The sequence below is a fragment of the Methylobacterium oryzae genome (assembly GCF_036441375.1).
GTDB classification, from domain to species: domain Bacteria; phylum Pseudomonadota; class Alphaproteobacteria; order Rhizobiales; family Beijerinckiaceae; genus Methylobacterium; species Methylobacterium oryzae_A.
This window is the reverse complement of record NZ_MLCA01000019.1, coordinates 1-52,707: the sequence shown is the minus strand read 5'-3', so window position 1 is coordinate 52,707 and position 52,707 is coordinate 1. Positions and strand designations below refer to the sequence as shown.

51 protein-coding genes are annotated in these 52,707 nt (G+C 60.5%); 25 read left to right on the top strand and 26 right to left on the bottom strand.

The features are described from left to right. Positions 1–610 precede the first annotated feature (610 nt). Positions 611–1,258, bottom strand: coding sequence for a recombinase family protein (locus tag MOTC310_RS32700; protein ID WP_083460915.1), 648 nt, complete (start codon positions 1,256–1,258; stop codon positions 611–613). A 394-nt stretch (positions 1,259–1,652) separates the two neighbouring features. Here MOTC310_RS32700 and MOTC310_RS32695 point away from each other — a divergent pair, with 394 nt between their 5' ends. Next, the gene (locus MOTC310_RS32695; protein WP_331304792.1) at positions 1,653–2,312 is read left to right on the top strand and encodes a hypothetical protein; all 660 of its coding nucleotides are present in this window, start codon (positions 1,653–1,655) and stop codon (positions 2,310–2,312) included. Positions 2,313–2,555: 243 nt separating this feature from the next. Here MOTC310_RS32695 and MOTC310_RS32690 read toward each other — a convergent pair whose 3' ends face one another. Next, a complete protein-coding gene (locus MOTC310_RS32690; RefSeq protein WP_331304791.1) occupies positions 2,556–2,915 on the bottom strand; it encodes a hypothetical protein in 360 nt (119 codons plus the stop codon). A gap of 754 nt (positions 2,916–3,669) precedes the next feature. Between MOTC310_RS32690 and MOTC310_RS32685 the strand changes: the two genes are divergently transcribed. The 6 genes from MOTC310_RS32685 (at position 3,670) to MOTC310_RS32660 (ending at position 9,386) form a co-directional block, all read left to right on the top strand. Then, on the top strand, positions 3,670–4,269 hold the full coding sequence (locus MOTC310_RS32685; RefSeq protein ID WP_331304790.1) for a 3'-5' exonuclease: 600 nt from the start codon (positions 3,670–3,672) through the stop codon (positions 4,267–4,269). Further along, positions 4,269–5,258: a metallophosphoesterase family protein gene (locus MOTC310_RS32680; RefSeq protein WP_107088360.1), complete on the top strand. Its 990-nt coding sequence runs from the start codon at positions 4,269–4,271 to the stop codon at positions 5,256–5,258. Before MOTC310_RS32685 ends, MOTC310_RS32680 begins: the two co-directional genes overlap by 1 nt. A gap of 91 nt (positions 5,259–5,349) precedes the next feature. Further along, positions 5,350–5,931 carry a metallophosphoesterase gene (locus MOTC310_RS32675; RefSeq protein WP_331304789.1) on the top strand — a complete coding sequence of 194 codons (582 nt, stop codon included), beginning with the start codon at positions 5,350–5,352 and terminating at the stop codon, positions 5,929–5,931. Beyond that, on the top strand, positions 5,928–6,287 hold the full coding sequence (locus MOTC310_RS32670) for a DUF6634 family protein (RefSeq protein ID WP_053622514.1): 360 nt from the start codon (positions 5,928–5,930) through the stop codon (positions 6,285–6,287). Before MOTC310_RS32675 ends, MOTC310_RS32670 begins: the two co-directional genes overlap by 4 nt. Next, entirely contained in the window at positions 6,288–7,094 is an 807-nt protein-coding gene (locus MOTC310_RS32665; RefSeq protein WP_053622513.1) for a metallophosphoesterase, read from the top strand. A gap of 828 nt (positions 7,095–7,922) precedes the next feature. After that, positions 7,923–9,386, top strand: coding sequence for a class I SAM-dependent methyltransferase (locus MOTC310_RS32660; protein ID WP_331304788.1), 1,464 nt, complete (start codon positions 7,923–7,925; stop codon positions 9,384–9,386). Between the two features lie 600 nt (positions 9,387–9,986). Here the strand turns inward: MOTC310_RS32660 and MOTC310_RS32655 are convergent. After that, a complete protein-coding gene (locus tag MOTC310_RS32655; RefSeq protein ID WP_331304787.1) occupies positions 9,987–10,589 on the bottom strand; it encodes a DUF6338 family protein in 603 nt (200 codons plus the stop codon). Positions 10,590–10,808: 219 nt separating this feature from the next. Here MOTC310_RS32655 and MOTC310_RS32650 point away from each other — a divergent pair, with 219 nt between their 5' ends. From MOTC310_RS32650 to MOTC310_RS32640, 3 genes are all read left to right on the top strand, one after another. Then, positions 10,809–11,576 (top strand): hypothetical protein, encoded by a 768-nt coding sequence (locus tag MOTC310_RS32650; RefSeq protein WP_331304786.1) that lies wholly within the window; start codon positions 10,809–10,811, stop codon positions 11,574–11,576. A 637-nt stretch (positions 11,577–12,213) separates the two neighbouring features. Then, positions 12,214–12,525, top strand: coding sequence for a hypothetical protein (locus tag MOTC310_RS32645; RefSeq protein WP_331304785.1), 312 nt, complete (start codon positions 12,214–12,216; stop codon positions 12,523–12,525). A 39-nt stretch (positions 12,526–12,564) separates the two neighbouring features. Continuing rightward, positions 12,565–13,197 (top strand): hypothetical protein, encoded by a 633-nt coding sequence (locus MOTC310_RS32640; RefSeq protein ID WP_331304784.1) that lies wholly within the window; start codon positions 12,565–12,567, stop codon positions 13,195–13,197. A 56-nt stretch (positions 13,198–13,253) separates the two neighbouring features. Here the strand turns inward: MOTC310_RS32640 and MOTC310_RS32635 are convergent, their stop codons facing one another. Continuing rightward, positions 13,254–13,682: a hypothetical protein gene (locus MOTC310_RS32635; protein ID WP_331304783.1), complete on the bottom strand. Its 429-nt coding sequence runs from the start codon at positions 13,680–13,682 to the stop codon at positions 13,254–13,256. Further along, the gene (locus MOTC310_RS32630) at positions 13,679–14,161 is read right to left on the bottom strand and encodes a hypothetical protein (RefSeq protein ID WP_053622507.1); all 483 of its coding nucleotides are present in this window, start codon (positions 14,159–14,161) and stop codon (positions 13,679–13,681) included. Before MOTC310_RS32630 ends, MOTC310_RS32635 begins: the two co-directional genes overlap by 4 nt. A gap of 985 nt (positions 14,162–15,146) precedes the next feature. On the opposite strand from MOTC310_RS32630, the gene MOTC310_RS32625 reads away from it, so the two are divergent. Then, positions 15,147–17,342 carry a DEAD/DEAH box helicase family protein gene (locus MOTC310_RS32625; RefSeq protein WP_331304782.1) on the top strand — a complete coding sequence of 732 codons (2,196 nt, stop codon included), beginning with the start codon at positions 15,147–15,149 and terminating at the stop codon, positions 17,340–17,342. 195 nt (positions 17,343–17,537) lie between these two features. On the opposite strand, the gene MOTC310_RS32620 is transcribed toward MOTC310_RS32625, so the two are convergent. Then, a complete protein-coding gene (locus MOTC310_RS32620; protein WP_331304781.1) occupies positions 17,538–19,034 on the bottom strand; it encodes a hypothetical protein in 1,497 nt (498 codons plus the stop codon). A 1-nt stretch (position 19,035) separates the two neighbouring features. Here MOTC310_RS32620 and MOTC310_RS32615 point away from each other — a divergent pair, with 1 nt between their 5' ends. After that, on the top strand, positions 19,036–19,593 hold the full coding sequence (locus MOTC310_RS32615; RefSeq protein WP_331304780.1) for a hypothetical protein: 558 nt from the start codon (positions 19,036–19,038) through the stop codon (positions 19,591–19,593). Positions 19,594–20,038: 445 nt separating this feature from the next. On the opposite strand, the gene MOTC310_RS32610 is transcribed toward MOTC310_RS32615, so the two are convergent. After that, a complete protein-coding gene (locus tag MOTC310_RS32610; RefSeq protein ID WP_331304779.1) occupies positions 20,039–20,467 on the bottom strand; it encodes an MltR family transcriptional regulator in 429 nt (142 codons plus the stop codon). A gap of 223 nt (positions 20,468–20,690) precedes the next feature. Between MOTC310_RS32610 and MOTC310_RS32605 the strand changes: the two genes are divergently transcribed. After that, positions 20,691–20,942: a hypothetical protein gene (locus MOTC310_RS32605; RefSeq protein WP_331304778.1), complete on the top strand. Its 252-nt coding sequence runs from the start codon at positions 20,691–20,693 to the stop codon at positions 20,940–20,942. 51 nt (positions 20,943–20,993) lie between these two features. Here the strand turns inward: MOTC310_RS32605 and MOTC310_RS32600 are convergent, their stop codons facing one another. From MOTC310_RS32600 to MOTC310_RS32565, 8 genes are all read right to left on the bottom strand, one after another. Further along, positions 20,994–21,314: a ribbon-helix-helix domain-containing protein gene (locus tag MOTC310_RS32600; RefSeq protein ID WP_331304777.1), complete on the bottom strand. Its 321-nt coding sequence runs from the start codon at positions 21,312–21,314 to the stop codon at positions 20,994–20,996. A gap of 77 nt (positions 21,315–21,391) precedes the next feature. Further along, on the bottom strand, positions 21,392–22,030 hold the full coding sequence (locus MOTC310_RS32595; RefSeq protein WP_331304776.1) for a ParA family protein: 639 nt from the start codon (positions 22,028–22,030) through the stop codon (positions 21,392–21,394). 329 nt (positions 22,031–22,359) lie between these two features. Then, complete coding sequence (locus MOTC310_RS32590; protein WP_331304775.1) at positions 22,360–23,073, bottom strand: hypothetical protein; 714 nt, start codon at positions 23,071–23,073, stop codon at positions 22,360–22,362. 21 nt (positions 23,074–23,094) lie between these two features. Continuing rightward, a complete protein-coding gene (locus tag MOTC310_RS32585) occupies positions 23,095–23,712 on the bottom strand; it encodes a hypothetical protein (protein ID WP_331304774.1) in 618 nt (205 codons plus the stop codon). Positions 23,713–23,715: 3 nt separating this feature from the next. Then, a complete protein-coding gene (locus MOTC310_RS32580; protein ID WP_331304773.1) occupies positions 23,716–23,856 on the bottom strand; it encodes a hypothetical protein in 141 nt (46 codons plus the stop codon). A 190-nt stretch (positions 23,857–24,046) separates the two neighbouring features. Beyond that, the gene (locus tag MOTC310_RS32575) at positions 24,047–24,562 is read right to left on the bottom strand and encodes a hypothetical protein (RefSeq protein WP_331304772.1); all 516 of its coding nucleotides are present in this window, start codon (positions 24,560–24,562) and stop codon (positions 24,047–24,049) included. Positions 24,563–24,679: 117 nt separating this feature from the next. Beyond that, a complete protein-coding gene (locus MOTC310_RS32570) occupies positions 24,680–24,940 on the bottom strand; it encodes a hypothetical protein (protein ID WP_331304771.1) in 261 nt (86 codons plus the stop codon). A gap of 87 nt (positions 24,941–25,027) precedes the next feature. Next, positions 25,028–25,216, bottom strand: coding sequence for a hypothetical protein (locus MOTC310_RS32565; protein WP_331304770.1), 189 nt, complete (start codon positions 25,214–25,216; stop codon positions 25,028–25,030). 129 nt (positions 25,217–25,345) lie between these two features. Between MOTC310_RS32565 and MOTC310_RS32560 the strand changes: the two genes are divergently transcribed. Further along, on the top strand, positions 25,346–26,437 hold the full coding sequence (locus tag MOTC310_RS32560) for an IS5 family transposase (protein WP_331304769.1): 1,092 nt from the start codon (positions 25,346–25,348) through the stop codon (positions 26,435–26,437). 50 nt (positions 26,438–26,487) lie between these two features. Next, positions 26,488–27,656, top strand: a protein-coding gene (locus MOTC310_RS32555; RefSeq protein ID WP_331304768.1) for an IS3 family transposase whose coding sequence is annotated in 2 segments (ribosomal slippage) — positions 26,488–26,752 and positions 26,752–27,656 — 1,170 coding nt in all. Because the reading frame shifts where the segments join, the coding sequence is not laid out codon by codon here. Between the two features lie 515 nt (positions 27,657–28,171). On the opposite strand, the gene MOTC310_RS32550 is transcribed toward MOTC310_RS32555, so the two are convergent. The 3 genes from MOTC310_RS32550 to MOTC310_RS32540 all read right to left on the bottom strand — a co-directional run bounded on the left by MOTC310_RS32550 (position 28,172) and on the right by MOTC310_RS32540 (position 30,278). After that, complete coding sequence (locus tag MOTC310_RS32550; RefSeq protein WP_075382208.1) at positions 28,172–29,029, bottom strand: hypothetical protein; 858 nt, start codon at positions 29,027–29,029, stop codon at positions 28,172–28,174. Between the two features lie 67 nt (positions 29,030–29,096). Further along, on the bottom strand, positions 29,097–29,984 hold the full coding sequence (locus tag MOTC310_RS32545; protein ID WP_139231698.1) for a nucleotide-binding protein: 888 nt from the start codon (positions 29,982–29,984) through the stop codon (positions 29,097–29,099). Positions 29,985–30,011: 27 nt separating this feature from the next. Continuing rightward, the gene (locus MOTC310_RS32540) at positions 30,012–30,278 is read right to left on the bottom strand and encodes a hypothetical protein (RefSeq protein WP_075382206.1); all 267 of its coding nucleotides are present in this window, start codon (positions 30,276–30,278) and stop codon (positions 30,012–30,014) included. Between the two features lie 570 nt (positions 30,279–30,848). On the opposite strand from MOTC310_RS32540, the gene MOTC310_RS32535 reads away from it, so the two are divergent. The 5 genes from MOTC310_RS32535 (at position 30,849) to MOTC310_RS32515 (ending at position 40,004) form a co-directional block, all read left to right on the top strand. Further along, on the top strand, positions 30,849–31,160 hold the full coding sequence (locus tag MOTC310_RS32535; protein ID WP_331304767.1) for a hypothetical protein: 312 nt from the start codon (positions 30,849–30,851) through the stop codon (positions 31,158–31,160). 53 nt (positions 31,161–31,213) lie between these two features. Continuing rightward, positions 31,214–31,555, top strand: a complete 342-nt coding sequence (locus MOTC310_RS32530) for a hypothetical protein (RefSeq protein WP_139231696.1) — start codon at positions 31,214–31,216, stop codon at positions 31,553–31,555. A gap of 18 nt (positions 31,556–31,573) precedes the next feature. After that, positions 31,574–35,725, top strand: a complete 4,152-nt coding sequence (gene mobF / locus MOTC310_RS32525; RefSeq protein WP_331304766.1) for a MobF family relaxase — start codon at positions 31,574–31,576, stop codon at positions 35,723–35,725. 608 nt (positions 35,726–36,333) lie between these two features. After that, positions 36,334–37,404 carry a hypothetical protein gene (locus MOTC310_RS32520; RefSeq protein ID WP_331304765.1) on the top strand — a complete coding sequence of 357 codons (1,071 nt, stop codon included), beginning with the start codon at positions 36,334–36,336 and terminating at the stop codon, positions 37,402–37,404. 137 nt (positions 37,405–37,541) lie between these two features. Further along, the gene (locus MOTC310_RS32515; protein WP_331304764.1) at positions 37,542–40,004 is read left to right on the top strand and encodes a type IV secretory system conjugative DNA transfer family protein; all 2,463 of its coding nucleotides are present in this window, start codon (positions 37,542–37,544) and stop codon (positions 40,002–40,004) included. Positions 40,005–40,094: 90 nt separating this feature from the next. On the opposite strand, the gene MOTC310_RS32510 is transcribed toward MOTC310_RS32515, so the two are convergent. Then, positions 40,095–40,358, bottom strand: a complete 264-nt coding sequence (locus MOTC310_RS32510) for a hypothetical protein (protein WP_331304763.1) — start codon at positions 40,356–40,358, stop codon at positions 40,095–40,097. A gap of 294 nt (positions 40,359–40,652) precedes the next feature. Between MOTC310_RS32510 and MOTC310_RS32505 the strand changes: the two genes are divergently transcribed. The 3 genes from MOTC310_RS32505 to MOTC310_RS32495 all read left to right on the top strand — a co-directional run bounded on the left by MOTC310_RS32505 (position 40,653) and on the right by MOTC310_RS32495 (position 44,287). Continuing rightward, positions 40,653–41,870, top strand: coding sequence for a hypothetical protein (locus tag MOTC310_RS32505; protein ID WP_331304762.1), 1,218 nt, complete (start codon positions 40,653–40,655; stop codon positions 41,868–41,870). Between the two features lie 694 nt (positions 41,871–42,564). Continuing rightward, positions 42,565–43,002 (top strand): LexA family protein, encoded by a 438-nt coding sequence (locus MOTC310_RS32500; protein WP_172685347.1) that lies wholly within the window; start codon positions 42,565–42,567, stop codon positions 43,000–43,002. 4 nt (positions 43,003–43,006) lie between these two features. Continuing rightward, positions 43,007–44,287, top strand: coding sequence for a Y-family DNA polymerase (locus tag MOTC310_RS32495; RefSeq protein ID WP_331304761.1), 1,281 nt, complete (start codon positions 43,007–43,009; stop codon positions 44,285–44,287). A gap of 314 nt (positions 44,288–44,601) precedes the next feature. On the opposite strand, the gene MOTC310_RS32490 is transcribed toward MOTC310_RS32495, so the two are convergent. Beyond that, a complete protein-coding gene (locus MOTC310_RS32490; RefSeq protein ID WP_331304760.1) occupies positions 44,602–45,780 on the bottom strand; it encodes a Fic family protein in 1,179 nt (392 codons plus the stop codon). Positions 45,781–46,175: 395 nt separating this feature from the next. After that, positions 46,176–46,930 (bottom strand): IS5 family transposase gene (locus MOTC310_RS32485; protein ID WP_331304759.1). Its coding sequence is split into 2 segments (ribosomal slippage): positions 46,176–46,606 and positions 46,606–46,930, totalling 756 coding nucleotides; the frame shifts between segments, so codons are not numbered across the junction. A 174-nt stretch (positions 46,931–47,104) separates the two neighbouring features. Here MOTC310_RS32485 and MOTC310_RS32480 point away from each other — a divergent pair. Together MOTC310_RS32480 and MOTC310_RS32475 are read left to right on the top strand one after the other, a co-directional pair. Next, on the top strand, positions 47,105–47,497 hold the full coding sequence (locus MOTC310_RS32480; protein WP_331304758.1) for a hypothetical protein: 393 nt from the start codon (positions 47,105–47,107) through the stop codon (positions 47,495–47,497). 219 nt (positions 47,498–47,716) lie between these two features. After that, entirely contained in the window at positions 47,717–48,409 is a 693-nt protein-coding gene (locus MOTC310_RS32475) for a nucleotidyltransferase family protein (protein ID WP_331304757.1), read from the top strand. Positions 48,410–48,553: 144 nt separating this feature from the next. On the opposite strand, the gene MOTC310_RS32470 is transcribed toward MOTC310_RS32475, so the two are convergent. From MOTC310_RS32470 to MOTC310_RS32450, 5 genes are all read right to left on the bottom strand, one after another. Beyond that, complete coding sequence (locus MOTC310_RS32470; protein WP_331304756.1) at positions 48,554–50,221, bottom strand: methyl-accepting chemotaxis protein; 1,668 nt, start codon at positions 50,219–50,221, stop codon at positions 48,554–48,556. A 633-nt stretch (positions 50,222–50,854) separates the two neighbouring features. After that, a complete protein-coding gene (locus MOTC310_RS32465; protein WP_331304755.1) occupies positions 50,855–51,337 on the bottom strand; it encodes a hypothetical protein in 483 nt (160 codons plus the stop codon). 44 nt (positions 51,338–51,381) lie between these two features. Further along, entirely contained in the window at positions 51,382–51,798 is a 417-nt protein-coding gene (locus MOTC310_RS32460) for a hypothetical protein (protein WP_331304754.1), read from the bottom strand. Between the two features lie 74 nt (positions 51,799–51,872). Beyond that, on the bottom strand, positions 51,873–52,193 hold the full coding sequence (locus MOTC310_RS32455; protein WP_172685393.1) for a helix-turn-helix transcriptional regulator: 321 nt from the start codon (positions 52,191–52,193) through the stop codon (positions 51,873–51,875). A gap of 92 nt (positions 52,194–52,285) precedes the next feature. Then, positions 52,286–52,435 (bottom strand): hypothetical protein, encoded by a 150-nt coding sequence (locus MOTC310_RS32450; RefSeq protein ID WP_331304753.1) that lies wholly within the window; start codon positions 52,433–52,435, stop codon positions 52,286–52,288. Positions 52,436–52,707: the final 272 nt, after the last annotated feature.

The following is a 52,707-nucleotide window of genomic DNA, read 5'->3' as shown; positions in this document are numbered from 1 at the left end:
GAGGTAGCCACAAGCTGCGGCTGCCATCTAGGCCCTGACGCGGTAGTCGTGCTCGAGTGCTGTGTGAAAGAGATAGCAGAAGGCATTACCTGCTATCACTTCCACACGCGCGCTCAATGGCGCTCCTTCATTTGGTATATGGTCTTCACCAGATAAGTGAGTGCGATGCCCCGGTCGCCTCCTCGCGCTTGGCGCCTCCCATGAAGCGGCCCTGACCGGTCACCTAGCCGCGTTTCGCGTGACCGCAATTCCCGCTCGTGTCCCCGACGCCGCGCTGTCGGCTTCAAGCCCATCGACGCCGATTTACCCGCGCACGGGACCGCAATTTCTGAAACAACCTAGACCAATTCGTGCGCCCACCGGGATCTAAACGGCTGACAAACTTGGCTTATCGAGTCGGAGGCACATTTCGCGTGACCGCGATTCCCAGCTGAACAGGTACTTCATCGCACGCATGAGCGGAGCACCGCGCCGCCGCTTGTGGGCTCGACCTGCAGCTCGCGTGACCGCAATTCCCGTCAAAGATGCATCGACAGGAAGGAGGGGCCGCCAATCACACGGGATGTCAGAACACTGATTTTGTTATCGAAAACCGAATCGCCGCAGGCTTTTAAAGACCAAGGGACGACTGCTGACGCTGCATCATTCGGCGGTCTACGGCCTCTTCATTTCGGAGCCGGACAAGCTGTTCGCTCAATCCATGCCTCTGGATGGCTCCCGAGAGCGTCCCTGTTGAGACCGAGAATAGCTCGGCGGTAGGCTTCCAGCCCTTCCCCTCTGCAAGCATGCGAACGGCTTCGATCGTCCGATCGCGAGTCATTTTCTCCGACCGACCGATACGTGTCCCGCGCTGGCGAGCGGCCTTCATCCCGGCAACTGTCCGTTCGATGATGACCTCGCGTTCCAGCTCGGCGATGCCGGAGAGGATCGTGTAGACGAGCCGGCCCATCGAGCCGCCAGTCTCAATGCCCTCTGTTAGGGAGCGTATGGCAACGCCTCGCCCCTTCAGATCCTCGGCTGTCGAGATCAGCTGCCGGGTGTTCCTGCCGAGGCGATCGAGGCGCCATACGACCAGCGTATCGCCCTTCTCCACGGCGGCGATCGCCGCGTGCATGCCAGGCCGAGCCTCCTTGGCTCCGGAGTAGATGTCACGGAATATGAGCTCGTCAGGCACTCCCGCGTTCCGGAGCGCATCGAGCTGCAGGTCGAGGTTCTGGTCCCGGGTCGAAACACGGGCGTAACCGACTTGCTTCGCCATCGATCCCTGATTCCTCGGCCGCCCACTAACTAGGGGTAGGAAAACGGCCGCTTCAAGCCCCGTTTGGGCCTCCGAGTTTCCGAGTACCCTTTCCGAACTGCCAAGTGCCTGATCCCATTGGCGCCGGGACGTCACGAAATTGCAACTCGGAAAGGGGTCGTTTTCCGAGTGACGTGGATCTATGCGCCTCACGCAGGCGCCCAGGAGCCACGTCTGTGCGAGGCCATATATATAATGAGTCAGATCGTTCAGCCGCCGAGGCGTGGCTAGTAGCACCCAGGATCAGCCTGAACGAAGCCGCGTTTCCGTGCGCCGCGCGCCGCTCCCGCGCATGATATTGACGTTTTATGCGCAAAATGCCATTTCAACGTCAGTTACGGGCAGAGGTATGTGAATGGCGTTCCGAGCAGATGAAGCGGCGTTGCGAGGCTTCGAACGGGCGCGGAGCTATCTGATCCCGCGGCAAGCGACTAGCCAGGAGAGCAAGCGAGCAGAAGAAGTCTTGCGTGATATCGTCGAGCGTTGTGGACCAGTCGTAGAAGGATATCCATCCTGGCACCCCCTCGTCGCTCAGAACGACAGACACCATCCTGACCGTTACCCGAGCGAAGGCTGCGGATATAAAGGGTTAGACCACACAGTATATTTCGCTCATGGGTTTATCACTTGCCCCTATCACGATGGTCGTGATGTTTTAGATTCTGTTAGACGTATTGTCACTCCGCCCTGTGCACATCTCGACGCAGAAGAGCTTGACGTCACGTTCTACAACAGCGGAACAAAAGCTATTTTAGTAAGCTGTGAATGGCTTCGTCCCCTTGAGGAAAGCTATCTTATCCCGAAATCTGTAGCTGTTCCTCTTATGCTCGAACAAGAATTGCCGGTGTGGCGATGGTCGAAGCTTGCAGAAACTTGGGAGACCATGCGGCCCTACCTGCTCGGAGAACCTTATGGGAACCGGTCTTCTCTATTCGTGGGACAGGACACAGCTTTAGCACTCAAAAAAATATACCTTTCCCTCGTAGAAAGTGGAATGTTCGGGCCGATGAAGTGAATTTGATACAGTATTGTTGAACGCAGGATTTAAATCAATTGTAATTTCTGCATTTTTAAAAAATGGGCGGATGGTTTGTGACCCATCTCTAAGCGAGGGAACGAGGCTGGACTCCCGATGAGGCTAAACGGGCACTCGTCGATGCTGTCCATGAGGCGCTCGAACCTAGTTTGGTCTCAGTGCCGGTGCCGCGCCCCTGAGGATCGCACATCGGCACTGAGTCGGCGCCCCATTCGATACAATTTATTGCAGCGACTTTATATCAGGACGCAGCGTTACGCAGTGAAAATCGCCCTTAAACTGCGTGCCAAGAATAATATAGTTCATGACCATACCGGGCGGACAAGAAAAACCAATTCCGTCATTGATGTCTTTTGTGGGTGATTTGTACTCTTTCGGATCCGCAATCAGTGCTGCGCGTATTTTAGATATACCATCCTCGAGACTCGTTGCGCGAGATTCCAGTTTCTCAATACGATTTGTTAGATTCCACCAGTAAATCGATGCGGTTGCAGCCGCCGTAGCGACAGATGCTATAACTGTTACGGCCAATCCAATAGAAATCTGGATGGATGCTTTTTCGACATTGATCTTGTCCGACACTATCCCACTCCACTCACAGACCGGCGCGTGTCTGCTGAGCCGATCACTAGATGCCTTGTCCTTGAGGGATCAAGCTTAATCGTTATGGGAGGAGACAGAAATAGAGGCAAAGCTGAAATCTGTTAAATCTGTGCCAGAAGGCCAATCACGGCATCGCTAGCAACAGAGGGAGTGCCCAACGTTCTTTGAGGGCAGATCCTCCGAAGCCTATGAACTACGACGCCACACTCGAACTGAGAGAGACAAAAGTCAGCACTGAGTCATTGTTTTTTAGTACATATTGTACTATAAGCTCCGCATAATGGGAGCAACCGGTATGGTGAGCGGACGAAGGGGCTTCTCAGCGTTCGGGCTCCGCCTGGACCGCCTAGGTTTTAATCTGCGCGCCTTCGCAACCTACATCGGGGTGTCGGAGGTAACCGTACGCCGCTGGTCATTCCCTCCCGATGCCGCCTCCTACGTCCCCATGCCGCCGCCGATCCAACGGCTTCTGGACCTACTGGAGGAACTAAGCGTACCTCGGCCATCCCAGGATCCGGAGGGGCTATCGATCGCGGCTACGCGCTATGTCGAGATTTGGCTCGAGCGAGCCGGCAGCCAGGGCTGGCAGAAAGCAGAAGCGGTTGCGGCCCTTAGAATGGCGATCGACGAGGCCGTCGAACCGCCACCCGACCTCTGAGCTCGCAAGCCCGGAAAAATCTATCAATCTATCAGGCACTTGGCGTTTTTCGTCGGTCCCAGGCAGACTCTCGACATGGCCGCCCTCCGTTACGACCGCCTCCTGTGCATCGATTTGGAACTGACCTGCTGGGAGGAGCACCCTCCAGCCGGACAGAGACGTGAGATCATCGAGATTGGGATCGTCGAAGCTGATCCCCGGAACCTCGAGATCGTACGCGAGGACCGCTATCTGGTTCGACCCGCCTCGTCCGAAGTGTCACCGTTCTGCACGGCCCTGACCGGATTGACGGCCGGTGAGCTCCGCCGGCACGGCCGGCCGCTCCTGGAGGTCATGCGAACGGTCGTGGCGACCTATGGCCCAGGGCGGAAAGCGACCCTTGCATGGGGAGACGACTGGTCGGCGATCGAGCGCGATTGCGAGGTTGCCGGGGTACCGAACCCGTTCCCTGGCCCTGCCTCCATCAATCTCGGCCAGGTCTATATGCTGCTGACGGGTGCTACCCAGCGGCCGTCGGTATCGCGAGCCCTGCAGGAGCTCGGGCTGGAGTTTGACGGCCGCCCCCATGGCGCGCTCGTCGACGCCCGAAACACGATCGCGATCTACCGCGAGCTGGCGACGCGCTTCCGAGCGCCGGCGCCGAACCCCACGAGCGCTTTCTCTCTGGTGCCCTGATGCGGATCTTCCCGATCTCCGACCTGCATCTAGAGCGGAGAACCCTACCGCTACCGGCGATCGCCGCCGATTTCGACGTCCTGGTGTTTGCCGGAGACGGACACGAAGGCGAGCCGTCCCGAACGGTCGAGATCATTGCCGAGCTGGCTGGCGGTCGGCCGGCAGTGATCGTCCCAGGCAATCACGACTACTATCGGCGCAATCATGCCGATCCGCGCACGATGCGGGACCTTCTTGAGGAGATGAATAGAGCAGCCCTCCTGATTAACGAAGAGGCCGGTAGAGATCTGATAAATATCCTCGCAGGCAGTCGAATCGTCGAGATTGACGATGTCGTCTTCGTCGGGGCAACTCTATGGGGTGACTGGGCCATTTCTGGCCGCTGGAGGCCAGATGTCCCACCAGCTAGAGCTGCAGCCTATGCTGCTACTCACGCGATGAGAATGTCGACCATCCCTCGCGAGTTCTCTGGTTCGATCCAAAACGCTGATGGCGAATGGGGGCCCTATCAGACCGTAGGTGCCCATGCGGTAGATCGAGCAAGGATCCTGCAGGGCCTGATCGAAGCAGCCGACCGCCCAACCGTCGCAGTGACCCATGCTCCGCCGCTGGCGGAAGCTGCCGATCTCTATCGGGACAGCCCCATACCGTGGTGGGCGCCGGGCTTCTATGCCTCCGATTTCCTTCGCGAAATGCCTCCCGAACTGCAGCCATCAATCTGGATCGCCGGGCATGTTCATCGTGGGTACGACATGACCTACGGCAGGACCCGCCTGATCTCGAATCCGCTAGAGGGACCGAATTTCAGGCCAGATCTCGTGATCGAAATCGACGTTCCCGAGCCAGAACCATACGTCGCGGATCCTCTCCCTGAAGAGAGAACGACGGGGAGGAACATCGGCGGCACGCCGCACGCCAGCTATGCCAATTTGGGCTTGGCCTCGGGAGAAGATCTCGACGATCTCCTCGATAGACCACCATGCCCGTAGGGAATTGGATACCTTCGAAGCGCTTCCTCATACTGTGTCATTGATGCAGTGATAGGATCTGGTACACTGGATTTCGATCCGGGAGCGTAGCGTGACCTTCTTCTTCACTGCCGACACCCACTTCGGGCATGAGGGCATCATCCGGATGTGCGGTCGGCCATTCGCCTCTGCCGAGGAGATGGACGAAGCACTGATCGCGAACTGGAACTCGGTCATCGGCCCCAAGGACGACCTCTGGCACCTCGGGGATTTTGCCCACAGCGCCCATCCCGCCCGCATCCTAGAAATCTACAGGAGGCTGAATGGGAGAAAGCGCTTGGTCATCGGCAACCACGACAGAAAGCCGACCCTAGCGCTCCCGTGGATGGAGCCCCCGAGCCATCGCGCATTCCCGAAGCTGGGCCTCAGATGCGGCATCGTCCTGGATCACTATGCCGGGCGGACCTGGATGGGGGCGCACCGCGGCTCCGTGCAGCTGTTCGGGCACTCGCATGGTCGGATGCCCGGCAACAGCCAGAGCCTGGACGTCGGCGTCGACTGCTGGGATTTCCGCCCGGCCAGTTGGGACGAGATCCAAGTCCGGTTGGCATCGCTGCCTCCGCTTCATTCCCCCGACTATGAGCCGGAGGAAGCTGTCGAGGAGAAGGTGCCGGAGGCGGGACCGCGGCCATGAACCAGTTCAGGCTGAACGTCGACCTCTGCGACCTTGCCCCGACCTTTCGGCTTTGGCGGCACGATATCGTCCATGAAGCGGACACCGCCGTTGCGCTGGCGGCGATCGCCGGCGGTTGTGAGCCGTCACCGGAAACGCTCGCCAGGGCTCCGGTGCTACAGGCGTGGCGTCAGACCACGAACTGGTTCCGGCAGACGGTGCTCGCCGGCATCGTCTCAGAACACCCTACCCTGGCCGACGGTCTGATCCGAACAAGTGCGCTCAGGGCGATCGCGATCGACCTGGCATGGGCAAGGACATCGACACGCTTCTACCGGCTGGGCGAACCCGACATCCTAGACGCGGGAGCGAGGTGAATGCGCTTATGGGTCCTCTCCGACCTCCACATGACGCCTGACGCGCCCTGGTTTCCCAGCGTGCGGCCGGAGTTCGATGCGCTGGTCGTCGCCGGAGACGTCTACGACTCGGATATCGAGCGCTCGATCCTCTGGACCGCACAGGTCGCCGATGGTCGCCCGGCGGTCTTCGCTCCGGGCAATCACGAGTTCTGGGGGCGCACAATCGAGGACGAGCTCGAGCGGGCGGAACGTCGAGCTCAGAAGGAAGGCGTCACCTTGCTAAATGGACAAGGCTGGATGGCCGTCGCCGGCGGCCATTTCGCCGGTGGAACGCTATGGACCGATCTCGAGCTGAACCAGCCCGTGGGGCATATCCTCTACCCACGCGAGTTCGGTGATCCCATCGATGTTCGCGGCCCAGGCATCGATCGTAGAGCCAAAGGCCGAGATATAGCCCGCCGACACAGGACCGAGGTCGACGTGCTCGAGGCCATCCTCGATCCAGACGTAGCGCCCGACGGTCCGCGGATCGTCGTCACGCACTACGCGCCCCACATTGAGGTTCTGCCCAGACACCTCTGGGATCAGCCGTCAGCTGCGGCGTCGGCTTCGGATCTCGGCCACCTCACGGATGTCGGCGTGGTCCACCTGTGGATTTGCGGACATATCCACAGGTCGGTGGACTTCGTGCCGGGGTACGGAACACGAATCCTATCGAACCCACGTGGGGAGAACGACTCGAACCCGGCCTTTGACGAAAGCCTGATCGTCGAGGTCGATGAACCGATCCCAACACCCTCGTTCGGGCCTAATGCTGGAAGGTAGGCCATTATCTGCGACCAGGGTCGCCAAAGGACGAAGGGGAAGGCGGGTTGTCCGAGCACCTCTGCTCTAACAGCGTCATGGCCTCCCCTAAACCCAGCGTACACCGCATGAAGGTAGACCTCCGCAATGCGTCCCGCCTCCTTCCCCGTCCTTCTCGCTCTGTCGGCAACGCCGGCCATCGCGCTTGATGTGCCACCTCAAACGCACTGGACCCACGGGCGGAGCCAGATCACCATGTCGGAAGGCGCCGGCGGTCGGATTTCTATGGTCTACAACGGTGCGTCCCCATCGCCCCGTGGGCCAACGATGCCTCGCGGAACACTACTGTTCGAGGGCATCCGACAGGGCGATCGCATCATCGGGACCGCGCGCACGTTCAAGGACGGCTGCGCCCCTGCGCCCTATCGAGTGGAGGGCCATATCCGCCTTGTCGGCCCTGGCGACGGCGAGATCGATCTGGCCGGCCCAGCCCCGAAGCGCGGGCCCGGCTGCAACATCGTCGGCCTCACGACGGCGTCGCCCCATGCCCGTCTAGTTTTCGACAACCCCGATCTCCAGGATTGAAGGTTCGTCTGCCTCTGGGTTGCCCCTCATTGACGTCTGAGATGGGTGGTTTGCTGCCGGTCCGCTTGCGGGCGACGGATGGATTAGGGCGGACACAACCGGGGGTGTCGCTCACGCCAATCTTCAGCCCTTGTGAGTATCCGGCTTCGGGCGACCTGGACCAAAAGTGATTAAGGTCGCTGCAGAAAACTTGGCAGACAGCTTGCTGATGGTAATAAGCTCCTACGGCACTTATGGGAGCGCGTCCCATAATGGAACATTGACATGGTTGGTTCTAAAGTTTTTCCTCCAAGTTCATGGGAAGCAGACAGACAAGCGCGGTTTGAGATTGAGCCTAGCACCGCACTTTTTCACCGATCAGTGCCTTCTCTCAAATATTTGAATTGGAAAATTGAAGAAATAGGTCGGGGGTGGGCTGTTACTCGGCTACCATTGAACGTCGAAAGTTCAAATCAATACATCACACAACAAGCGGCGCTGATGTTGCTGGCTGCAGATTATACAGGCGGAATTGCGCTTAGTACCCTATTCCTGAACACTCCAATCATTGGTTTCCATCCCCAACGAACGGACTATGGAGCTTATCTTTGGGGCGCCGCCGCATCTATAAAATGGGTCCGCCCAAGCACGAGCGATTTGATCTGCAAATCAGCCATACCCGAAAGAGATTGGGACGAAATAGCTCAAAGATTTGATGCCGGGGAGGAGGTCAGGTATAAAGCAAGAATAAAAATGTATAGCGACGAAAATAAGCTCGCGGCAGTTAGTGACTTTCAATATTGGGCAAGAAATTCATACAGTCTCCGCGAGACCGGGTCTAATCTCAAGACCACGCACCACATGTTGACCCACAAACTCAGAACCTCAGCGCGTCTGATCGCGGGCCTGCGGTCATGGGCAGTTGATCCTAATGATCCAGGAGGAAGAAAGATAGATCAATTTGCGTCCAATGCTGCGGGCGCTCAAGGCATAGCTATGGCAAAAAAGTTTTCCGCCGAGACTCCGCAATTGGCGGACCTCGTTCGCGCGCGAACATTCAGCTGTGATGCGGCTCTTCGAGCGTTTAGTCAGTTACATGACGAGTTTGCAGTTGTAAATATCGGAAGCGGGTACGATGCTAGACCGTGGCGCATGCCCGATCTAGGCGGCGCACACTTCGTAATGCTTGACCTACCTGTCATGGCAAAAGATCGCGAGCGCGTGCTCCCTGCGCGCAGCGAAAGCCCTTATCTTATATCAAATCTAACCTTTGACATTCTTTCCCAAAATATTTCCGAAGTATTAGCGGGGGAATCCATTCCCCATGATTGCCCAAAGTTTATACTTTGGGAGGGCGGCAGCATGTATTTTTCCAAGGAAGAAGCAGACAGATTGTTGCGTTCCATAAAAGATTTGATGTGCCATCAATCCGTACTGTGGTTCGACTTCGTATCCAAGTCCGCTGTAGTGGATGCGACAGGAGAGCCGGAAGTTAAAAATTTCATGGATAGCATGAGGATGATTGGCGAGCCATTTATTAAGGGATTTGATGACGTTTTGGAGGAATTGAAAGACGTCGGCTTGGATGTATTTGAGCTTGCGACCGCCAAAGAAGTGCTCAATTCAAGTGATCCCGTGACGAGGCATTATTCTTTTGCTTTATGTCGCAAACCGGATCGGGGGATGGGCTGTAATGAGCAGACGGTTCAGCGTGGGCGCCCCCTATGTTATACAAGCGATGTCGAATAAATGGCGAGTCGTGGTGCCTATTCGGGGCAAGCTTTCGCCACTGGTCTGTCGGGAGGTTTTTCATTCCAGGACAGATGCCGAAGATTTTATGAATTCTGCAGGCGGGCAGGAGGCAATATTGAAGCTACACGGTCTGCCGAGGTCCATCTCGACGACTTGAACCTATCGACTTGACGCTGGCCCGCTTGCATGAATTCGACCGTGGAAAGTTCGGTCACGAGCGAAACGGCAAGGATCGCCTCTCACCCTGAGCCGAATCTGCAAGGGGCTGGTGAATGGCTGCTCTGGAGAAGCGCCGAATGCGCTCCCGGCAGCTGGGTTGGGTCGGTAGCAGACGCCGCCTCAACAGCGAGGCGACGCCTCTCTCGTGGAAGCTCGATAGAAGACTACTTGCTAGGCTCTTTGGGCGACGGGGGCTTAATGCCGGTCCCGACGGTTGGAGGCTGAGGGCGACCGCCCGGCGCCGCCGGTTGGTGACCTGCATCTGGCTTCGATGGCTGGTGCCCCTTATCAATCTGCGGGCGATGACCCTCATTGATCGGCCTCCAGCCATCCTGAGTGTACGAAGGCCGGCCTGATGGTTTGTTGTCGCGTTCCATTTTACAGCTCTTTCATAAATTCAACTGCTCGGATTTCTTTGGCAAGGATCAGAATGCCAGAAGGTTCCGACCTATAATTCCAAATCCCATTCGCATCTACATCTAGAACTTCTTGGATGTATATATCACGCTCAGTTGGATCGGTAGATGCGAAAGAAGCGGTACCGAAAATCCCAGCGATGCTGGAGCCATCGGTAAGCGTGACCATTACGAAACGAGCAGCGTAACAGTTTGCAAACTGCCAGTCCCAGGAGGATGGCGTACCGTGCACCACACGCAACCCAAGTTTCTTGGCCATCCACCGCAACCACCCGTGCTGTGCCGCAACCCCGAGCAGGAGGCCGAAACATGCCGGTCCAACGATAGTGAGCCCCCACCAAAGCGCTGTCTTAAGCAATCCCTGTTCAAAAGTTAAAATCCAACTTATAACTGGTATAGAAAAGCCATAGTATATAAGCGTGATGACAAGATAGCCAAGAACAGTATCTGTCATTTTATCAATACGACCGTTGATAAACTGCGCACGCACAAACGTCGCGATCAAACCAGGGACAACAAAAGCTACAATAAGATAGATACTATTGAGATCCTTTAAGTCGGGCATAAGTCGTCCTTCAAGATTCGGTCGGATATTACCCAACAACGCTGATGAGCGAATTTATTATGAAGTCATCTAAGCTAACGCCATGCCGGCAGCGTGACCTCTTTTTGGGTCAGTAGCAGCAATAACGCAGGAACGTCAGATAGGAACGTTTACCGTCTATTGCATCACTGATTCACTATCTACATAGCCACGTTATGCTCTCGTTCCTTGGAGGTGCATATGGCATTCGACAATACCGTCAGCCCGATCGACGAGGATAACGAAGCGGAGCTCGCGCATGCAGACTGGTTGGATGACGCAGCCAGGATCCCGCGGCCACTCCGGCTGCTCCTGAGGCACGAGGATCTCTACTCGATCCGCCATCTCAGCGCGGAAACAATCCAGCAGGCACCGCATCTCGCAGCGGCGATCGACACTGCTCGGAGCCTGAAATCCTGCGATCCACGGCCGGTCTATCGCTCGATCGAGGAGCTAGCAGCCGATCGTGTGCGCCTCGCCGAGGCTCTTGAGGGCGAAGGGGGGAAAAGGGCTTCAGAGTTAGCCTGCTGCTGGCGGATGCTAGGGGCCACTACCTCGACGCCGGCGCAATGCCGCCACCACATTGGGCAGGCGGTCGTGGGTCTGTTCGGCGCCTACTCGTCTGGTAGCGAGATCGGTGAAATCGGGCTCGAGATGGCGGCGGATCTAGCGCTCGCCGTCGCCGCCTGGAGCTTGGCTTGTCACGGAGGAGGCATCTCAGGCGGTGGGCACATCCCAGGGCCGTGGCTGCTCCTGCAGGTGCCGGTGACGAGCAACCTGCTACGTGACGCGGCCGAGTGGCATCCGAAATCCACCCTGCAGCAGGCAAACGCTGATCTGCGCGCTCGGATCGAATTCCTGCAGGATGAAATCGCTTCGAGACCTGTGGATAACTCAAAGCTCGAGAGAGGGGATGAAAAAACAGCCCTCGCTCAAAAAGCCTTAGGATCACCGCGTACGTTGCATTGATCGTCCTGATCGTGACGCCTTCCATTTGGAATGTTTTTGGCTCTCTACGACGCCTAGAATTGTCTCGTAGAAGGCCAAATGTCCGGGTCGTGGTATGTCGGTGCGCTTCCGCGTGTTGAACCGCCTAACGGCGTTCCAGAAGTTCTTTTGAGCGCCTTTGGCAGCATAAGCGCTAGCAAATCCCGTTTTTTGCTTCCTTTGTACCTTCCTTACACATGAAGTAAGCTTCATCTCGCCCAGCGCTAAGATGGAGCTACATCGTGTTCACACGATACCTCATCGTCCGGCCCGACATCCCCTGGATCCAAGGGGACGTTCCCGCTCCCGATCCATCCGAGGCGGTCAAGTTCCTGGAGAGCCGCCTCCGTACGCCGGCCCTCGTACAGCACAACTGGCTCGTCTACGTCGCCCCAAACCTGTTCCCGCTACCGCAGACAGCCTGGTCGGGTGGCGATCCCGTTTTGATCGAGATGCTCGAGGGACTGACGCCGATCGCAACGATCCCTCAGTCCCGGCCGCTCCTTCCCCACTCCCACCGAGCAGCGTGAGGGCTTCAATCGTGGAAACGGTCAGCATTTCTCGAGGCGACGCCCTCCGGGTCTTCGCCCCGCATCTAGCGGACGCTCCGCAGACACGCGTGCGCCTGCTGTTCGAGGACCTCCGTGTCGAGATCGAGCGCGCGTTCGGCGATCAGCTGCCCCCTCCGGGCTTCGTTCAAGCTGTTCGCGACAACGCAGTTCTGTTGGCCGCCGATGCCGGCATCGCATTGATATGGGTGTCTCTCGACAATATTGTGGGATCAATCCCCATCGACCGGGAACACGTTAGCGGCCCGGAAGAGAGACTATCATTCTTAGACCAAATCCTCCTTGACGCATTCACTCCCGCCGCATGGGCTTATAAGAACGGCGGCGATATGCATCTATATAATCATAATACTACAAACTAAAAATTCCGCGTTCTCACAGATTAACATGGAACACTGACAATGAAAAAGTTTTACGCTCTATCCAGCAAATTCCCGGGTATAGAAATCGTTTGCGCCCCTAGCCCGGCTGATGCAGGCCCTATCCTCGATGAAGCGGTGTTTTTACATCAGCGCACATATCTAGTCCGTTATGATGCGACTTGGGATACACCGCACAAGCCGACCGACCCCGCCTTTCGAAACGGGAACGCTGTTTCCGAGGGTTATTGGGTAGTCGAGATCCCGGCTGGTTGGACCACAACGATACCTCTGATCGCATCTCCGCAATATCTAACCAACTTGAGGAGACGCGTTCAAGACGAACTCGCTCCGGACGTATTTCTGGAATTGGAGGACGAGTCGACCGTGATGGTCGCAACAGTCTATCGCGATGCCGTTCGTGCCCAGATGCATAGGCTTGCCGCGGTTCGGGCCTTCGATGTCCCCCACGCCCTCACGTCATTCGAGCACCGTCTACGGTCCTCGCCGAGGGAGACGTGCAAATTCGAGGTCCGCAACGAGGACGAAATGGGCCGCCTAGTGCGCGTCGTCGGCAGCAACGTAGACGGGATCGCCATCCGGGGCGTCGAGCGGATCGTGAAAAACCTAATCGGCGAAGTGGCTTCGGACGCGGCGTACGTCGCAGCAGCCTGAACAAAGGTTCGAATTTCGAACAATCCCACAGGTGGACCTTTCGAAATTCGAACTTTCTAGTCGACCGGTTTGGGCAGGTTGTAGATGCCTGGCTTCGCACATGTGCCAGGCTCGATCTGAACGAGTCGAACATTCCCGCCTTCTGGACGGAGTGCGAACGTCCCAAATTCTCCGCTTGGATCCGCCCCACGGAGACCGTTGCCGTCGAGCATCGCCACGATCTCACGGCGACAGAAATTGTGCGGGAACGCGGCTGTAGGGTCGATGCCAGTCAGCTGCAGGCGAAACGTACCGTTCTCCTGACGCGAGCCCTCGATCCAGATGACGGGCTGGGCGATTTCCGAGGGGTCTGTATCGAGGTAGGCGTAATGCGCCTCGAACGCAGGCCAGTTCCAGAAATCCACGCGCTCGCCGGCCTCCAGGATGAAGGGGGGAGAAACTGATGCCTGCAGAAGCGTCACCGCGGCAGCGACGAGCGCTTTCATCGTAACGCCTTGAGCAGATCCCGCGCTGTCTCAATCCGGCCGGACTGAGCCAGCTGCTGCCGCAGCCCCCAAGCCCGGACCTGGTCACGCCGGACGCCGATCAGGTGCGCGAGCTCCCGGAGCGTTTCGTAGTAGACGAACTCGTCCTCCAGAGCGCGCTGCAGTGCCATCGTTCCGATCGCGATCTGTGCACGCGTCATCGGCCGACCGTGGAGGTCGAGCGCGGCAGTCGATTGAACCATCGGATGGTCGTCGGGGAGCGTGTCGAGGATCGACGCCATGGCGTCCCACATTGCGCGGATCTGGTGGTTGCGAGCGATCAGATGCGTCGCATGCGTGTCCCGCTGCTCGACGACCTCGTCGATGGCATGCTGGTAGCGACCTAGGTCCGCGGAATGATCCGCTTCCATGTCGCGCATGCGTCGGCCGATGCCGATCGCCATGCCGATCATAAGACCCCGGTCGTCGCTGTCGAACACTGGCTTGCCTCTGCGCGGGTATCGAAACCAATTTGCCTAGGACTACGCTAGACCCATAGTGTATATGTCTACTCGTCTTGGAAAGATCTCACTCCCAAATGTCGAGACGGATTTGCATCATGCCCCTTCATAACGCTTAACAACTTGCCTGGACTTGATCCTGTTCTTTGAATCCGATTCCGTTGGCGGTTAGCGTAGGAGCATGACATGCTGACTTCCCACGCCACGATTCGAGCGTGAGTCGCGATCGCTTCTGGAAGGCATCGCAGGCCGAGGACGCAGCTCCACCGCCGCCCCCACCATCTCAATATGTCAGTGATTTCTCAGCAAGCCATTGCCGAGACACGTTAAAATGCGCGCTATTTTCCTGGAGGGTGCCCAGGCATGGGGGCGCCTTCGCGGGAAAGCGTTGCGGAAGGCTTGCGATTTTCAGAATCGTAGGTCAAAAAGAAAGGACCAGCGTTTGCGCGCTGGTCCTTCCGGTGACTTCAGGGTCGTCGGGAGGGGGCAATAACCGATGTTGTTTGGCGACGCACGGTTAGAGACCCGATCTATGACAGGGAAGCGTTTGCCGCGCTCCCCCTTCCGAGACCGTGCGTTTTGTGTAGCAATTTCGCGCCTATCGGTCAACAGAATCGGTCTCTCGACGTGCGCCTGAAAGGCGCAAATGTACCCGCAATCCGCAGGGGTCAGCCCCCCTGTGGACGGAGAGGCCTGGCCGTCTGCGACCCAGACGCCACCTCACGTCCCAGCTCCATTTCCAAGGCGCCATGAGCGCCGGCACGCGTCGAAAATCCTCCGTCTGGAGGTCGACACCTACCTCTCCAAAGCTCGAGCTTGGCTCGCAGCCGGCCGGGAAGGCTCCCCTCCTCGCCTTTGTATCGCCGGCGAAACCGGGCTCGGCAAAACCGACATCATCCTCAGAGCGCTGGCAGCGCGCGAATGGGCCAATGAGACGAAACTCGTCCTGGTCCCGACGATCGATTTGGCCGAGGAGCTCGCCGTCCGCGCCCGTGCCTACGGCCACGATCCGCTGGTCGTTCGCGGACGTAGCCAGCCTCGTCCGGAAGCAGACGGTCGGATGTGCGCAAAACACGAGATCGCGGAGGCCGTCGCAGCTCTAGGCGAGAGCGTCAGCGACAGCCTGTGTCGAACGAGGACGACGGGCGAGGAAAGGCTCTGCCCCTACTACGAGGAGTGCGCCTACGTCCGGCAGCTCCGTGAGATCAAAGGCGGCCGTGGTCGCCTCCTGATCGGGACGCACTCCTACCTCGATCGCCGGCCCGACGTCCTGCAGGAGAGCAAAATCGGCCTCCTCGTCGTCGACGAGAGCCACTGGCAAGGCCTCGTCTCCAGCTCGACCGTCGATCTGGCCCGCTTCACCCAGGGTCGCGCAATCGGAGTGCGGGGCTTTCAGCGGAAAGACGGAGAGAGCGCCTTCGAGCACCAAGCTCGGAAGGCGGGAGCGGACACGAGATTTTTCGACGCGATCCTGGACGTCCGCGAGGTGTTCCAGCGCGCCATCGACGAGCACCGCCAACCGGCGATCGCCGAGTTTCGGGCCCTCGGGTTCGATCGTGAGCGGCTCGGTTTTCTACAAAGCGCGGAGTGGAGCCGGCACGAGGAGATCGACCTGCAGCCGGATATGCCGACTGAGGTTCAACGCGAGCGCCTTGCGGCCGCTGTCCAACGTGAGATTCCGGGCTTCGCCCGGGTTTGGAAAACGTTGTCGGCGGAGATCGAGAGCGGCCGGGACGGGGAGTGCCACGGCCTCCGGATCGATCCCGACGCGGTCAGGAGGGATGGCAGCGCATTCGTAGCCATCCGCCTGGACGTTTCGAGAGATCCACGTTTTCTGGCGGTGCCCGCGCTCCTGATCGACGGCTCTGCCGACGAGGCGATCACCGAGCGGTTTTGGCCCGGTGCCCGGTTCGTGGCGATCGCCGCGGAGTGGTCCCGCAACGTCCGCATCGTGCAGGCCATCGACAAAACCGGGTCGATGCACTCCCTCCGCGGGGAGAGGCGCATCGAGGATATCCGCTGGCTATGCCGGAAGGCGGTCGATGAAACGGCCATAGCTTGGCGGAACGACGAAGCGGCCCGCCCGGTCCTCATCACCGTCAAAGCACTCGCCGACACCCTCCGCCAGGAGGGCGGCCGGAGTTCCTACGGACTCGACATCGAGCACTACGGAGCGATCCGCGGCATCGATCGCTACAAAAACTCAGCGGCCGTCGTCCTCGGCGGTCGCATCGAGCCGTCGCCGGCGGAGATCGAACGGCTGACGCGGGCGATCTGGTATGCCTCGCCGGACCCGATCCGCACGCTCTCCGCCGAGGAAAGCGTTCGTGGGCTACCGAAGGGGCTCGGCGAGATCCGTCGGCGTGACGGCACATCCGTTACCGTCGCCACGAACCACCACCCCGACCCGCGATGCATGCGGATCCTGAGAGCCGTTCGCGACGGCGAGCTCGTCCAGGCGATGGCTCGGATCCGACCAGTGCACCGCTCGACGCCGTGCACGGTCGTGGTCCTGACGAACGTCCCCCTCCCGGTGCCGGTCGACGCGACCCTTACCTGGGACGAGATCGTCCCCTGCCCGTTCGAACGCGCGCGCCTGACCGGCTTCCTGCCGGACAGCCTAGCGGATCTGGCCGCGGCGCACCCGAGCCTGTTCCCGTCGCATGCAGCAGCGCGCAAGGCCGCCTCCCGGCGAGGCTGGACGCCCTGCGATGCCGCAGGCTCTGCCGACGAGCGCGAACTTAGCAGTGACACGAGCCATTTATGGCTCTCAAATGGGAAGCGTCACAGTTTCGGTGGCATGGTTCGGATCGAGTACACGGTCGCTGGTCCAAACCGAGAAAGACGGGCAAGGCGGGGCGCATGGGTCGCCTGGAATGGCCCTGGAACGGCCGAGGAGGTTCATAGGCGGGTTTTGGCGGCAATTCCGCACGCCGAGGACCTTCAGGTCATCGAGGCGCTGGGCGCAGATCCTAGCGATCCCGTGGATGTGGTCGATGTCGCTGTGGCTGCCCGCCTTTGGGCTCGCGAGCGCCGTCATTCTGATCCGACGTGGCTCGTGGTTCCGAAGCTCCATCTAACTGTCGCGCCCAACTGGCTTGTAGAGGGCCCCCCACCTGACCGAGGTCGCATACCGATGCGACTCGGATGCACTGCGTAGTGATGAACTACGCTCTTCGCTAAAGTCCGGATTTCGCTGCGTTTGGCCGAACTCGATGGAGCCGTCCATCCGATCCTGACAGCTGTCAGGTTCATCTAGTGATCGGGAGCAGATCAAAGGCGCTTTAAGTTGGCATGGGTGATACGATGGAGGACCAGCGGCTACGAGTCGGCACATCCATATGTGCTCCGTAACTTACACTATCAGTGTTTCCGGCTTAAGAGGGCGGACTCCGTTTCCGGTAATGCGTCGCCAATCGACCCTTTCCTCAAATTCGAAGCTGCCTTCGGGCGGGCTATCGGGGATGAAATAATGAACGTATACAAATTCTAAAGGTTTCTCTTTAGGATCAAAGCGTTCTAGGCTCGCGAGCACACGCTCTATTCTCGCAGCTTCCGAAGCGTCGCCCTCGACCGCTTCGAGACCTATATGAACTATACCAGGGCGATCGCCCGGAAGCTGATCGAGTGCTTGGGCGAGTTTTGCTACTACGTCCTTGGCCTTGGCGTTCACCGAAGCGTCCGCTGAGCATTTCCAACGCAGGATCGACGCTTGCTCGCATTCGCTCATGTAGCGAGGCGAACTTTCGGAGCTGAACTTGATAGCCTGAAGGTGGCTTTCGTGACGACGATAGCGACCGGTGAGTAGCTTGATTGCCAAGCTGCCAGCTGCAAGGATTTCGCCGTCCTGGAGTGCTGTTTGCAACGGCTCCAAGTCCATGTCGCCGACCACGCCGCTTCCGATGTCGTCGTCCCACAGAATTGATGGCATACGTGACGCGAGCCACTCCTGGGCTTTACCGATCAGGTAGTGATTATGGACGTCCGATATGGGCACCTTGAAGTCCACATTGCCGAACGCGCTTCTGCCTAGAGCGGAAATCAAGTCTGACGCAGGATCCCATAATACGCGCATCTGCATGCGCTCATCTTCCCCGTACTTGCTCGTTTCCATTCGCTTGCATTCTACGGCGTAGGCTACGTCTCCGATGATGACGTCAAGATCATGCGATTTCGCGTTCCGAGGTTCTTTCCTGAAGGATACCCTCGCCCTCCTTCGAAGATAGGCTGCCGCTACCAACAGTTCGAAAAGGCCACCATTGGGCTGCTTTCGTTCCGAACCAACGAGCCGTTTCACGCGATCGTCCAACCCCGCTGCGCTCAAGAGCAAGGGCAGCGATCTACCGATCGACTGCAGCACTGGCACGATGCGGGAAGCGTACATAGGTTCGACGTTCCAAAGGTGATCGAGCACTGCCTCAGCCTGGAAGAGATACCAGCCGATCATGTCGTCTGGATCGTAGAACCTTCCCTTCTCATCCCCTTGGTTGATGCCCAACGCGGACGCGTGAAGGCGAGCGAATGCGACAATGCGGCGGCGCTCCCAATCCGCCCCCATGAAACCCTTCAACCAGTTGAAGGCCCGCCTCAAATCCGGATCATCAGCCCATAGCCGCGGTTGTGGCGAGGCGAAGAGTTCCCGTGGCAGAGGTATGTCTTCCCCCTGGGCAAGTCTTCGAAGGTCGTCCATCGAAAGGGGCATTTGGCTCTCTTCGTCGCTTTTTAGGTCGATAAGGGGCAACAGGCGGACGATATGATCCTGACAGCTGTCAGGATCGGGATGACCATGGCGATTTTCAACGCCTTTTGCTTTCCTCAGGAGACCGGGCCTTTTTCCGGTTAAGGAGGGCAAAATGAAGTTTCTTCAGGCACTTATTCGAGCGCTCACGTTGATGGCGAAGCAGGCGGCCGGCTTCCTTCTGAGTTTCGGAGCACACCCCGCTTCTGCACCCGAACTGGAGCTCCCGGAGGATCCGATGGTCGCCAAAGCCAACCGGGAGATCGACATGTTGCGTCGTGCGGGAGATCTGCCAGGGCACTCGCTGCAGGGGCCCGCCCACGTCGCGAACCTGTTGCGGTGCTACGCCATGGCGGATGAGGAGCGCAGGCCCTTCATGACGCTGCGCGGTGTCCCTCCGGCCCAGATAGGCTGGCTGAAGTCGCTGGATGGAGCCGGGTTGGCGCGGCTGGCTACGGCGAACCATGAGGCGATCTGGACCCATCTCAAAGGGGGGCATGAGATACCGGGGCTGCCCTCCTTCACTGGACGGACGGAGGCGCACTGGCTCCGCGCCAAACCCTTCGCTGGTTCGAACGTCGTCGAAATCCAGGAGCATCGTCCGATTAGCGCCTCAAGGCAGGCCGCCTCGGAAGAGGCGCAGCCGCGTCCTTCCATTCGCGCTTTCGGCTGATCCCTACTGGGGATCGTCCCACACAACCCCTTGGCGCACCTAAGAGAAGAATGTAAAAAGGTGGATTGGTGGCGTGGTCCACCTTTTTATTGGTGGTCTATTGAAGTGGCTCGCCTGCCCGCCCTAGTTCCCTACGTCCGGTTCGTCCACAAGCCGAACCTGATTGGACATCAGTGGTACACTCGGGGCCCGACCTCGGGCAGCTCCGGATTTTTCGCAGCCGTCAACGACCCCGAGTTTCACGGGCGATTCATCGGAAACGCGTTCGCGCATCTGGCCGACGAGCACCCCGATTTCGAACTCGTGCTCCCGACCCCCTATGAAGCCGGCACAGTTGAATTCTGGGATTTCACCCGAGCGTTTGAGAGGGCCGCACCAGGGGTGCGTTACCGCCTCCTGTTCCCGGAAGACTCTCCTTCGGCTGGGCCTCGATGCTGAAGGATGCCTAGTCGACCTCCGGTTCCCGCTTGCTGCCTGAGAAGAGTGGCTCACTGTTTTCCAGTCTCATCGCAATTTTTTCGCAAGTTTCGATGTATCTGTCTCTTGGACTGTCTGGCAATGTCTTTTTCTCAAATGGAAAAATTCCGTAATATCTGACGGTAAAATTTCCAGTGAGATCTTTCATTTGTTGATCAGACAGACTGAAAGGATCCATTTGATGTGCAGCTTTGTTTCTGATTTTTCTGATTATATTTAGATCGCTTCTAGCCTCTTCGCCGATAAGGCCGAGTGCATGAGCGAACATAACCTTGTTCGAAAACGTTCCGAGAGGGCCGTTATTGCCGGTCAGTTCTTCGATGGATTTTTTATCAGCGATGAGTAGTGAGTCTATAATTGCTTCAAATATGACTTCTTCGACGAAGGTCGCAGCCAATATAACGGCGGCTCTGTCTGTGGCGGTTTTGAGTTCATCCCATATGCCTTTGCTGTCGGCTACCGTGACCCGAGCTATTTGTCTGAGCCTCTCATTTTGAGGTCGTTGAATGGTGGACTTTTCAACCTGTCCACCTAACGCGCTCTTCGCCTATGCCCGTCGAACGTCATTTTCATCGATGTGCGGTAGAAGGCGAGGCCCTCTTCGTACATGGAGCTTTTGCATGGCAGACGGATCTGGATCGGACGACCCACGTAATCCGAGGATGCCCCCTCCTCTCAGCGATTATGCGTCGCTGTTGCTCGCAGAGACGGTGCTCGCAGATTTTCGATTCGAGGTGCCGGAAGGCGCCTGGCCTGAGGCCGAGGAGATTGTTGCTGCTGGCCTCGGGCGCCTTGAACCGGCATCGGGTCCTGAGGATGCGCCCACGCGCCTGCTTGTTCTGACGCAGGGCGACGAAGCCGAAGGCCAGTAGGTCTGACCTGCCGCTCGTTGTGAGGGCGCCAGTTAAAGGCGCCCTTACAGGCTATTTCGCGATCTGCGGCCGCCCCTTCCGCGCGAACTCGCGGTTGAGCATATCGATCACGTAGTCCTGCAGCGACACCCCCTCCTCTGCTGCGATCGCCTTCAGGGTCCGATGAGCTCGATCGTTGACCCACACGGAGAGGTTTTTCCGGCCCTGTCTGTGTTCCGGCCGTCCGGGTGTGCTGGTGGTCGCAGGAGTTTCAGGTGCCGCGGCTGTGGCGGCTGCCGGCTCCGCTGACGGCGCCAACGGGGCGGCCGCGGCCGGAAGAACCTCTTCATCCTCCTCGGGGGCTCGGAAGGCGCGCGCCGGCTTTTTGGACATGGTTGAACTCCACCTATTTGAATCGTCGACTAGCACGAAACGCGGACTAGTCCACTTGTCCACCTGTCCGGTTGGCCTCAGCCATTCAGCCGAAGCTCGTTCGTCAGCCACCGGTAGAGTGCCGTGGCCTCCTCGGACGCCTTCCCCTCGGGGGCGTACTCCGGCGCCGTCAGGCCCTCCGTCATGGCGTAAGCGTAGTCGGCCCGAGAATGGAAGCGCACGGGAACCAGCGGCATCCCGTAGCCGGCGATCGCCTCCTCGCCCTCGACTGCCACCTTACGGCTGTTCGTGGGCACCTGAGAGAGCATCACCCAGGCCCGGTCTGCGCGCTCGGCAATTCGTACAGTCCGCTTCACCGTTCCGAGCGTCTCCAGATCGAACTGCGTCGGTCGCACCGGGACCAGGATCAGATCGGCCATTTCGCAAGCCGCTAGAGCGGTCGTCTCCGCCTTGCCAGGGGTGTCGATCAGCAGCAGGCCGATTCCGTTCGAGGAGGCCGCCTTCTGGAGTTTGGGAAGGGCATCCGCGTCCATCTCGCGTTGGACCTCAGGCGTAGGAGCCTCACGCCGCTCGAACCAGCGATGGGCGGATCCCTGAGGGTCCATGTCGAGGATCGCCGTCGAAATGCCCCCCTGCTCCGCGCAGGCGGCGAGATGCAGGGCGACGGTCGATTTTCCCGATCCGCCCTTTTGACCGATGATCGCAACAGTTTTCATAGTCCACCATTCCACCACGGCTAACCGTGGGGTTGTCCGCTAGGCCACGTGTCCACGTTTCCTCCAATCCACCTAATGGTTTGTCAACACGTGGTCCAGTGGATTAGTTCAGTGGTGGAATGGTGGACTATTTCTCCTCTGAGCGATGGCGGACGGCCCGGGTGAGGTTGTGGAGATCGAGCCCATCTCGAAGGACCGAAGGCTCAAACCTCATCGTCGGCGGTCAGGCGACAGATACGAACTGAGGATTGGTGGAGTGGTTCAATGGTGGGTTGGTGGACTACAATTTAATCTGCGCCTTCGCGGTAGTTCAGTCGCCCGAGGTTGCGTTACGCTCTGCCCACGCCAAGGTCGCTCCCCAATAGCCTCTCGGAACCTCGGAGCTTCCTAGCCTCCATCAGGTCGTGAAGTGCCATCTGCGGATGCTCCGTCCAGACTCGGAACGGCTTCGAGTTGGCATCAATCTCTAGGCACCACCGTGGCGTGAGCACGCCGACCATGGCGGCGGTGATGTCCGGTTCAGCGAACGTGCGTCCGATCTGGAATGCACCGAGGAGCAGAGAGCACAGTGCGGCTCCGCCTGCGAGCTGCCGCCACCTTCCGATCAGGGGGAGGGCGGCCGGCGTTTCCAGCAGCTTGTCGGGTTGTTGGACGACGGGAGCATAGCTGTCCGTGACAAGCACCTCGCCGGCAGCAGCGCGTCGTGCGAGGTCGGCCGCCTTGCGCTCGATTTCGAGGCGGCTTCCGAACTCCATCGGCCACGCCCGCAAGCCGAACGCACTCTGATCAGGCCGATACGACCACGCCAGCAGCGTCCGCAGATCGGTTCGTGCGCCCTGTCCGTGCGCGCGCACCTTCACCAGCTCAATTGAGCCTCTCTCAGTTTGAGCGACGAGCAGCAGGGCCTCGTAGCGCGCTTCCGCGTCCCGCTCGACTCGATAGGAGCTCTCGAGGAACCAAGGGGTCGCCGATCGCATCGAGAGCGACGGTAGCTGGATCCTGAGATCGTACCTGATGATGGGCTGCGGGGTAGCGGCAGGCATGGATGGTCCGATTGAGGGGCGTCAGACCGCAGAACGACCTGCGTTCCGGTGATCCGATCGCATCCGCTCAAAATCGGCTCGGCATGAGCGGTAGTTCGCCTGCATGGCGGAAATCGGCTGTTGAACCAGTCGTGTGCCGGGCAGGATCGACGCCAGCATGCCGGCATACTCCTCCGGCGAGGGGCGGAGCGGTCCTAATTTCATCCGCCCCATGGCCTCAGCGACCTGGATGCCGATCTGATCGCCACGGCCGGCAAGGTGGGTTCCAGCCTCGGCCTTAGTCTCCGGATCGTAGGCCAGCCCCAGGATTTTCCTGTTTGGCAGCCCCAGCCATCTCTCCGCCTGGAGAGCGGCAAGCCGCGCATGGGCAGCGTACGGATCGCTGTCGACCTGACGGCTGCCGATCGCTCGTAGCACGGGTGAGCGGTTCGTTTGGGCTACCGGCAGGATCGCCGCGACGCCCTCGGTCGGGTGGATGACCACAACCGGACGCCGGCCGCCTGTCAGTTCGCGCAACGGTGCGTGAGAGGGCTGCAGGACGAGGTAGCTATCGTCGAGATAGTCCTCCAAGGCGACGACCAGTTCGAACTCGAGGTCCGGGAGGTCGAAACGCGGTACGGGCGGGTGGAGCCGGGCCATGTTTCAGATCCCGCTCAAGAGCAGGGACATGCCGATGCTGAGTGCGGCCGCGAACAGGAGGTCGCCCGTCACTAAGGCTACGAAGGTCGTTACCCAGAAACCCATCGGTCCGGCGCATTCGAAATAGGCGTCGCGAAAGGTCATAGATCACTTGCTCGAAAGATACTGAGTCAGTGATACAGTGGTTTTCTGAAAGTCGAATTGATTTGAATGATAGATTTTTAGCTATCGCCGCTCTTTCCTCCCGTCATTCTAGATGTTTTGCCAATAGACAGGAATTTGCAGTCAATCTGCAAATCGTTCTTCGTGACCAGTCGGTTCTATAGCTGAAACGTCAGCTGTCTTTGTCGATGTATGTCATGAGTCTTCTGATGGCGCCCTCTGCAGGAGATCCACGGCCATCGCACCAGCCTTTATATGTGGTCGCCGGGACGCGCAGTTCGCGCGCGGCGGCGGCCCGGCCGCCCGGGATGCCGGCGTGCCAGGCCTTGAGGCACTCGCCGAACGGACGTGGGTCCGTCTCCCAGTCGACGATAGGCCGATCCGGGCAGGCGGACAAAGCAATTTCGTTGCCAGCGTCCTTCGTCAGGAATGGGTCTAGGCGCGGGTCGTCGGCCGCTATGCGGCCGTAGCCGACGGGCATGTCGAACCTGGAGAACAGGGTCGCCACGTTGCCGGCTGGGTCGACCCCTTGCGGTGGCTTGAACACGGCTGCCAAGGGCTCGCCGACGAGTTCCTTGCGGCCCAGAAGGGTGCGGTAGGCAGCCATGGCGGCGTCCGGCGCCTGAAACGTAGCGCTCTCGACGATGCGGCCGTTGTCGTGGCCCCGCAGGCGCACGATCCAGGTCATGGGTCTCTCCAGGCGGGTGGAACGAGTGCGGGGCCGGCGAACCGGCCCCGTCGGGGTCACCAGCGTTCCATGGCTTCGGCGAGGCGCTGGGGCTCGATGCGAGCCACGACGTGCACGTTACAACGCGTCGGATGGGTCGCTCATGACACGCAGCTTGGCGAAGGCAGCGATTATGTCGTCACGATCGAGCGGCTCGGCGTCGGGGGCGCGATCGGTGATGAACTCGTCGGCCAGGGAGGCGTCGGTCCGGGCGGCGAACCAGGCCGCCACTTCGGCGGAGCTGTTGTAGCCTCCGGCGCAGGTCCAGTCCGCGATCATGGCCAGGAAGGCGGCGTCGGCGGTCGGGTAGGCGATGCCGGCGTGGGCGTTGACGGTCATCGTTGGCTCCATTCTCGGTCCGGATCGCCCCGGAAGGCCTCGGCTTGGTGCCGATGGGTCATTACATACAGCAATCTGCTGCATTCGTCAATCAAGTCTTTCTCTGATCTTGGTAATTTTGATTAGGGTGCCGGTTCGAATGCGCTCTGCTGCTTCGACAGTCGTGCGGATCTCTTCAGGAGCTAAAGTGACGTCTATGCGACGGATGCGATGGACGGTACGCTGCATTTCATGCAGGTCGCGTTGCATCTCAGGCGAACCTGCGAACGCATCCATCCCCGTAATCTCTCGAACGCGTCGTAGGCCGTTCTCGAGAGAGGTCATTGCCGACTGGACGCCTCCAAAAACCTCGCGGTTTGAGGGGTTTCGTGGTGTGATGGCGTCGTCGGCCTGTGAGGTGCTGCGATGCGCGGTCAGCCCGGTTTTTTCGACGTGGATGAGCGTTTGAAGGATCTCTCGGCCAAGGGCGACGCGCTGGAGCGGCTGAACCGCATCGTCGATTTCGAGCTGTTCCGGGACGACCTCGCCCGGGCCGTGCCTCGCTCGGACGGGTCGAAGGGCGGCCGCCCACCGTTCGACCTGGTCTTCATGTTCAAGGTGCTGATCCTCCAGGCCAGCCACTCGCTGTCGGACGAGCGCACGGAGTTCCTGATCAAGGACCGGCTGTCGTTCATGCGCTTCCTCGGGCTCGGGCTGTCCGACCCGGTGCCCGATGCCAACACGATCTGGACGTTCCGCGAGGCGCTCACCCGGGCCGAGATTGCGGGGAAGCCGGCCATTGCAGTGCTGTTCTCGGCCTACGAGGCGGCCCTGAGGCAGGCCGGCTTCCTGGCGATGGGCGGGCAGATCGTCGACGCCACGGTGGTGGCCGCGCCCAAGCAGCGCAACACTGAAGCCGAGAAGGCGGATCTGAAGGCCGGCCGTGTGCCCGACGCCTGGAAGGCCAAGCCGGCCAAGCTCGCCCAGAAGGACCGCGACGCGCGCTGGACGATCAAGTGGTCGAAGGCCAAGCCGGCCGAAGATGGGTCGAAGCGGATCGACCTCGCGGTGCCGGCCTTCGGCTACAAGAACCACGTTGGCATCGATCGCCGCCACGGGCTGATCCGAACCTGGATCGCCACGGACGCGGCCCGCCACGACGGGGCGCAACTGCCCGGTCTCCTCTCGAAGGCCAACACATCCGGCGACGTCTGGGCCGACACGGCCTACCGCTCGAAGGCCAACGAGGCGCACTTGGCGGGCAACGGCTTCCGCTCCCGCATCCATCGCAAGAAGCCGCCGGGCAAGCCGATGGCGAGGAACGTCGCCCGGGCTAACGGCGAGAAGTCCAAGGTCCGCGCAGCCATCGAGCATGTCTTTGCCCGGCAGAAGGGGCCGATGGGGCTCGTGGTGCGCACGATCGGTTTAGCGAGAGCTCGGATGAAGATCGGCCTGGCCAACCTCGCGTACAACATGAACCGGGCGGTCTGGCTCACCGGCTCCTGGCCTTCCCCCTGAAAAGTGGTCCTCCCTGAGGTATGGCTTTGCGCCATGTGGAGGATGTTTAGATGCGTCGGAAGAAGCATACGGCTGAAGAGATCGTCGCCAAGCTGCGCCAAGTCGATGTCTTGGTCTCGCAAGGGCGCAAGGTCTCTGAAGCAATTCGATCCATCGAGGTGACGGAGGTCACATACTATCGTTGGCGATCCGAGTACGGCGGCTTGAAGGGAGATCAGGTCAGGCGACTGAAGTCTCTGGAAACTGAGAACCAGCGCCTCCGCCGGGCGATCTCCGACCTGACCCTGGAGAAGCTCATCCTGAAGGAGGCGGCTTCGGGAAACTTCTGAGCCCGGCTCGCCGCCGGGCTTGTGTCGACTACGTCGTGGCCGAGCATGGCGTGTCGGAACGGTTTGCTTGCCGCGTTCTGGGCCAGCACCGTTCGACACAGCGCAAGTGCGCCGTGGTGGTCGAGGACGAGGCCCCACTGACGGCCGCCATCGTCGCCCTGGCTCTCCGGTACGGGCGCTACGGCTACCGTCGGATCACCGCGCTGCTGCGTCGCGATGGCTGGACGGTCAACGTGAAGCGGGTCGAACGGATCTGGCGGCGGGAGGGGCTCAAGGTTCCAGCCCGACAGCCGAAGCGAGCCCGCCTCTGGCTCAATGACGGCTCGTGTGTGCGCCTGCGGCCGGAGCGGCCTGACCACGTCTGGTCCTACGACTTCGTCGAGCACCGGACGCATAACGGTCGCAAGTACCGGATGCTGAATGTACTTGATGAGTTTACCCGTGAGTGCCTGGCGATCCGCGTATCTCGTAAGCTGAAGGCGCACGATGTAATCGATGTCCTCTCGGATCTATTCAGCCTGCGCGGCGTGCCAGGCCATATCCGCTCGGACAATGGACCTGAGTTCATCGCTCGGTCTGTCCGTGACTGGATCGCGGCAGTCGGCTCAGAGACCGCCTACATCGAGCCAGGCAGTCCGTGGGAGAACGGGTACTGCGAGAGCTTTAACGCGAAGCTGCGCGATGAACTCCTCAACGGCGAGGTGTTCTACACCCTCAAGGAAGCCAGCGTCGTGATCGAGCAATGGCGGAGGCACTACAACAGCATCCGGCCGCACTCATCCCTCGGCTACTGCCCGCCTGCGCCAGAGGCCGTCATCTGGCCAACCGAACCGAGCGGCTCAGTACCGTCCGCTCGCCCTACCATCGTCACGCGACCGACGATGCACTAACTTCGAACATGGGCCACCGGATGGGGGCAGGCCACTCCCGCGCGAGGACTGCCTGAGGGGCGGCACAGGGGGTTTTTCGCCCCGCTCGCGACCGGCGCGAGGACAGCTTCAAATCCCCAAAGCGCTCAGCATTCCGCTGAACCCCCCCAGAAACCGCCGTCATCACGGTAATTGGAGGTGTCCGACTGCAGCGCATGACGCAGTGCCATCTGCGCCCGGTATGCATCTAGATCTGCGTCGTTTCCGCTTCGGAGCCCAGGCGATGGCATAAAGCCATCAGTGGCCCAGAGCCGGGCCGCTGCTTCCAGATGCCGAAATGCAGATTTTATGTCGTAGTCGACGTCCGACCATCTGGCGTCGAGCATTTTGAGATTTCTCCTTCTACCGTATTCTTGCTGCTGAGTATGGTATCAGCATGTCGGCTCGATCGTCGAGGGTAATAATTATCGAACAAAGTAAAGCCCTGCCGGTGACCCGTACGTGATGGCCTCCAATCGACGGCTCGGCCGAGCCGCCTAAGCGCGAGCCTTGCCGTTAGCTTTTTTGTTCAGCCACTGAATGCCTGCCAGGAGCAGTGCGCCGAGGAACATCGTGGTCAACCACGGTAGTCTCTCGAACGTCACCTCCAAACGGGTCATCCAACCAGTGCCCTCGACGTTGGCTGTCGGTAGGGGAGGGCCTTCCAGATAGATCGGTAGGTTGCACGTGGGGACCCCACTTGCGAGCCGTTGGAAATTGGACGAGCGAGGATTGCAGTATGCGGCGAGCCTCTGATCCAGGTCAGGGTTCGCTGCCATCAGGCGTATCCAGGCTGCAGCGTCTGGCCTAGCGGCGTAGGCTGCAATCTGGTTCGTCACGGTCGCTTGATAGCCGGAGCCGAGATGGTAGCCGACACCTAGACCGAGTAGGACCGCGATGCAGACAGCGCTAGCAAGGAGGCCTGCTCGGCGCACCTGGCCGGCGGCGAGCTGCTCACGCATCATGTCACGTGCTACGGACGCGATCTGGGCGCCGACTGCTTCAGACATTTCCGCATGTCGGGCCTCGACCTGCGCAACGGCAGCCTCGACGACCTTGCCGGTTGCGACCTTTGCCGCGGATCGTATGGCGCCGGCGGCGTTCCGGCCGGCTTTATCGAGCATCGGGGGGAGGGTGGTCGACAGTCGGACCAGATCGTCGACGGTCCGTCCGATCCGGGCGCCCACGAACAGCGTGATGCCGAGCGCGTCGTCGAGGACGATCCCACTCGCCTTCGCGACTTCGTAGGCGCGCTCGATCTCGTCGTCAGGGAGGCCGTAGAGGGTCCGTCCGACGGCGAACCACCGCTCCTTAATTGCGATCCCATTATCCAGGCTACGCAGCTCGGCGCTCATTCCCCCGCCCTTCGTTCTGTAGATGGGCCTGTGGCCTTGGCCACAGGCCCATCATTACGCCCTCGGCTCAGGCGGCCTTCGCTACCGGCGCGAGCTTCAGGAAATCGCGGAGTGGAGAGACCTCGTCGGCGAACTGCTCGAGGTACGCTTTCAGGCGCATCCGTTCCGCGATCCGGAGGCGCGTCACCTCGTTGAGCTGTGCCAGCGGCACCCGTTCGAACTCGGCGAGGGCGAACGCGCCCCCGGGGACACGTGGAAACGACACGATCGGGTAGCCGAGGGGTTCCAGGATCGCCGACTTGATCCTACCGCCGCGCTCGCTCCTTGTGCCGTCCTTTGCCGTGAACTCGTGGCCATGGAGCCAGATGAAATCCTCCGGATCTCCGAAGAACAGATTTTGGACGATGACGTGATCTGCCAACATCTCGGAGGACGGACCTGGCTGTCTGTTGGCTGCGGTTGCGTCGAGATAGTCACCGACGGAGTACAACGCCTCTTCGATGTTTGAAATTACGTGCACGAAAACAGGCCGATAGCCCATCTCGTCAGCTGCGCGGCAGAGGCGACCGAGCGACTGCTGGCCATTGTCGACGATCTCGGTCAGCGATCCGAGCGAGCCGCCAGCAAGATCATGGAGGACGATGTCGGCTCCCTGATCGAGGCTATCTAGCAGGATGTCGCGCTCTTTTTCCGAACGAATATCGTAGTATTTGCAGGCGGTTGCCGGATCCTGGATGTCAGCGATCGTGCCATCCTCGGCCTTTGCCCCGAAAACTTTGACCAATCCGCCCACCGATCCGTCGCCATCGTAGGCGGCTACGGCGAGGCCTAGGTCGTAGCGGAGATGCGATAGGAGTGAACGGGCGAAAGAGGTTTTCCCGACGCCGCCCTTCTGGCCGACGACCATGAGGAGCAGTTTCTGCGGAGCACGGGAGGATGCGGGTTTGCGAGCCATAGCGCGGGTTTCCTTGTAGCGAGGGGTTCAGAGAGGGCGCTTGAAGCGCGCGGTTGAGGTTGCGTTGGGAGCGGAGGCCGCCGACGGCGCCGGGCTTGAGGCGGAGGATTTCGATGTACGGGCCCGCTCTGGAGGCGGGTCGCCGGCGAGCTCGCGTCGCCGCTCGCGATGGTAGAGCTGCAAACTCGATTGAGAGACTTTGACGCCCTGGCTCGTCAGGTGCTCGGCGATCTGCGCGAACGTGCGTCGCGCCCGCAGTGCCGCTTCGATCTCCTCGTGGAGGTCGTGCACCATTTGTCTGATCGTCGGCGGCCGGTCCGTCGCAGCGCTTGCGAAATCGTTTAGGCCGCGCTTCAGCGTTTCTATGTTGGGCGTCTGAGTTGCCATTGCCGCCTTCCTGTTCGTCGCGGCGATTTGGGCTTGTCCACGCACCTACCCGCCGTCTGAGGTCCAGGTTGGATGCGGGCCATGCAAGACGCAATGGCAGCCTCGTCTTCGTATGCGGGGTCGTTGTCGAGTGGTTTAGCACCCGTCAACGAATTTGATATGCTCTGTCGTTGTTTTCCTTGCGCTTTCCTGTGACGTTACCCCTGCCAATCCGCTGCTGAAATTTTTGCGACCCTGATTGTGGTCAGCTCTGTGCATACGGTTGTCGGCTTCGATGTGGGCGAGGTCGACGCCTCGTCTTAGAATTTCGTTCGCACTTCCGACAACGTCCCCTTGCGGCTTGCATGATCTCCGCCCAAGCTTGGTTTGCGAGGGTTCGTTGTCAGCACACACCACGCACCTCCGGTGGGGTGTTTGCGGCCACGGGCCGCGAAAGCGCTTTCGGAGCACGTGCTTAGGGTGGCCAGGAGGAAGTTGGTGGCACGGATCAGGGTGACGATCGACGACGACCTCCTCGCGGCCGCCGAGGCGATCGCACGAGCGCGCAAAGTCGACCTAGGCCGGATCCTGGAGGAGGGGATCCGGGTCCTCATCAACCCCGTACCCGCCCATCAGGACTACCGCGAGCTGTCCGACAGCGTAGCCGCAATCGCGGAATTCGTCGGCGCGCAGTGGGCCCTTATGCCCGGAGCAGAAGGCAACCCGATCATCGGCAACGCCGGCACATACGAGGATGGCAGGCACGAGGTGGCATACGACACCCGGGCAGCACTCGTGGAGCAGGCCTGAGACAGCTCTCGACCAAGCGAGACACAAATCACGACCTAAGGAGCGCACAAACGATGTTCGAGGCAACACCAACCGCATACATGGCCACCGGCGAACGCTGCCCAGGCGATCTGGATGCGAGGTTCACCGCACCTCCGCATCTGCAGGAAGTCTGGTCCGCTGGCGATGACGTCCTGCGGGCGCGCCTTCGGGCTCGTCACGATGCTGCCGTCGCTATCGTTGTCGCGGCCGGCATCGAAACCGGTTTGATCCCGTCAGACACCGACATCCTCCCGTCGCGCTTCGCCCTTGAGAGCTACCTCGATCTCCCAACGCTTGATGCGAAAGACGAGGTTGCTATCCGCAACGCTGCCGACGAGATTGGCGCGGCGTATCTGGCGGCCCTGCGGGTTTAGGATCACTGAGGGCTGGCCGTGTTTACGTGCTACCGCGTCACGAGCATCGAATATTACGAAAAACGTGCGGCGGAAGCCGAGCGTGATGCCGTGCGCGAACCCAATCCCGGCGACCTCCAATACTATCACGACAATGGGGCCAGCGAGAGACCCGGCCAATGGTGGGCGTCCGTTGGGTGGTCTGGACAGATCAATGGTGTGGTAGATGGAGGAGAAATCGATGTCGGCAGCTTGCGAGATCTAGCGCAGGGCATCGATCCTGAGACAGGTGCCGCTTTAATACAGCAGACCAAGGCTCAGCGTACGGTCGGATATGATTGCCAGATGGCCTCACCCAAGACCGTGAGCGTTCTTTGGGCGGTCGCTGACGAGCGCGCGAGGGGGCGGATCGAGCAGATTCATGCCGATGCCGTTCGTGCAGCGCTGGATTGGGCGCAGGACCAGGGCCTCGTGATCACCAGACGAGGCAGTGGCGGCGAGATTCATGAAGCGGTCCGGGAGGTTGCTGCTGCAACGTACCTGCACACGACGTCACGGGCTGGCGATCCACAGCTGCATAGTCATGCTGTCATCGTGAATATATGCGTCAGGGCCGATGGCTCTACTGGAACAATCGATAATATCGATTTACTGAACTACCAGGGGGCCATCGGAGCATATTATCGGACAGCCTTGGCATCGGGGCTGCGAGAAGAATTCGGTTGGCAGCCTATCCGGAAGGAGCGCAATTTCGAAATTGCAGGCATCGGCGACAATCTGGTGTCCATGTTCTCCAAACGTCGCATGCAGATCGAAGAGATTGCGGAGGCCCGAGGCTATGATACCGCCACCTCCCGAGAGGCGGCACAGTATGCGAACTTGGCGTCCCGCGGGACCAAGGACGACCTAGCTCCGCTCGAGGATTTGGAGCGCGATTGGCACAGGCAGATCGTCGACGAGGGGCTCGATTACGCCGCGATCTGGGATCAGGCCGAGGAAGGCGCCCGCCTGTTCCATCCCTCCCGCCCGTCCGTCTTGCCTCACGAAACGCTCGAGCAGCGGCAGGATCGGATCCTCTTGACGGCCTTCGAGACGCTGTTGGCGACCTCTACCGTTATTGAGGAGCGGCACCTGCTCCAGACGGCTCTCGAGGCGCTGCAGTGTGAGGTTGATGCACCGAGCGCTACCCGGGCGATCGAGCGTCTCTCGTCGTCCGGTCTCCTAGTCGAACTCGGGCGGCATAAGGACCGCCCGGTCTACACCACCCAGAGCATGATCGACCTCGAAACGGGGATGATCGCTGCTGCCGTTGCCCGCAAGGGAGAGCGGGAATTCGTTCCGTCGGAACGGGTCGAAGCCGCGCTTGCCGCGCGGCCTACGATGTCGGCCGAGCAGATGGACGCTGTCCGGCACGCCCTGAACACCGACGGTGTTGCGGTCGTCGAGGGCCACGCGGGCTCGGGAAAATCGTTTTCCAGCGGGGCAATCGCCGAAGCGGCACGCGAGGCAGGACTGGAGGTCCACACGATCGCGCCAAGCTGGAAGGCGACCGAGGTTGTCCGGAGCGACACCGACACGACCGAGGAGATGGCTCGTGCCGTCGCGAAGTTCCTCCACGAGGCTCGATCAGGCGATCGCCATATAGGCCGGAACAGCGTCATCATCCTCGACGAGGGCGGGATGGTCGGTCTGCGCGAGATGGCCGAGATCGCCCGCATCGCTGAGGAAGCCGGTGCCAAACTGGTGATCGCCGGGGATACCCGCCAGCTAAAGCCTGTCGCGGCCGGAGCCCCAATGGAGCTCCTGCGGCAGCATCTCGGATCCTCCGAGATCACCGAGATCCGCCGGCAGAAGGAAGGCTGGATGCGGCAGGCCTCCACCGATCTTGCCACCGGGAAGATCGAAGCGGCCGTCGATCTGTATGACAAGGCTGGGAAGGTCCGTTGGGTCTCAGGTCGGGACGAGACGTTCGCGGCCCTGGCTCGCGATTGGGTCGAGGACGTCCGCCAGAGACCAGACGAGAGCCGGATCGTCCTGGCGCGCCGGAACGCCGACGTGAACCGCCTGAACGAGCTGCTGCGTGCTGAGTATGCTGCGCTGGGCAAGCTCGGTGATGAGGCTGTCACCATCAAGGCAGTCGCGCGCGGCAACGGAGGGACAGCCGTCGATCTCGAGCTGCGAGTTGGCGATCGGGTGATTTTTGGCGAGGGGGTCAACGTCCGAGGGCATCGCATCAACAATGCCGATCTCGCCACCGTCGTGGCGGTCAGCGGTGGTCGGGACCCTGTGCTGACGGTTCGGCTCGACAAAGGTGCGGAGGTATCCGCCCGAGCCACGGAGTTTGCAGGTTGGCGGCCTGAGGGTGAGGCTCCCGTGCCTCGCATCCAGTACGCTCTCGCAACCTCGATCCACGCAAGCCAGGGCACAACCGTCGATCGGACGTTCGTCGCAGAGTCGGGCGGCATGGGCCGTGAATCGCTGTACGTGGCTATGACGCGTCACCGTCAGGACGCTCGGCTCTACGTTGAGACAGCTAGGATCGAGGACACGCTCTCATCCCGTAAGGGGGTCACAGTCGCCGCGTCGAGGACCGGCGCATCGATACCGGACGCCGGAGACGTCGATCGGCTCGCCGCTACCCAGAACGATATCAAGCGCTACGCGGTCGCGACCTGGTCCAGCGCGGAGACCAAGCGAAACGTCACGGATTTTGCCAAGCTCGAACTAAAGGCGCCTGCTGCTGCCCGGGTCATGCTCGAGCACCTGCGAGCGGGGCGGCACGCGATCCTCGACCGGTCGACGCCCGGTGGTCCTCAGATCCGCCTGGAACGCCAGTCCCAGATCCCGGTATCGGATAGAGCTGCCCCTGCCGTGCCGCCAGCTGCACGGGTCCCTATGATCCGCCAAGCGCCTCCAACCGCTGGTAGGTCGGTGCCCGAGGCGCCCAAGAGTGTCCCTCCGCGGCTCCAGGCGGCGTTCGAGCGAGGCCGGGAGCTTGCCCGGTCCGGTGTCGTGCCTCCCAGGCAGAGCCTGCGCATCAGCGACGACGAGAAGGCGAAATTCCTGAAAACCGACCTCGCAGAGTTCGCGCAGGCACACGGGTACCGCATCGACAGCAGCTACAGCCATCGGGGTCAGATCGGGCGGGACCCAGTCAAAATCGATGGTCGATCGCAGCTCGGCTGGAGGCTGGTGGCACCGAACGGCGACAAGCTGGTCATTGCGCCGGGCTCAAATCATGACATGTTCTTCAACTGGTCCCGCAAAGATCAGCAGGGTTGGTCGGGCAACATCCTGACCTTCACCAACTCCGAGCTCGGTCTCAAGAAGCCGGGTGAGAACCTGCACTATTTGCGCGACAAGCTCGGTACGGGTCCTAAAACTTCGTCTGCCCAACCTGCGTTCCGCGAACGGGTCGAACAGGAGTCGACGCCGGCGATCGTCGATCCGACGCGGATCCGTCGGACGTGGTCGAAAATGGAGCCTGGTCACAACAGCCGGTACCTCATCGAGGAACGGGGTTTGAGGCCGGAGCTGCTGGCGCAGTTTCGAGCGACAATCCGGACCGAGCCCGAGTCCTGGACGAAAAGCTCGAACCGCGGAGGCGTCGCGTTCGCGCACGTCGACGAGGAAGGACGGATCTGCGGCTATGAGCGGAAGGGCTGGGGCATCCAGTCCGAGGGCAAGCGGTCATTCTCGCAGTTCAGCGCAAACGGATCCAAGACCCTCGCCCTGCACGGTGACACCAGGGCGCCGGCGCACGTGGTCATCGCCGAGAACTCGATCGACGGCATGAGCTACGTCCAGCACGCGGGCATCAAGGGCAACGTGCTCGTCGTTTCGACCTGCGGGAATCCATCCGCCCAGGCCCTCGATCTCCTTGCCCGCAAGGCGAGCGAGTTCAAGGGTGCCAAGTTCGAGATTGCGCGGGACGCGGACAAGGGTGGCGAGGCATGGACCGGTGCCATCAAGGCTGCGATCCACCTCGGAGCTCCAGACGCCAAGGTTGCCGTCCGGGCTCCAGAGGATCGCTACAAAGACTGGAACAACCAGATCCGGGGCCTCAGGCGCACCGACGAGGTTTCTCGCAACAAGGCACGGCTCGCGGAAGCCCCATCTGCTCCCCCTTCATCCTCAGACGACAAAAGGGCAAAGCCGCAGCAGACCGAGCGGCACGTTCCAAAGCTCTGACCGTCTATGTGGGCTCCTATCCAGCGAGAAGGGAGGAGAGGGGACGATCCTCTGGGGGGCGGCAGCGCTCGTTGCCTCACTGTCCCCTTGTGACAGTACGAATTTGGCAATGCCATGCTGAACCGTGATACGTCTTCAACTGTCGGAGTGATGTAGACGCACCTGTAATCATGTCACCGACACGCTGTTTCATTGAGTCAGTGACTCAGTATAGTGGGGGATGTGAGTGAGTTCCGAGCCAACTGGTACGTCCCGCAAAATGATCACGTCCAGCGTCGTTCTTCTCGAAGAGCAGCGGGAGCTGTTGGTGGACGTCGCGGCAGCGCGTACCGCGAAATCCGGGCGCCGTTTTTCCATGTCGGATGTCATACGGGAACTAGTGGAAGGTGCTCGTAGCAGCTTCGAGGCAGAGACGACCGAGTACTATCGTCGTCGAGCTAACAAAGGATCGAGCGATAAAGCGTAAGAGAGTTTGACGTAAGCGGCCGTTAAACATCGTTTCTGCATCTTAACCTCATTCTGACGATTCCATACATTTAAGATTTGGCGCCTAGAGTGCTGCCCGCGTTTTGCGGATCGATGTCGCTTGTCTTTGGAGGGCGAAAACGGTGGGGTTTTTGTTTCTGATTGCGAGCTTGTTCTGGGTATTTTTTGCGGGTTTGTCCGCTGTATCTTTGTTCTTGTTTGTTTTTTCGATCAATAAATTCATCAACCCCGGATTTATGCTAGCTAATGCGGCGATTGTCGTAGGAGTTTTGCCGCAGTTGTATGCAGTCGGTGCTGCCGCAGCAGCAATATCAACTAGACAGCCCATTATGTTGTTGGGCTATCTGGTGCTTTGGCCATTCCAAATGGTACGAGTCCTGTCGCAGCATTCTATAATATCTGGCGTCGGCTCTGTATCGCAGTTCATAGCAAAAAATAAACAATACGAAAATTTCAGAGCAGAGAGAGAAGACTGGTTGCGCCTTGTGAGCCCTGGTCATTCACTCAGTGAGAGACTGCTCGCGGAGTCAGATCGGTTGATGCCGCGGATGATCCTCAAGTGGCTTGAGGCGTGGGCTTGCGCCTTCGGTGTGATCTTTCTCGGCTTGTTTGCGGCAGGATCGGCTGGCTCAAGCCCGGGGCATCTGAGCTTCGGGATCGGCAACCTCTTCGCGGTTGATCCTGCTACGGCAGTCGCCCTCCCTGGTGGCCAACGCGTGTCGTTTCGTCTGAAATTCATGAGCGACTTCAAGCCGGTAGCTGGGCTCTCGTCGGCAGCATGGGGGAAAATGGTCGAGGCCGTCCGCAGCGATTTCGCTCGGACGGGCGACCAAGTGGACGCGTGGAAGACGGTGCAAGCTCTTGAGGCGCAACCGTCAGTGACAAGGCCAGAGAAGGCACTCCGGGATCACTCGCACGACCTGGGCACCGGCATAGTTGCGCTTCCGGCGCAGGGCCGCGAGGCGATCCTTATCGGCTTCGTCGATGGCCGATGGGGATGGGTCACGATCGACCGGCGCACCAACTGCGCTGTCATCCTGGGCCCGGATCTGCCTGGTTGCGGCCGCCACCAGATCACCGACCAACGCGCCTACGACATGGCCGCGCTTGATCCTAAGCAGAGCGACGGCCGCGTCTACGTTCCGGTGCGGGCGTCCTCAGGTCGTTCCGACAGCTACGTCTTCGAGCAGTAGTTGGAGTTCGGGTCATGCGTCACGTTAAAGTGGACCTGACGACCGCTACGCGCGTCGGCAGAGTCATCCAAGGCGTTCGCCAGAAGGTTTCGACTGGGAGCCCGGAGCGGGTCGGCAGTCGTGTTGATGGAGCTAGGATGTTCCTGGCGGCGAGCAAGGCGCGCCTATGGTCTCCCGACCCGAAATCCTCGCTCGATACCTGGGCTGACGAACAGGGGGAGGCTGCCTACCTCGACCTTGAGGAGCGCTACGCCCGCCATCCGAACGCCCTGCTCCGCGGTGACATGGCCGATCTCCTGAACCATTCTCTCAAGATCTGGCCCCCAAAGCGCTTCCCTACGCTGTACCAGCCCATCCCACCGGATCTACGAAACCCAATTCACTGGGATGGTAAGGTGTTGGGTGGTCAGGAGGTCCCTACGACCGCACGAAGGCACCTATCTCCGGAGGTGTATTCTGCAGCCGTTTCCGCCGCTTCGAAGAATGCTAGGATCCTGACAAAATGGATCCGCACCGTGTTGCTGGTGCCCGGAGTCGGACTCGCTCTCCTATACGCCGCGACGGTGTTCAGCGCGGGCGTTGGTTTCCCCAAATGGGCCGCCGCCGCAGGCTTCTACGGACCTGTCTTCGGTTGGTACCTGTCCCTTATTATCGATACCGCGGTGCTGGGAGGCCTAGCTGCTGGACTGGCACTTCTTGCGAGCCGGCTGGCCTTCCGCCCCTTCGTTCTATTCGGGACAAACCGGATCCTGGAGCGCTTCTTCGATCGCGTCCAAGCGCCGCTCCTATTGCCGTGTCGCGACTCCAAGTTGGTCTATGCGCAAAAGGAGACCCAACGGGACGAGGAGTATCTCGCCTACACGAGGCAAGTGCGCGCAGCCAACGACGAGCGGCGACCTCTGACGCGAGTTCTCCTCCCGGTTGCCCGCGCTCGGGGTACGCTACGCTCTCGAGGCGTCATGCAGGCACCGGTGCGCGACGCACAGATGTGCCTGGACGGTGAGAGCATCCGCCAGCATGTGTTGATCCTAGGCGGCACGGGGTCAGGTAAAACTCGGCTCGTGATCCGGCCGCTCTCGTCGCGCATCATGACGGCCGATTGGGGATCTGATCGCCGGATCGGTGCCTACATCACAGATGGTAAAGGCACGCTCTGGAAGGATCTTCTGTTCGTACCTGGCGTCGCAGATCGAACTGACATCCGCGTGGTCGGAGCCGGGTTCTACGATGTGAGGCGACCGGATGGCTCAGTAGCTCGCGTAGCAACGTACGGCTGCAATCTGGTCCAAGGTATGGAGCCGAGCGAAATCGGCGACATGTTCGAGGCTATCTATTCCCAACTTGGTGGGCGAAGCGATAAAGAAACCTTTTGGATACGTAATGCTGCCGTAGCTATGCAGCACGGCGCTTCGATTGCTAGATTTATTGCAAATTGCGAAGACGAATCTCTGTGTGATTATTTCGAAGACAATCTCAAGAGATCTCCTTATACACTCTTGGGTATTGCTCAGATAGTATACGACTGCAATGGTCCGGATTCACTTTTAAATCGCTGTGTCGATTTTGCTCTCGCTAAACGCCGCACGAATCCTGAGTCTGTTCCTGCGGGATTGGACGATGCGCTGGATTGGGTCAAGGATTCTTGGAAGGTAATGGCGGTTGAAACGCGCACAAGCGTTCTTGCTAACATTGGCACAGTTATCCAGAAGCTGACTGGCTCTCCTAAACTTGCTAAGGCTTTCTGCCAGTATACGTTGCAGCCCAATGACGTGGTCGACGTCGACCATGCGCTGGACGGCGGTATTCTGATGATCGCTGTGGGTGAGGATGAATTTGGCATAGCAGGAAAGATTATTACCTGTTGTCTCAAGACTCGCCTTTACATCAAGGCAAAACGGCGCCTCCAGAAGGAAGGGCGTGAAGCTCGGGAGCGGATTTCCGTGGCTATGATTGCGGATGAGTTTCAGCTTCTTGCCACGACAGGCGCAGAAAGTGACGAAACTTTTTGGAATACCGCTCGAGAGACTGGTGTGTTCGCAGTAGTGGCGACGCAAAGCATTGCCGCTTTGAATGCCCGCATCGGAGAGAGCGCAACAAATAATCTGATGGATTTGTTCAGAAGTAAAATTGTTTTAGCAACTGAGGAAAAGCTGACACAGGATTATTGTCAGAGGCTTGCTGGAAACGTTTTGCTCGGATGGAAGACTGAAAGTAATTTTTTTGAAACAGTTCACGAGCGAGAGAAATTATACCCCGATGTCGGATATGATCGGATAGAGATCTCCCGTTTGGATGGACTTACTCCCTCTAAACTTGCTCTTCAGATCAAATCTGTTGCCGATATCATCCCGCAAGACAATCGCTTTGTCGATCATTATTCAACGGGTGAGAAAGGGCAAGACGTGAATGCCCGCGTTAATGCCATGAAGGAAGCGTGGAACCGCTTCATAGATCGAAATCAGTCTGAATTGACCAACGGTCTTAAGGAAGTTCCTGCGCTACATGCTGCAGAGCTTAATCGAGGTAGCGGTATCGGTTTCGTCTACCTGCAGCGGGCTGGCGGCGTTCGACTCGACGTCGTGGACTTCGAGGGGGTCTGATCGATGGATGCAGCGGGTTCCAATAGCGAGGGCACGACCCCGGTGAATGTCCGGATCGCTGAAGGCCGAGCCTACGAGGAGGCAAAGCGGCTAGAGGTGGACCGTCAGTTCGCGCGGCGGGCCGCAGAAGGGCACCGCCAATCGGAGGCAGGACGCGTTCAAGAGCAGGCCCGCATAGCGAAAGAAGGCGCGGTGCGGTTGTCGGCCTTCACCGCTCGGCAGCAGGCTGATCAGACGGCACGTGCTCGATTTGAAGATGCTGCGCATGCCGCAGGTGCGCAGAAGCAGGAAGATCGCGTTGCGGAATTGCGCCGCAGCGCGAGGGCAGATGATTCTGAGGTGGGTGGCACCCACCAGCAAGCTCAGAGCTTGCCGCGGCCTGTACCGGCATCTCTTCCCCGTCCCTCTAACGCAGTCCGTGGGACGCTTCCGCAGGATGACCTTCGATCGGCCTATCCGGTGCATCAAGGGGATACGTCCCAGCGGCAGCCGGCGTCGACACGGCATGCCGACATGCGCCCTCCCGTTGCCGGAGTTCACGTTCGGCCTTCTACGGAACGCCGCGCGGAGGCGCCGCGGCCGGCCCAACTTCCCCTACAGACTCCTGTCGTTCCGTCCGTAGTGCAGGATGGCCAACGTAGAGACGGGGTGGCTTCTTCGGCGCATCAGCATCTGCACGACGCCTTTCAGCGTTTCGTAGATCCCTCTACGAAGGATCGGGAAAACCGCTCGATCCAGAATGCAGTGCGCGGGACGCTGCGGTTGTTGGATCGCGAAGGTGCAGACGGTCCTACTGACGAGAGGCGACGCGAACTCCAGCATGGCGTTGCAACAATTCTTAATGGGTTGTCGTCAGGGCAGCGCCATACAGCTGAATATTCCTATGCTTTGAAGCAGATTTCAAAAGCCGCTGCCGAGGAAATCGGACGCAGCGCTGAGCTTCAGAAGAAAAACTATCGAAATGGTATTGGGTTGTCTGAAGGATCTGATCTGAACCAAGAGATTCACAAGCTCAATCGCGCATCACAGAGCGCTCAGAAATTTTCTGATTCCATGTCAGATCGTCATAATGAGCAATATGGAAACTACAAGTTTCATATGCGCAAGCTGACTATGTCGGACGGCACGCAGTGGGAAGTGAAGGATCGAGAGAAAGCCGTCCTTGAAGCTTCTCAGGCTGGCAAAAATATCCCGCCTCCGGAGCCTATGGTTCTCGAAAGCCGTTACTTCTCCCTTGAAACACGAGTCCTAGAGGCGGGCGCGCGCAACGTACCAGGATGGCAGTCCGAGCATCAAAGAGCGGCATCACAACGTGACAATTCATTCGATGCCCACGACACGAAATTGTCCTGCCTCGCAGACTACTACAGAGGCTCTGAGATCAATCGTCCCATATCGGCCGAATATGTTGACCGGCGGCGTGATTATCTAAAGGCTTGTCGTGAGCGGGATATTTCTGCAGATCGGCTTGATATGATGAAACGAGATCCATACGCGGCTCAAAATTTCAAGGAGATCGAGAAAATCAGATTGCAAGTTTTCGATCTGAGCTATGATGTCAATGCCGCTAAGCAGTCTATGGATAAAGCATGGATCGCCTACAAGGAGTCGGGAGAAGGCGGAGTATTCAAGCGCAACGATAAGGGTGAGCGGATTCAATTCGATCTTGTTGGGGGCTCAAACGCGTCTGCCGTGGTCTCCAGGAATCGTTCTGCATCTGGAAAGGAAGAAGGACGTGCCGAGCAGCAGGGCCGCGGATCACATGTGCCGGTAGATATGCCTCCCTCGGAGCGTCGGTTTCGCGAGCAAATGGCTGCTGCGGATGCGGTAGAAAACAGGCCTACCGTAGCAAGTTGGAAAATGTAATGCGGCTGCCGCTGTAGGAGTCGGGTTATGCTCTCGCGCTGTGTCCTTCTGTGTTCCCTGATGCTGCCAGGACTGGCGATGGCTCAAGTCGGGCCCGATACACCTGCCAAGGCCTTGGCTCGTGATCAAATGCGGCTGCAGCGGCATCTCCTGAACCCACCGGGGTCGGTTGCGCGGCCTTCAGGACCTGTCGCTGTTCAAGCTCCGGTTGCCCCCCTAATCAGGGCAACCATACCGCCGTCTGCACCCGCTGCTTCGGCCGGACTGCCTTCGCCCACCCCCCAAGAGAGCGGCCCGGTTGTCGCTCCGGACGTTCCGCCGGCAGCCGCTCGGCCAAGCTCCGTCGAAGCGAGCCGACCGCCAGTGGCTCCGACTGCACCAATCCCAACAACGGGAGCGGCGTCGGCAACCCCAGCTGAGACACCACGTCCCACAGCCGCGAAGGCGGCAGACGCGACGTTCTCGGGCCCCCTAGCGCCCTCACAGGCCACTCCCTCACTCGAGGTCTCTCCTCCTCCGGCCCCTGCCGCACCTCCAGCGCCCCGCAAGCTCAAGGTCGACCTATAGAGAGCGTCCGAACCTCGTTCCCCCTTCCTCTGATGGCACGTCGTCCGAGTTTTCCACAGGCTCGGCCGATTGACCTCAGGAACGCGGATGTTCTTATTCCGTTCTTACCCGAGGCGGAGGACCCATCATGCTCGCGGCGGCCATCACGTATAGCTCACCCGCTGCCCTACCTATGCTCGCGCGACCGGTTCGGGCGGGCTTCCCATCGCCGGCCGACGATTTCATCGAGCAGGCGATCGATCTGCAGTCCCTCCTGATTGCCAATCGCGCCGCCACCTTCCTGGTGCGGGTCGCCGGTGACAGCATGCTGCTCGCTCAACTGTTCGACGGGGATATCGCGATCGTCGATCGCTCGCTCTCACCGACCGACGGTGACGTGGTCGTTGTGGACGTGGACGGAGAGCGAAGCTTCAAGGTCTGGAGCCGTCGCGGGCATCGTGTCCGGCTGGCGTTTGCGAACCCGCGTTTCCCCGAGTTCGAGCTTTCACCCGACGCCGTAGTCGAGGTCTGGGGCGTTGTTTCGGGCTCCGTCAGCCCGCGCCGCCGTTCCGCTCGGCGAGCCTGACTTCGTGGAACGGGCCTATGCCCTCAGCGATGGCAACAGTTTCTATTGCTCCTGCGAGCGGGTGTTCGACCCGAAGCTCGCCCGGGTACCGGTCATCGTTCTGAGCAACAACGACGGTTGTGCCATCGCGCGTACGGCCGAGGCGAAGGCCGTCGGCATCAAGATGGGCGATCCCTGGTTCAAGATCCGCCAGCTCTGCCGCGATCAGGGCGTTCGGGTCTACTCCTCCAACTACGCGCTCTATGGCGACATGAGCGCCCGCGTGAACGAGGTGTACCGACGCTTCTCCCCGCGGATCGAGGTGTACTCGATCGATGAGAGCTTCCTCGATCTCTCCGACGTCCGGCCGGCGGAGCGGTTCGAGCTCGCCAGCGATTTGCGTGGAACAGTCCACAGGTGGACTGGTGTACCGACCTGCGTCGGCATCGGTTCGACAAAGACCTTGGCCAAGCTGGCGAACCATATCGCCAAGACGCATCCTGCCCTCGGTGGCGTGTGCGACCTGACGGATCCGCAGGCATACGATCATTGGGTGGTTCGGATCCCGCCGGGTGAGATTTGGGGCGTGGGGGCGTCGACACTGCGCAAGCTGGAGGCGCTCGGCTGCGACAGCGTCGCCGATGTGCGCGACTTGGATCCTAGAGCCGCTCGCAAGCTCCTGACCGTCGTCGGCGAGCGCCTGGTCTACGAGCTCCGCGGCATTCCCTGTCTCGACCTTGAGACGATCGCGCCGACCCGGAAGGGCTGCGCGGTCACGCGCTCGTTCTCCGAGCGCGTCGAGGACCTCGCTACCATGGAGCAGGCGCTGGCCGCGCACGCCGCGCGCCTTGGTGAAAAGCTCCGAAGGGAGGGCCTCGGAACCGACCATTTGACGGTCTTCTTCCACACGTCCGAGCACGACCGTGATCGCCCGCAGCGCTCGATCTCCACGGTCGTGACGCTGCCGGAGGCGTCGAGCGACACGCTTGTCCTGGCTAAGGCGGCCACGTTCGGCGTCAGGAAGGTCTGGCGGGATGGCTACCGCTACTCGAAGGCTGGCATCGTCACCACCGATCTCATGCCCCTTGAGTCCTCACAGCGCGCGCTCATCGGAGGACTGGACCGAGAGACCGCCGGCCGCCTCATGGAGGCTCTGGATGCCTGCAACCGTCGCTTCGGCCGCGGCGCCGTCGTGCCGGCGTCGGCGGGATGGGCTAAAGACCGAACGTGGTCCACCAAGTTCGAGATGCGCTCGCCGCGGTACACGACGCGCGTCGACGAGCTGCCGGTCGTCATGGCGGCCTGAGCCGGCGGTCGCCGGACCGGTGCCCGGGCAACCGGTCCATTCAGTGCGATTGCCGGCTTTTACCCATGAGCCAGTAAATTACCGGAATGCCGGTAAAAGCCGGTAATCCGTGCCGCACAGCGGCACTCGCCCCGGACGCATGGCCTGTAGCAGCCGCCCGATCTGGTGGGAACTAGATGCCCTTGGGCCCGGCAGGACGCTTGCCATCCTCGTCCTCTGATGTTGGGGCCTCCCTCCGTTTCTGGCTTCATGGCCAATGATCCGAGCCTGCCTTCGGCTGTGTCAGATCCCGCCGCGATCGGCATAGGCGAAGATCAACCGAGGGTCGGATACAGGCGCGGGAACCAGCGTTCCACCACGCCGATCGGAAATCCCAGTCGGACTGGACCCTTGTCACTGTTGGATACCAGCAGGCACGCCCCCATGAGCTTGCTGAGTACAGTCCGCGCCTGACGCTCCTCGTAGCCAGTTAGTTCGGCAGCTCGTCCACGGGGGAATTCACCGGCCAGGGCCGCCTCGCGCAGCAGCGGCCAGCTGCCCTTGGGCAGACGCCTCGCGCGTACCTCCTCAGTGGTCCAGATTTCCATGCGGTTGAGGAGTTCCTGCGGCTCGAACAGGGCGTCCATGAACGTCACTTGGTCCACGCAGGCGTCGAGGAAGAAGGCGGAGAACTCCTCGAGTCCTGCGAGCGAGAGATTGCCTCGCCCGTCCAGATCGCCGCGCCGTGGCTCGTCTGCGGCTTGCAGAGCTGCCTTGTAGGCCTGCTGCTGTCTGGCGAGGCCGCGGGCCACCGACCAAAGGCTCGAGCCGACGTTCAGTTCGTGTAGCAGGGCGTATGAGAACAGCCGCGCCACCCGGCCGTTGCCGTCGAGGAAAGGGTGGATCCAGAGCAGCCGATGATGGGCAGCGGCGACAGCGATGATGCGGCGGAGGCGTCCGAGGCTGCCGCTGCCGTACGCAGCCACAAACCGCTCCAGGAACGCCGGCAACTCTGCTGGCTCCGGAGCGATGTGCCGGCCAACGCGGACATGGGTTTCACGCAGGGCTCCCGGCACGACTGGTAGGCGCTCGCCCGTTTCGCGGTTCTCCATCCACAGCAGCTCGTCCGGCAGCCGGGCACAGAACTCTCGATGGACCCAGAGCAGGAAATCGACGGAGACGACCGGCGCGGGCGCTTGGCCTCGGTCGATCATTTGCTGCACCTCGATGTGCGCTCGCGCCTCTAGTTGCAGGTTCCGCTGGGCACGATCGTGGGCAAAGTCGCCTGCCAGTGCGCGATCGATATCGACCGGATGGGTGTCGTGGCCCTCGATGAGGTTGGAGTAGTAGCAGTTCATCGCCCGGACGAGGTCGCCGAGGCTTTCCTGCATGATCGGGTGAACACGGCCGGCTAGTCGGCCAGCACGATCCACAAGGTCCGTAGCCAGGTCCTCAAGCTTCTGACGGCGGTCCTCGGGGACCAGGGGTTCGATAGCGTAGAGAGTGGTCAACATTTTGCCGGTCTTTTTGCCGGTTAGATCGTGAGGTACACCAGGGGCTTAAGTCAAACCCGGTGGGGCCAAATTGCCGGTTTTTTTGCCGGTCGATCTGAAGGACTGGCTGGCGCCGATGCGGTAGCTCCTTCCTGTTCCCTTCCCTCTGCAGGTCTCCCGGAGCTCCACCTTCGGCGTATCGAACCCACGGAGCGGATGGCCTGCTTCTACAGCCTGTCGATCACCCGATCGCTTTTCGACGAGAGCCTTGTTCAGATCCGTTGGGCCGCATCGGTACACTTGGTCGGACGCGAACGGAGCAGTTTGCTTGCGATGCCCAGGCTCCCTAGGCCGCACGGTGGACTGAGGGGCGCAAACTGCGAAGGGGCTACCGGGCTGTCTAGGTCGCGGACTCATTAAGCTCGCAGCCAGACCCGCACGGCTGCGAGCTTGACGCTGGCGAGGAAGTTGTCGGGATCCTTGTCGTAGCGCGTGGCGACGGCGCGGAAGTGCTTGATCTTGCTGAAGAAGCGCTCGACCAGATTGCGGTACTTGTACAGGAACGGGCTGAAGGCCAACACCTTCTTGCGGTTGGGCATCGGCCTGACGTTCGCCCACGCGCCCTGCTCAGCCATCTGGGCGCGTAACGCGTCGCTGTCGTACGCTCGGTCGCCCAGCAGGATCTGGCCCGTGCCCAGACCGCCCAGCATGTCGGCCGCCGCGCGCCCATCGTGCGCTTGACCCGCGGTGATCTTGAGCGCCACCGGACGGCCCTCGGCATCCACCAGCGCGTGGATCTTGCTCGTCAGGCCGCCGCGCGAGCGACCCATGCCACCGGATCGGCCATCTTTTTTTGGGTGCACGCGGCATGCTGGTGAACCCGCACGCTGGTGGCGTCGATCATCTGCAGGTCGCCGTCGTAAGCCTTTGACACCGCGTCCAGAAGCCGATCCCAGATGCCACGCTTGCGCCAGCGCCGAAAACGGTTGCCGCAGGTCGTATGTGGGCCGTAGCGCGCCGGGATGTCGGCCCAGGGCGCGCCCGTGCGCAGCCGCCAGAAGATCCCGTTGAGCACCCGCCGGTCATCCACGCGCTCCTTGCCGCGCACGTCCGTCGGCAACAACGGCTCGATCACCGCCCACTCCGCATCCGTCAGATCAAACCGCGCCATCAAGGCCCTCCTGCTCAGAGGGCTAACGACGTCGCGGTTCAACCGTGCCAGCCGTTATGGGTTCGCGACCTAGAGAGGGCCTGGATGGCATCTGAGTGCGGTAGCCCCGATTGCGAATGGCAACTGCGACGTAGGCGGCATAGTGCGAGGGCGCCCCTTGCCGTAGCTCGGCGTATGGCTTCCGATTTCGCTCCCACCATGCTCCCCGATGCCGCAGCCGTATGGCGCAGTGCCCTCGAGGATCTGCCCGAACATGCCTCGCCTTGCCGATACCTCTCACCGGCCAGATGGGCGGCACTCCGAGCCAATGCGATCGGCTTCTGTGACCGGTTCGGTGCTGAAGCGCATCGGCTTGGCTGGACGGCACCGGAGCTGTTTGCCGTCCATCCTGAGCACGGCACGCTGCGCGTAGAATTCTGCGGTGTTCTGATGGTGGTAAGCGAGCCGGCCCGAGGCGTCGAAGCGCAGCGGATCCTCTTCGAGCGGCTCACCGGCTATCGGAACAAGGTCGGCCAACAATGGGGCATCCCGATCTGGGAGTTCGCTAGGAAGGGGGCCGGCCGTTGAGACGGCGGCTTTGGGTGCGGATCGGCAGCCTGGAGGCTTTGATCGGATTGGCGGTCGTAGTAACCGCTCTGGCGGCTTGTGGCTTGGTCGGCGTGATCCCGTAAAGTCGACGCGTCGTTTGCAGTCTGTGTGATGAGCAGAGGAGGAAGGGTGGGGTATGGAGCTGCATGCCCGCCCGATCTTGCTCTCAAGGGAGGCCATTAGTGCTCGAGGTGCACCATGCAGATCCTCCAGATACACGACTTTCTACCGGCGAAGCCGATCGTCGTTGATCCCCGGGCTGTGCTCCCGATCCTTGGCCAACGGGCGATCCGCGCGAATTGGGAGGTCGCCGGTGTCGCTCGTCACGGTAAAGGCCTCATAGTCACCGGGGACGACGCCGTAGATCGACTTGAAGCGCTGTCCCGGTCGGCTGTTCGGATTCCTGGGGGGCTGCTCGTCGAGCTTATCGATCAGACGGCGCAGGTCATCTGGGGAGAATTTACGGCGTTCGAGGAGGGAAAGGAGGCGCCCTGGGTGATCCTCCGGGCGATCGACAGCACATGGTGCGAGGTGGAAACGGACGACGAGTCCGTCTTGGATCAGGTGCGCAGGACCTTCGCGGACGTTCGGGCAGGCTTGCTAGCGGCCGTCATTTCCACGCTGCGGTCGAGGCGGGCTGACCTCGAAGGCCGCGGGGTCGTCAGCGCGTCCGTGTTCGGCTCTACCGCTCGTGCCGAGGAGCGGCCCGACAGCGACATCGACATTGTCGTCGACATCTCTCCTGACGTCCGGATCTCGCTTACGGGCTTTGCGGTCCTCCAGGCCGACCTGCAGGAGATGCTCGGTCGCAGGGTCGACCTAGTGGAGTGGCGGAACCTTGAGCCCCGCCTGCTGCCGTCGGTCCGGCGCGACGCCGTCCGGATCTTCTGATTGAGGAGACCCACGGTCCTCGATGCAGATAGCCGTTGGCATGGCTGACATGGGTGGTTTTCCGCCGGTCCGCTTCTGATCCCATTTGGGCCAGAAGCGGACCTTCGAATGGCAGCCGTGCGTACTGTATCCGCCGAAGCAAGGTCAGGCGGCGCGGACCGTTGCTAGGAAGCGGCCGACCTCGGCACCGAGATGCTCCGACTGCCGCGACAGTTCGGAGGCCGCCGACAGCACCTGGGTAGCTGCCGCTCCGGTCTCCTCTGAAGCCTGCGCGACCCCGGCGATGTTGCCGGTCACTTCGTTGGTCCCGGTCGAGGCGAGGGCGACGTTACGTACGATCTCCTGGGTCGCCGCACCCTGCTGCTCCACGGCCGCGGCGATGGAGGTCGCCACGCTGTCGATCTCACGTATCCGCCCGGTGATGCTGCCGATTGCCGTGACGGCCTGCGCGGTCACGCCTTGCACCTCCGCGATCTGGCGACCGATCTCCTCGGTCGCCTTTGCAGTCTGCTCGGCCAGCGCCTTGACCTCAGAGGCAACCACGGCAAAGCCCCGTCCCGCCGCTCCGGCACGCGCCGCCTCAATGGTCGCATTGAGCGCCAGCAGATTGGTCTGCCCGGCGATGCCTGAGATCATGCCCACCATGTTGCCGATCCGGGCCGAGGTGGCCTGCAGGGCGTGGACCAAGTGCATAGTCTGATCAGCTTCGCCGACGGCCGACTGGGCCAGCTGTGTCGAGCCGGACACCTGTCGGCCAATCTCCTGCACGGACGAGCCGAGCTCTTCGGCGGCAGCCGCGACAGTGTTGACGTTGGCGGCGGCCTCCTCCGCAGCGGCCGCGACAGTGGTGGACTGGCTTGCGGTCTCTTGAGCAGTGGCAGTCATCTGCTGGGCGGTTGCCTGGAGTTCGGTGGCCGAGGACGACACCATCCCGACGATGCCGCCGACCGCGCGCTCGAAGCCGTCAGCGAGCTCGATCATGGTACGCTTGCGCTCGGCTGCGGCAGCCTCGTCGGCGCGGCGCTTGACCTCAGCTTCCTCGGCGGCCTTTCGGGCGACCATGGCCTTGATGCCGTCAACCGCCTTGCCGACCGCGCCGATCTCGTCGCTGCGGACCGACTCCGCGATCTCGGCATCGGTCTCGCCACGGGCCATCCGCTGCAGCATGCTGACGAGCCTGCCAAGCGGACGGGCGACCTGCACGACGACCGTATAGACGCCGTAGGCGATGCTCAGCGCCGCGACGCCCAGTGCTGCAAGCAGCGCGAGGCGGGACCAACCTGCCGTGTTCTGGGAGCGATTGAACTCAGCCTCCGCTTCGCGGACCTGCAGCGTGGTCAGCTTGCTGAGAGCCACGTTGGTGACCTGCATGTTCTTCAACAGGTCAGTATCCGTGGTATCAAAATCGGGAATGCCGCCCTGCGCGATGCGCTTGAGGATCTCAGAGACGACGACGGCGTTCTGATCGATCTGAATTTGCAGGTCCTTGGCAAGTACCTCCTCTTCCTTAGTCAACGAAGTCGCCTGATAGGCGGACCATTGCGTGTGTAGGTTAGAGAGATCACGCTCGATCTTCTCCTTTGCCGCAGAGAATGCGATGTTCTTACTGCGCAGCATCCGCGACACGTCGATGATATCATCGTAGGCATCTCGAATAATACTGAATTGACGGAGGCAGACAACCCGGTCCTCGTATACGGTCTTGAGGCTTGAATGGCTCCAATGAAGCGCGAAATTCCCAAGCGCCGCCGTGCCTAGGAGAATGAGGCCTATCGCGGTCAAGACTGACACGAGCCGCTGTTTGATCGTCATCGTCGAAAAACTGCCTCTTTGATCGCCACCACCACACATGCATCACCCCAATCGGAGTGGTGCCTGCGTCTGGATGCGCAAAATAGAGGCATTTGGTTAATACGACGGCTGTTCGACGGCTGGGGACCATGCGCGGCGTGATGACGGCCAGTCACAATCAGGACATCGCTGGCTGTCCTTCCATTCGCATACCTTGCCCGTCGTACACCCCGGCTGACGCCGACGTCGCATAGGCTCCGGACGCACGCCCCGTTTCACACTGTTCCGGTGCCGATTGGAAACCGGGCGCCTGGAGGGCCCGAGCTGGGCTCTAGGCTGCGATAGAAGTTGCTGGCGCCGCTTGCGCGATTGGCAGGCTGCTCTCGCCCGGACGCCGCCAAAACGGCTTTTCACCGTGCCGACCTCCCACCGAAGTCCCTCGGCGGCCTCCTCGTAGCTGTAGCCCTCCGCCCTGACCTCTCGCCAATGAGCATCTCTCGCCACGAGCAAGCATTTCGGAAGTGACGCTGAGCGGAGGTTGCTGGACCGCCAACGGACGGCTGCTTCTGAGAAGCGTACATGGCCCTTTGGACGGCCGGGTTGGGTCGAAAGCGGAAGAGCTTGGCATCGCTTCCGAACTTCCGGACCTTCGGTCTAGCGGTACAGCCCCTCTGATTGCAGCTTACCAAGCAATGCAGACGCCCGCTCGCAGGCTATCATCTCCTCCCTTTGCTCTTCAAACCCATGTTCAAACATGGGCAAGAGCTTCCGCATGGCTTTATCCATTGCGGATCCCTCCCAAAGTACCAGGATCTCTCGGTCTACTAGGTCTTTGAGGAAGCACCACAGCATGAGCATCACGCCTAGAGCGGGGCGCTCATGCCAGTCATAGGATACCTGCCTTTTGATGCGATTAAGGCGACGCAGGAGGGCCTGCTTCTTCGCGGGGGTCAGGTCGGCGAAGGGCTCCAGGCAGGCGACCCGTAGATTTTCTCGCAGGTCGGCGACATCGGCAGCTGCCTGCGTTTTAAGGGCCGGACCGGCCGGAACGAACACGCCCTCCGCGCTGGCGAGAGTGTAGAGGAGGCATGCGGGAACAGCGAGTTCGATACGTTGGCGGTCAGTCAGAATGGGCATCGGGGTACCAGATTGAAGAGACGTATGGGGCGGAAGCCATTGCCTCATCCGAAAAGGTCGAGCTGGTCCGGTACACCGCGTTTACGTCTGCCAGATACCGGTTGCGCAGTTTTAACCGCTGGCAGAACAGGCAGAGCAATACCGGGTTTTCCGTAGAGCACCGCGCCTATAATGCGCACCCCTTCGCTGCGATAGAACAAATTTACTGTGTGGAGGCCTGCGCGTAAGATTTCTTGTACGAGCACCTCATCTACGCTCATGGCAATTAAGGCCCTTAGCAGACAGGAAAGCCCCGCCACCTGAACTTCAAAAGAATCAAACTCGACGGTTCTCTGCCGCCAGACCTGGCGCACGGCGCCGACGCTAGTTTGTGCGAAGGGGTTTGGCGCCGGCTGCGTCGCGGGGTCGGCGACGAAGGAAGCGATTAGGTGCCGATCCGCGATATGGGTGGCTGCGAGCAAGGAAGCAGCGAGCCGGGTTTGGCAAATCGTCATAGAGCGAGAAGACCGAGAGGATGTGCGAGGCTGCGTAGAAGTTAGAAGTCGGCAACACCAGAAACGTGAGCCGCGCGTTGACGACCTGTGACGATCTCCATGCCCTCCCCGATCGGATCCACGGCCAGTACGTCACCGAGCCGCTCGGTGTAGCCGAAGACCGTCAGCGCTTTGAGGAGCGTGAGCAGGCTAACACCAGGTCGGCCCTTCTCAAGGGATATGACGGCAAGACGGCCGACTCCCATGCGCTCAGCCAACTCCTGTTGGGTCAGGTTCCGCCTTAGGCGAGACAGCCGTACTCGCTGCCCCATGAGGCGGAGGCTTTCGAACTCCTCCGTAGATATGATCGCAGTCGTCTTCATGATCGGTATCCCATACCTTGTGGCTCGCAATGTATGGGAAATCGAACATTCTTGCGACGGGCTTACGTCGCACAGGTTGACGCCGTGCCCAGCTACCTGTTGTGCTCCTCCATGATGCCAGCCGGGTAGGCGTCGACGGCTGCGAAGAGCTCGGCGGATGTAATCACCTTCGACTTGAGCAGCAATCCGATCGTGGGTTCGTCGGCCATGAGCTGGAGGTAGCCACAAGCTGCGGCTGCCATCTAGGCCCTGACGCGGTAGTCGTGCTCGAGTGCTGTGTGAAAGAGATAGCAGAAGGCATTACCTGCTATCACTTCCACACGCGCGCTCAATGGCGCTCCTTCATTTGGTATATGGTCTTCACCAGATAAGTGAGTGCGATGCCCCGGTCGCCTCCTCGCGCTTGGCGCCTCCCATGAAGCGGCCCTGACCGGTCACCTAGCCGCGTTTCGCGTGACCGCAATTCCCGCTCGTGTCCCCGACGCCGCGCTGTCGGCTTCAAGCCCATCGACGC

Excerpts from the sequence above, each read along its gene's own strand:
- MOTC310_RS32545 (WP_139231698.1), bottom strand. The coding sequence starts at position 29,984 with ATGGCTCGCAAACCCGCATCCTCCCGTGCTCCGCAGAAACTGCTCCTC.
- MOTC310_RS32670 (WP_053622514.1), top strand. The coding sequence starts at position 5,928 with ATGAACCAGTTCAGGCTGAACGTCGACCTCTGCGACCTTGCCCCGACC.
- MOTC310_RS32575 (WP_331304772.1), bottom strand. The coding sequence starts at position 24,562 with ATGACCTGGATCGTGCGCCTGCGGGGCCACGACAACGGCCGCATCGTC.
- MOTC310_RS32580 (WP_331304773.1), bottom strand. The coding sequence starts at position 23,856 with ATGACCTTTCGCGACGCCTATTTCGAATGCGCCGGACCGATGGGTTTC.
- MOTC310_RS32490 (WP_331304760.1), bottom strand. The coding sequence starts at position 45,780 with ATGTTGACCACTCTCTACGCTATCGAACCCCTGGTCCCCGAGGACCGC.
- MOTC310_RS32570 (WP_331304771.1), bottom strand. The coding sequence starts at position 24,940 with ATGACCGTCAACGCCCACGCCGGCATCGCCTACCCGACCGCCGACGCC.
- MOTC310_RS32515 (WP_331304764.1), top strand. The coding sequence starts at position 37,542 with ATGTTCCTGGCGGCGAGCAAGGCGCGCCTATGGTCTCCCGACCCGAAA.
- MOTC310_RS32660 (WP_331304788.1), top strand. The coding sequence starts at position 7,923 with ATGGTTGGTTCTAAAGTTTTTCCTCCAAGTTCATGGGAAGCAGACAGA.
- MOTC310_RS32450 (WP_331304753.1), bottom strand. The coding sequence starts at position 52,435 with ATGGCAGCCGCAGCTTGTGGCTACCTCCAGCTCATGGCCGACGAACCC.
- MOTC310_RS32550 (WP_075382208.1), bottom strand. The coding sequence starts at position 29,029 with ATGAGCGCCGAGCTGCGTAGCCTGGATAATGGGATCGCAATTAAGGAG.
- MOTC310_RS32685 (WP_331304790.1), top strand. The coding sequence starts at position 3,670 with ATGGCCGCCCTCCGTTACGACCGCCTCCTGTGCATCGATTTGGAACTG.
- MOTC310_RS32595 (WP_331304776.1), bottom strand. The coding sequence starts at position 22,030 with ATGAAAACTGTTGCGATCATCGGTCAAAAGGGCGGATCGGGAAAATCG.
- MOTC310_RS32600 (WP_331304777.1), bottom strand. The coding sequence starts at position 21,314 with ATGTCCAAAAAGCCGGCGCGCGCCTTCCGAGCCCCCGAGGAGGATGAA.
- MOTC310_RS32540 (WP_075382206.1), bottom strand. The coding sequence starts at position 30,278 with ATGGTGCACGACCTCCACGAGGAGATCGAAGCGGCACTGCGGGCGCGA.
- MOTC310_RS32565 (WP_331304770.1), bottom strand. The coding sequence starts at position 25,216 with ATGGATGCGTTCGCAGGTTCGCCTGAGATGCAACGCGACCTGCATGAA.
- MOTC310_RS32480 (WP_331304758.1), top strand. The coding sequence starts at position 47,105 with ATGGCTTCCGATTTCGCTCCCACCATGCTCCCCGATGCCGCAGCCGTA.
- MOTC310_RS32530 (WP_139231696.1), top strand. The coding sequence starts at position 31,214 with ATGTTCGAGGCAACACCAACCGCATACATGGCCACCGGCGAACGCTGC.
- MOTC310_RS32635 (WP_331304783.1), bottom strand. The coding sequence starts at position 13,682 with ATGAAAGCGCTCGTCGCTGCCGCGGTGACGCTTCTGCAGGCATCAGTT.
- MOTC310_RS32475 (WP_331304757.1), top strand. The coding sequence starts at position 47,717 with ATGCAGATCCTCCAGATACACGACTTTCTACCGGCGAAGCCGATCGTC.
- MOTC310_RS32695 (WP_331304792.1), top strand. The coding sequence starts at position 1,653 with ATGGCGTTCCGAGCAGATGAAGCGGCGTTGCGAGGCTTCGAACGGGCG.
- MOTC310_RS32640 (WP_331304784.1), top strand. The coding sequence starts at position 12,565 with ATGAAAAAGTTTTACGCTCTATCCAGCAAATTCCCGGGTATAGAAATC.
- MOTC310_RS32650 (WP_331304786.1), top strand. The coding sequence starts at position 10,809 with ATGGCATTCGACAATACCGTCAGCCCGATCGACGAGGATAACGAAGCG.
- MOTC310_RS32560 (WP_331304769.1), top strand. The coding sequence starts at position 25,346 with ATGCGCGGTCAGCCCGGTTTTTTCGACGTGGATGAGCGTTTGAAGGAT.
- MOTC310_RS32605 (WP_331304778.1), top strand. The coding sequence starts at position 20,691 with ATGGCAGACGGATCTGGATCGGACGACCCACGTAATCCGAGGATGCCC.
- MOTC310_RS32465 (WP_331304755.1), bottom strand. The coding sequence starts at position 51,337 with ATGCCCATTCTGACTGACCGCCAACGTATCGAACTCGCTGTTCCCGCA.
- MOTC310_RS32665 (WP_053622513.1), top strand. The coding sequence starts at position 6,288 with ATGCGCTTATGGGTCCTCTCCGACCTCCACATGACGCCTGACGCGCCC.
- MOTC310_RS32615 (WP_331304780.1), top strand. The coding sequence starts at position 19,036 with ATGAAGTTTCTTCAGGCACTTATTCGAGCGCTCACGTTGATGGCGAAG.
- MOTC310_RS32585 (WP_331304774.1), bottom strand. The coding sequence starts at position 23,712 with ATGGCCCGGCTCCACCCGCCCGTACCGCGTTTCGACCTCCCGGACCTC.
- MOTC310_RS32680 (WP_107088360.1), top strand. The coding sequence starts at position 4,269 with ATGCGGATCTTCCCGATCTCCGACCTGCATCTAGAGCGGAGAACCCTA.
- MOTC310_RS32455 (WP_172685393.1), bottom strand. The coding sequence starts at position 52,193 with ATGAAGACGACTGCGATCATATCTACGGAGGAGTTCGAAAGCCTCCGC.
- MOTC310_RS32500 (WP_172685347.1), top strand. The coding sequence starts at position 42,565 with ATGCTCGCGGCGGCCATCACGTATAGCTCACCCGCTGCCCTACCTATG.
- MOTC310_RS32700 (WP_083460915.1), bottom strand. The coding sequence starts at position 1,258 with ATGGCGAAGCAAGTCGGTTACGCCCGTGTTTCGACCCGGGACCAGAAC.
- MOTC310_RS32655 (WP_331304787.1), bottom strand. The coding sequence starts at position 10,589 with ATGCCCGACTTAAAGGATCTCAATAGTATCTATCTTATTGTAGCTTTT.
- MOTC310_RS32470 (WP_331304756.1), bottom strand. The coding sequence starts at position 50,221 with ATGACGATCAAACAGCGGCTCGTGTCAGTCTTGACCGCGATAGGCCTC.
- MOTC310_RS32590 (WP_331304775.1), bottom strand. The coding sequence starts at position 23,073 with ATGCCTGCCGCTACCCCGCAGCCCATCATCAGGTACGATCTCAGGATC.